General features: G+C 43.6%; 40 protein-coding genes and 1 pseudogene. 26 read left to right on the top strand and 15 right to left on the bottom strand.

What is annotated here, in order from left to right:
• Positions 1 to 91: 91 nt before the first annotated feature.
• The 3 genes and pseudogenes from HWQ39_RS11700 to HWQ39_RS11710 all read right to left on the bottom strand — a co-directional run.
• Positions 92 to 625, bottom strand: a pseudogene (locus tag HWQ39_RS11700) (cytochrome P450); the annotation flags it as partial.
• 77 nt (positions 626 to 702) lie between these two features.
• A complete protein-coding gene (locus HWQ39_RS11705) occupies positions 703 to 1,518 on the bottom strand; it encodes a TIGR01548 family HAD-type hydrolase (RefSeq protein ID WP_292844462.1) in 816 nt (271 codons plus the stop codon).
• A 40-nt stretch (positions 1,519 to 1,558) separates the two neighbouring features.
• On the bottom strand, positions 1,559 to 2,029 hold the full coding sequence (locus HWQ39_RS11710) for a DUF29 domain-containing protein (RefSeq protein WP_292844465.1): 471 nt from the start codon (positions 2,027 to 2,029) through the stop codon (positions 1,559 to 1,561).
• Positions 2,030 to 2,165: 136 nt separating this feature from the next.
• Here HWQ39_RS11710 and HWQ39_RS11715 point away from each other — a divergent pair, with 136 nt between their 5' ends.
• Positions 2,166 to 2,465, top strand: coding sequence for a 30S ribosomal protein PSRP-3 (locus HWQ39_RS11715; protein ID WP_094333099.1), 300 nt, complete (start codon positions 2,166 to 2,168; stop codon positions 2,463 to 2,465).
• Between the two features lie 10 nt (positions 2,466 to 2,475).
• On the opposite strand, the gene HWQ39_RS11720 is transcribed toward HWQ39_RS11715, so the two are convergent.
• The 4 genes from HWQ39_RS11720 to atpD form a co-directional block, all read right to left on the bottom strand.
• On the bottom strand, positions 2,476 to 4,356 hold the full coding sequence (locus HWQ39_RS11720) for a serine/threonine-protein kinase (RefSeq protein WP_292844559.1): 1,881 nt from the start codon (positions 4,354 to 4,356) through the stop codon (positions 2,476 to 2,478).
• 85 nt (positions 4,357 to 4,441) lie between these two features.
• Positions 4,442 to 6,547 carry a flotillin family protein gene (locus tag HWQ39_RS11725; protein WP_292844467.1) on the bottom strand — a complete coding sequence of 702 codons (2,106 nt, stop codon included), beginning with the start codon at positions 6,545 to 6,547 and terminating at the stop codon, positions 4,442 to 4,444.
• Between the two features lie 157 nt (positions 6,548 to 6,704).
• Positions 6,705 to 7,118 carry an ATP synthase F1 subunit epsilon gene (gene atpC / locus HWQ39_RS11730; RefSeq protein WP_292844562.1) on the bottom strand — a complete coding sequence of 138 codons (414 nt, stop codon included), beginning with the start codon at positions 7,116 to 7,118 and terminating at the stop codon, positions 6,705 to 6,707.
• 179 nt (positions 7,119 to 7,297) lie between these two features.
• The gene (gene atpD, locus HWQ39_RS11735) at positions 7,298 to 8,746 is read right to left on the bottom strand and encodes a F0F1 ATP synthase subunit beta (protein ID WP_292844469.1); all 1,449 of its coding nucleotides are present in this window, start codon (positions 8,744 to 8,746) and stop codon (positions 7,298 to 7,300) included.
• A gap of 569 nt (positions 8,747 to 9,315) precedes the next feature.
• On the opposite strand from atpD, the gene HWQ39_RS11740 reads away from it, so the two are divergent.
• Positions 9,316 to 10,140, top strand: coding sequence for a SirB1 family protein (locus HWQ39_RS11740; protein ID WP_292844471.1), 825 nt, complete (start codon positions 9,316 to 9,318; stop codon positions 10,138 to 10,140).
• 77 nt (positions 10,141 to 10,217) lie between these two features.
• Here HWQ39_RS11740 and HWQ39_RS11745 read toward each other — a convergent pair whose 3' ends face one another.
• On the bottom strand, positions 10,218 to 10,667 hold the full coding sequence (locus HWQ39_RS11745; protein WP_292844473.1) for an SRPBCC family protein: 450 nt from the start codon (positions 10,665 to 10,667) through the stop codon (positions 10,218 to 10,220).
• A gap of 219 nt (positions 10,668 to 10,886) precedes the next feature.
• Here HWQ39_RS11745 and HWQ39_RS11750 point away from each other — a divergent pair, with 219 nt between their 5' ends.
• On the top strand, positions 10,887 to 12,563 hold the full coding sequence (locus HWQ39_RS11750; RefSeq protein ID WP_292844476.1) for a mechanosensitive ion channel: 1,677 nt from the start codon (positions 10,887 to 10,889) through the stop codon (positions 12,561 to 12,563).
• A gap of 388 nt (positions 12,564 to 12,951) precedes the next feature.
• Here the strand turns inward: HWQ39_RS11750 and HWQ39_RS11755 are convergent, their stop codons facing one another.
• The 3 genes from HWQ39_RS11755 to HWQ39_RS11765 all read right to left on the bottom strand — a co-directional run bounded on the left by HWQ39_RS11755 (position 12,952) and on the right by HWQ39_RS11765 (position 21,326).
• Entirely contained in the window at positions 12,952 to 17,199 is a 4,248-nt protein-coding gene (locus HWQ39_RS11755; protein WP_292844479.1) for a chemotaxis protein CheB, read from the bottom strand.
• 976 nt (positions 17,200 to 18,175) lie between these two features.
• Positions 18,176 to 19,042, bottom strand: coding sequence for a response regulator (locus tag HWQ39_RS11760; RefSeq protein ID WP_292844482.1), 867 nt, complete (start codon positions 19,040 to 19,042; stop codon positions 18,176 to 18,178).
• A gap of 310 nt (positions 19,043 to 19,352) precedes the next feature.
• Complete coding sequence (locus HWQ39_RS11765; protein WP_292844485.1) at positions 19,353 to 21,326, bottom strand: scytonemin biosynthesis sensor histidine kinase; 1,974 nt, start codon at positions 21,324 to 21,326, stop codon at positions 19,353 to 19,355.
• Between the two features lie 1,732 nt (positions 21,327 to 23,058).
• Between HWQ39_RS11765 and scyA the strand changes: the two genes are divergently transcribed.
• The 17 genes from scyA (at position 23,059) to aroF (ending at position 46,050) form a co-directional block, all read left to right on the top strand.
• Complete coding sequence (gene scyA, locus HWQ39_RS11770) at positions 23,059 to 24,939, top strand: scytonemin biosynthesis protein ScyA (RefSeq protein WP_292844488.1); 1,881 nt, start codon at positions 23,059 to 23,061, stop codon at positions 24,937 to 24,939.
• 306 nt (positions 24,940 to 25,245) lie between these two features.
• Positions 25,246 to 26,307 carry a tryptophan dehydrogenase ScyB gene (gene scyB, locus HWQ39_RS11775; protein WP_292844491.1) on the top strand — a complete coding sequence of 354 codons (1,062 nt, stop codon included), beginning with the start codon at positions 25,246 to 25,248 and terminating at the stop codon, positions 26,305 to 26,307.
• 25 nt (positions 26,308 to 26,332) lie between these two features.
• Entirely contained in the window at positions 26,333 to 27,301 is a 969-nt protein-coding gene (gene scyC / locus HWQ39_RS11780) for a scytonemin biosynthesis cyclase/decarboxylase ScyC (RefSeq protein WP_292844494.1), read from the top strand.
• Positions 27,302 to 27,375: 74 nt separating this feature from the next.
• Entirely contained in the window at positions 27,376 to 28,632 is a 1,257-nt protein-coding gene (locus HWQ39_RS11785; protein ID WP_292844497.1) for a ScyD/ScyE family protein, read from the top strand.
• Positions 28,633 to 28,697: 65 nt separating this feature from the next.
• Positions 28,698 to 30,071, top strand: coding sequence for a ScyD/ScyE family protein (locus tag HWQ39_RS11790; protein WP_292844499.1), 1,374 nt, complete (start codon positions 28,698 to 28,700; stop codon positions 30,069 to 30,071).
• A 175-nt stretch (positions 30,072 to 30,246) separates the two neighbouring features.
• Positions 30,247 to 31,443, top strand: coding sequence for a scytonemin biosynthesis PEP-CTERM protein ScyF (gene scyF, locus HWQ39_RS11795; protein ID WP_292844501.1), 1,197 nt, complete (start codon positions 30,247 to 30,249; stop codon positions 31,441 to 31,443).
• Positions 31,444 to 31,553: 110 nt separating this feature from the next.
• Positions 31,554 to 32,843, top strand: a complete 1,290-nt coding sequence (locus tag HWQ39_RS11800; protein ID WP_292844503.1) for a glycosyltransferase family 4 protein — start codon at positions 31,554 to 31,556, stop codon at positions 32,841 to 32,843.
• An 18-nt stretch (positions 32,844 to 32,861) separates the two neighbouring features.
• On the top strand, positions 32,862 to 33,920 hold the full coding sequence (gene tyrA / locus HWQ39_RS11805) for a bifunctional chorismate mutase/prephenate dehydrogenase (protein WP_292844506.1): 1,059 nt from the start codon (positions 32,862 to 32,864) through the stop codon (positions 33,918 to 33,920).
• Positions 33,921 to 33,973: 53 nt separating this feature from the next.
• A complete protein-coding gene (locus HWQ39_RS11810) occupies positions 33,974 to 35,170 on the top strand; it encodes a 3-dehydroquinate synthase (RefSeq protein WP_292844509.1) in 1,197 nt (398 codons plus the stop codon).
• Between the two features lie 342 nt (positions 35,171 to 35,512).
• Positions 35,513 to 37,717: an anthranilate synthase gene (locus HWQ39_RS11815; protein WP_292844512.1), complete on the top strand. Its 2,205-nt coding sequence runs from the start codon at positions 35,513 to 35,515 to the stop codon at positions 37,715 to 37,717.
• A gap of 93 nt (positions 37,718 to 37,810) precedes the next feature.
• On the top strand, positions 37,811 to 38,644 hold the full coding sequence (trpC, locus tag HWQ39_RS11820) for an indole-3-glycerol phosphate synthase TrpC (protein WP_292844514.1): 834 nt from the start codon (positions 37,811 to 37,813) through the stop codon (positions 38,642 to 38,644).
• Between the two features lie 92 nt (positions 38,645 to 38,736).
• Positions 38,737 to 39,690, top strand: a complete 954-nt coding sequence (locus tag HWQ39_RS11825) for a zinc-binding dehydrogenase (protein WP_292844517.1) — start codon at positions 38,737 to 38,739, stop codon at positions 39,688 to 39,690.
• 420 nt (positions 39,691 to 40,110) lie between these two features.
• Positions 40,111 to 40,944 (top strand): tryptophan synthase subunit alpha, encoded by an 834-nt coding sequence (gene trpA, locus HWQ39_RS11830; RefSeq protein WP_292844520.1) that lies wholly within the window; start codon positions 40,111 to 40,113, stop codon positions 40,942 to 40,944.
• A 213-nt stretch (positions 40,945 to 41,157) separates the two neighbouring features.
• Positions 41,158 to 42,387, top strand: coding sequence for a tyrosinase family protein (locus tag HWQ39_RS11835; protein ID WP_292844523.1), 1,230 nt, complete (start codon positions 41,158 to 41,160; stop codon positions 42,385 to 42,387).
• Between the two features lie 72 nt (positions 42,388 to 42,459).
• Positions 42,460 to 43,701 carry a tryptophan synthase subunit beta gene (gene trpB, locus HWQ39_RS11840; RefSeq protein ID WP_292844525.1) on the top strand — a complete coding sequence of 414 codons (1,242 nt, stop codon included), beginning with the start codon at positions 42,460 to 42,462 and terminating at the stop codon, positions 43,699 to 43,701.
• Positions 43,702 to 43,714: 13 nt separating this feature from the next.
• Entirely contained in the window at positions 43,715 to 44,806 is a 1,092-nt protein-coding gene (gene trpD, locus HWQ39_RS11845) for an anthranilate phosphoribosyltransferase (RefSeq protein WP_292844528.1), read from the top strand.
• A gap of 143 nt (positions 44,807 to 44,949) precedes the next feature.
• On the top strand, positions 44,950 to 46,050 hold the full coding sequence (aroF, locus tag HWQ39_RS11850; RefSeq protein WP_292844531.1) for a 3-deoxy-7-phosphoheptulonate synthase: 1,101 nt from the start codon (positions 44,950 to 44,952) through the stop codon (positions 46,048 to 46,050).
• A gap of 361 nt (positions 46,051 to 46,411) precedes the next feature.
• On the opposite strand, the gene HWQ39_RS11855 is transcribed toward aroF, so the two are convergent.
• Positions 46,412 to 46,885: a lipocalin-like domain-containing protein gene (locus HWQ39_RS11855; protein WP_292844565.1), complete on the bottom strand. Its 474-nt coding sequence runs from the start codon at positions 46,883 to 46,885 to the stop codon at positions 46,412 to 46,414.
• 433 nt (positions 46,886 to 47,318) lie between these two features.
• Here HWQ39_RS11855 and HWQ39_RS11860 point away from each other — a divergent pair, with 433 nt between their 5' ends.
• Positions 47,319 to 48,320: an ABC transporter substrate-binding protein gene (locus tag HWQ39_RS11860; protein WP_292844533.1), complete on the top strand. Its 1,002-nt coding sequence runs from the start codon at positions 47,319 to 47,321 to the stop codon at positions 48,318 to 48,320.
• Positions 48,321 to 48,380: 60 nt separating this feature from the next.
• Here the strand turns inward: HWQ39_RS11860 and HWQ39_RS11865 are convergent, their stop codons facing one another.
• Positions 48,381 to 48,830: a hypothetical protein gene (locus tag HWQ39_RS11865; RefSeq protein ID WP_292844536.1), complete on the bottom strand. Its 450-nt coding sequence runs from the start codon at positions 48,828 to 48,830 to the stop codon at positions 48,381 to 48,383.
• A 461-nt stretch (positions 48,831 to 49,291) separates the two neighbouring features.
• On the opposite strand from HWQ39_RS11865, the gene HWQ39_RS11870 reads away from it, so the two are divergent.
• The 3 genes from HWQ39_RS11870 to HWQ39_RS11880 all read left to right on the top strand — a co-directional run bounded on the left by HWQ39_RS11870 (position 49,292) and on the right by HWQ39_RS11880 (position 52,784).
• On the top strand, positions 49,292 to 50,878 hold the full coding sequence (locus HWQ39_RS11870; RefSeq protein ID WP_292844539.1) for a sugar ABC transporter ATP-binding protein: 1,587 nt from the start codon (positions 49,292 to 49,294) through the stop codon (positions 50,876 to 50,878).
• The gene (locus tag HWQ39_RS11875; RefSeq protein ID WP_292844541.1) at positions 50,859 to 51,806 is read left to right on the top strand and encodes an ABC transporter permease; all 948 of its coding nucleotides are present in this window, start codon (positions 50,859 to 50,861) and stop codon (positions 51,804 to 51,806) included. Before HWQ39_RS11870 ends, HWQ39_RS11875 begins: the two co-directional genes overlap by 20 nt.
• A 159-nt stretch (positions 51,807 to 51,965) precedes the next feature.
• A complete protein-coding gene (locus tag HWQ39_RS11880) occupies positions 51,966 to 52,784 on the top strand; it encodes an ABC transporter permease (protein ID WP_292844544.1) in 819 nt (272 codons plus the stop codon).
• Between the two features lie 2 nt (positions 52,785 to 52,786).
• Here HWQ39_RS11880 and HWQ39_RS11885 read toward each other — a convergent pair whose 3' ends face one another.
• Both HWQ39_RS11885 and HWQ39_RS11890 read right to left on the bottom strand, forming a co-directional pair.
• Entirely contained in the window at positions 52,787 to 54,424 is a 1,638-nt protein-coding gene (locus HWQ39_RS11885; protein WP_292844547.1) for an alpha/beta hydrolase, read from the bottom strand.
• 249 nt (positions 54,425 to 54,673) lie between these two features.
• On the bottom strand, positions 54,674 to 54,811 hold the full coding sequence (locus tag HWQ39_RS11890) for a hypothetical protein (protein ID WP_292844550.1): 138 nt from the start codon (positions 54,809 to 54,811) through the stop codon (positions 54,674 to 54,676).
• 539 nt (positions 54,812 to 55,350) lie between these two features.
• Here HWQ39_RS11890 and HWQ39_RS11895 point away from each other — a divergent pair.
• Together HWQ39_RS11895 and HWQ39_RS11900 are read left to right on the top strand one after the other, a co-directional pair.
• Entirely contained in the window at positions 55,351 to 56,406 is a 1,056-nt protein-coding gene (locus HWQ39_RS11895) for an SDR family oxidoreductase (RefSeq protein WP_292844553.1), read from the top strand.
• Between the two features lie 177 nt (positions 56,407 to 56,583).
• Positions 56,584 to 57,597 carry an SDR family oxidoreductase gene (locus HWQ39_RS11900; RefSeq protein ID WP_292844556.1) on the top strand — a complete coding sequence of 338 codons (1,014 nt, stop codon included), beginning with the start codon at positions 56,584 to 56,586 and terminating at the stop codon, positions 57,595 to 57,597.
• Positions 57,598 to 57,671: the final 74 nt, after the last annotated feature.

A 57,671-nucleotide genomic window follows, 5' to 3' on the forward strand; every position in this document is an offset into this window, starting at 1 on the left:
AGAGGCTGTAAATTATATTACCGAAGATGATGCCTTCGGTTGGTTCAACCACTGTGGTCTATTTACCTGAAAATTGCTGTAAGATAGAGATTTTGGGATTCAAAATCGCAATTAGGAGTTCATTGAGTTTCTCGTAACGTGGCCCATCTTCTAGACCAAATACAGCCTTCAAAATTACCTGGAAAGAGATTGCTTGCATTGATGGCAGAACTGTAAAGGTTTGTCCAATCTGCCACTGACTAGTCACTTGTTCAGTGATGTCGCAAATTAATTCACCATAAGCTAGCATTCGTTCCCCATGTAAAGGTGGTGTCAATAGCTTTTGTTGTCGCTGATGAGGCTTTCCCTCCAGCGCCAGTAGTGATTGCCTTCCTAATAAAGGCGATATAATCCCTGCTGGCTCACCAGAGTCCAACTGCTTTGGATCTGTAGTAAAAATCTGTTGAATCGCTTGAGGATTGCTAATGAAAACTTGAGGAGCAGTATTTTGTCCTAGCTGAAGGGTGAAGATATCACCATAACGTTTAGCACAGTCTTCTATGTATTCTAATGGGTTCGTCAGCCATTGATACGTCTGTACCCAAGGGTGAGTTTGAGGGCCATTAGGCAATTTAAGTGCAGACATTTTTTTTATTAATCTCCCAATGATCAAAGCAAGATTGTTATCAGCCAGTCATTCATGCACCCGTAGATTGATTAATCTTAGACCACAGATTGGAGAGATGAACTTACCAATTCTTGAATCTGTCTTGGGGTTAATTCTTGCACATTACGCAAAACTACTGCTGCTCCGGCTGCTATTAGTGTTTCACTATAGGCATCACCACGCGCTGCTGTTTCCTGGACATGGGGTGGTAAAACCCCTACACCAATCCAAGAACGAGCAGAATCTAAACGCCGCGCTTTCTCGACGGTATACATATCTGCTACTGTATCTCCCACATACACTACAGCTAATTTTTGCTCAATTTCATTCTCTAACTTACTAACTGTAGCAAAAAGTCCCATGGGGTCTGGTTTACCTGGTGCATCCTCCATCGCAATCAACACCGGAGATTCTAAACCCAGACGTTTTTTCAATACATAGTTAGCAGAAGCACGAGTCGCACCGCTAAAAAATCCCCAAGCAATCCCAGCTTCGGTAAGTTGTTCTAAATAGCTAGGTTGTAATAATAAAGGTTCATTACAGATATACCCAGTAAAGTTATTTGGGTCTGTCCCACGGTAACGTGATTGAAAAAACGCAACGATCGCATCATAATCTAATTGCAGTTGTTCCCGGCTCTGTTGTTGAGTTTCAAAGTAGCGATAAATTAATTCTTGGGATGCTTCCCAATCGTTATTCCATACGCCTTCAGACTTTAGTTGGTCAATATCTAGTGGGGTTGGCCGATAGGCTTGGGTGGTAAAATATTCTACGGTATCTGCGATCGCCCGGCGATAAGAACCGCCAACATCGCGCACAACGCCATCAATATCGAAAATAGCGATCGCTTTTACAGAAGTTGGTTGAGTCATGGGGTAAGAAGCAAAAGAGTTTTACATCATCATAATGCGCTCATGACTCAGGTAAAAAATCGGGGTCAAGGGTTTGCTCTGGCGTGAAAGGAGATTGTTCGGGGAAGGTAGCCGCACCCAATTCAGTTTCATCAGCAGCCAAGAGTCTAGCATCGTCATAACACAGCCCGAAAACCTCATCAAAATAGGGTTTAAGGCTAGGACTTTCTTCTAGAGCTTGTCTGATGCGTTTGCGATGCTCCCGAATTGTTGCTCGCCAACTACCAGAGCGCTTCTCGGCTTGATATTTATACTTCAATAGGTGCATCAGCACCACTTCCAAATTGCTTCTTAGTGCTTTCTTTTCACTCCTGCCCATTGTTTCAATTTCATCAATCAAATTCTCCAAATCTAGTTCTGTGAGCCGACCTTGCTTGAGCAATTCTGCTGTGGTTTGAATCCACAGGTAAAAGTCTTGCTCATACAAATCTGAACCAGATGTTGTTTGAGATTGGGGCAGTTGGGCAGTCATAAGCATCTGTTTTAGCGCCGACTACATCTTATGCTAGCCCAATCCAATCACTGTTTGGTCATTTGATAGGGTATTGCGTTAAAATAAGCGATCGCTATCCTTGTTAAATAATGCCCGGAAATTCCCGGAGGTGTGATTGACCAAGTTTATTTTGAAAATTCTGTGGTTAGACGAGAACGTTGCTCTCGCAGTCGATCAAGTTGTAGGCAAAGGCACCAGTCCCTTGACTAAGTACTTTTTTTGGCCCAGAAATGACGCCTGGGAAGAGTTAAAAAAGGAATTAGAGTCCAAACATTGGATTACTGACCTGGATCGTGTCGAGTTGCTTAACAAAGCGACAGAAGTGATTAACTACTGGCAAGAGGAAGGCAGAAACCGTCCAATGGCAGAAGCTCAGTTGAAATTTCCTGAAGTTGCCTTTACAGGTAGCGCTTGATATTACACAATTAGCTATTGTCCTGTTCTACAAGCTGCCACAGTTTGATAGTCTTGTCCCGGCTGCCGCTTGCAATTAATTGTATAACTTTGCTCACAGCAACAGCGGATACTGAGTCTACATGACCAGAGAGAGTAACAATCTCTTCTGCTGTGCTTACCCTCCAAAGTTTAACTGTTTTGTCGCAACTTGCACTTAGGAGCGTTTCACCATCGGCAGTAAAAGCCACAGCCACCACAGACCAAGAATGGCCTACAAGTGTGCCAATTAGCTGACCCGTGTTTACCTCCCACAATTTAATAGTGTTATCATCACTACCCGTCGCCAAAATTTGACCATCTGGACTAAAAGCGACTGTCAGAACCGCCCATGCATGACCCGAAAGGGTGCTTAACAAGCTATAGCATGGGCGGTTTTGAATAGGGGCAGGGGGCAGGGGGAAAGGGGGAATTTCCTGCGCCCCTTGTGGATAGTCTTTTAACTCAGCACTATTCATATCCCCCTGCCCCCTGCTCCCTGCTCCCCTGCTTCTTGTTGGTATCTGCCACAAGCGAATTGTTCTGTCATAACTAGCACTAGCTAAAAGCTGTCCTTGGGGACTAAATGCTACTGAATTTACCTGTAATTGGTGTCCAGTTATGGTGCAAATTTCTCTGCCAGTATTGACATCCCAGAGTTTGATTGTCTTATCCCAGCTACCACTAGCAAGAATCTGCCCATCTGGACTGAAAGCAACTGATTTTACGGCGTGTGAGTGTCCCAACAGGGTGCAGATTTCTTTTAATGTCTCAACCTGCCACAATTTGATAGTTTTATCATCGCTAGCAGTTGCCAAAATTTGACCATCTGGACTAAAGGCAACTGATTTTACCGCTTGGGAATGTCCTGATAAGCTAGCTAGGAGTTTTTGAGTATTTAGATTCCACAATTTGACAATTTTATCATCACTAGCACTGGCTAAAGTTTTACTGTCAGGACTCATGGCAAGGGCATTCACACTACTCAATGTCCCAGAATGCCCAGTTAAAGTATGCAAGCATCGCCAAGGAGGATTTGGTAATTTAAAATTTTGAGTTTTACATTCCATACCCATTGCTTGCATAACTTCATTAGCCGATTGAAAGCGACGGTCAACAGCATTTTGCAGTAGCTTGTCGAGAATTTGCGCCAAGCGTGGACTTTTTGAGTCTTGTCGCCAGACATCCGTAACCTTACTAGTAAGATATTGTTGCCAGACCCAGCAATCATTTGCAATATCAAATAAATCAAAGGGAGGAATCTGGGTCAGTAAGTAAATACAAGTAACACCCAAGCTATATAAGTCACTCGCAAAAACCGCTTTTCCTCTTGTTTGTTCTGGTGCAGCGTATTCTGAGCTACCGATACTGCTTTCAGATGTTAGCCAATCAATTTCTGTGACGATTTTCGCCGTGCTAAAATCAACCATGACGAAATCCCCCTTCTTGGTAATTGGGGATCTACGGATGATATTTTGGGGTTTGATATCGCGGTGGATGATATGGCGATCGCTAATAAACTGCAAAACTGGCAACACATCTTCTAAAAGTTGCCAAATCTGAGTTTCATTAAAAGCGCCCTCTTCTTCAACCACCTGAGCTAAATTAGTGCCTGCAATAAACTCCTGCACTAAATAAAAATGCCCATTCTGCTCAAAATAAGCCAACAAAGCAGGAATTTGTGGATGCTTTCCTAATTCCTCTAGCTGTTTTGCCTTTTGCTGAAAAGTTTTAAATGTTTCGGATTCCGGTGATGATTCTTGAACAACGCAAGGAATTGGCGGAAACTGACCTTCATCTACAGCGAGGAAAGTTTTACAGAATCCCCCTTTACCAATCGGCTTGAGTAAACGATAACGTTCTTGTAAAAGCAAAATTTCCCTACCTATAAGGTGAGCAAAATGCCCTGTTTTTTGTAAGGGCACAACAATGTTATGCCCCTACCTCATGTTCCTGATGTTACTTATCTTCGGGAAAATTCACAACTATAGATGGATAACCGTTTTCTGAGGTTGGCTGTGCTTTAGTAACTACTGGTTGCGGATGCAAAGGTGTTGGTGTTAATTCACCTTTACCAGTTTGATTCCATAAAATCATGGATAGTAGCCCATCCACTAAGCCGTTATTGCTGCCGTTACTGCCAACTAAGACATCTGGAATCAAACGGACATTGCGATCGCCGATAATCTGCATTAGTTGCATTGCTGTATAACCTTGTGGCCCCAAGGCTTCCACACCAGCGCGGTAGGTTTCAGCTTTGGCGTTACCTGTGGCTCGGATACCTTCAGCCTCAGCAATTGCCCGGAGTTTTGTACCTTCAGCTTCACCGTTCGCCTGCTTAATTTGGGCTTGCGCTTTCAAGTCAGCAATATGCACACTTTGCTCCGATTTCACCATTTCTTGCTGAATATTAGCCAGTGCCGTTTCCCGAACAAGCTGCTGTCGTTGGGTTTGCGCCATCTGCTGGACTTCATAAGTCTTGCGTTCTTCTTCGGCAATTTTTCGGTCTGTTTGTGTCTGCATTAACGATGCTGGTGGCTTAATATCACCAATCAGGGTGTCGATCGCTTGCACATCATAAGCCCGTAATGCTGTTTTAATATACTCAGCAGCCTCAGATTGTCGCTCACTCCGAGCAGTGAGAAAGTCTAGTACAGTATAGTCTTGGGCTGAGTTGCGGAAATAATTCCCGATAGTCGGTTCTAATACATGGTCTACCAGATTTTGCATTGCACCGACGCGAGAAATTACCTTCGGCGCATCTAAAGCACCGACATGAATAATTTGGGCTACTTCCAAATCAAAGGCAAAACCATCACGCGATCGCACTGTCAAGGAAGCTAGTTGAGCATCATAGCTGTGGCGTTCGGTACGATCTGACCAATTTAATACAATGTTGGTCGTTGGCACCAGTTCCATCTTCATGATCCGGGAATTAATCGGGTGCTTGCCAGGATACAGCGGTTCAACCCACACGCCCTTATGTCCAGGATTCACCAAATTACCGTGGGTGAAAGCTGCACCGCTGACATCTTGATGTGCTTTACCCACGAAAGAAATCACTACACCCACATACCCAATGGGAATTTCCGTCATCGGTACTTGTTCAATCTGAACAAACCAAGGATTCAAGTTCCAAGAACCAGAAAGTAAAGTTTGCTCTTGTAAGCCTCGCCGTCCACCGCCATTAATAAATTTCTGACCATTTTGGAAGTTGTTGTGTTCTTCAATGATGGGGCCTGCGAGTTCACCAGCAGAAATTGGTACACCATCTAAAGTAGTAACAATGCCAACTTTATCAGATGCCAGACTGTACACCCGCAGCTGTTCTGGAGTCATGCCATGAGTGGCGGCATTTGATGCCATGATGACTTTGAATAAGGCGGTATTAATCCGGTACGTACCAGCCGTAAGAAAGCCCATTTGCCGCCCTTTTTCGCCGCCTTCGGTGAGGAATTTTCGAGCATCTTGGAAGTTGTCACAACCCACGATTTTACCCAAAATCCGCTCTGGTGGGTTGGATGCGCCATCTGCCGCTACAATCAAAGCGATTTCCCCTTGGGGAACGACAATTACCGATTCTTTTTTTACAGAATACTGCCAAGGCCAATAGCCCCAGTGCCAACCAGGGGCTAAAGTATCTGCCTGTAAGCCAGCTTCGCCGTTGAGGGCAATCAAGCTGCCGGCGGGTAGCCCACGCCCGGAAAGGGTAAATTTCCTAACTACAATGCCAACTTCACGTTCGCCAATTACTACAAGTCCGCCAAAGAATAGGGGGACGAATATAACTAAACCGCCGATAAGTACGATGGGAACCAGTACAACAGGATCGATTCCAGCAGCTTGATATTGAATCCTGCTAGTTTGTAATTGGGCAATATTAGATTTAGTCTGATTTAGCTGGACTGATGCTGGAGTAATTTCTTGTGCAGTAGTTATTTTGACAGAAGTAGCATTGGCAGAATGAATACTACTAGAGAGCGCTAACGTTGCTACGACCGATGCTGCAAAACGAGCTACCTTATTTTGTTTACGAGTACCAAGCAAAGATGAAAGGCTTTTCATAATTTGTGCCCAAAAGGGCAACTAATTAGTTAATTTAACACTCCACTAAAGCTTGGCTCAATTTCTTAAACTTGGCGTAATTTTTTTTAAATTAATAAATATTTTATTTTGTAGGTTGGACATTGCCCAACCTACAAATTTGAAATAGAAATTGAATTTAGACCGAACCGCCAGCGGCTTGAAACCGAGCGCGGGCGCGTTTGAAGGCTTGGTTCGCTTGGATTTGGGCTTGGCGATCGTCGGCGGAAACTTGAGTCAGCCGCGCTTCTGCTTGGTTGTAAGCGGTACGGGCTTCATCAAGGTTAATTTTGTCGCCACGTTCAGCGCCGTTAACCAGAATTGTCACTTCATTTTCTTCGACTTCGGCAAAGCCACCCAAAAGAGCGATCGCTTCCCAATTCTGATTTTTCGCAGCACGGACTCGCATGACACCAGTATCTAGAGCGGTCAAAAGTGGTGCGTGTCCAGTTAAGATACCTAGTTGACCAGTCGTGCTAGGCAAAACCACTTCTTCAGCTGGAGCATCCCAGACTGTTTTATCTGGGGAAATTACACGAACGGTTAATGTCATTTGTCCTTTGTCCTTCGTCCTTTGTCCTACCCTACGGGAAGCCGCCCAAAGGGCGTCTATGTCTTTTGTAATTGCCATTAGTCATTAGCAGTTGAACTAATGACTAATGACCCTTCGGGTTCGCCAGTTGCTCATGGGGGAAACCCCCAAGACCGCACTGGCTCACCAATCACTAATGACTAACCTTTGATTTTTTCAGCTTTGGCGATCGCTTCGTTAATATCGCCAACCAAGTAGAAAGCCTGTTCTGGTAGAGCATCCAATTCACCAGACAGAATCTTTTGGAATCCTTTAATGGTGTCTTCTAACTTCACGTACTTACCAGGAGAACCGGTGAATACTTCTGCAACAAAGAACGGCTGAGACAAGAAACGCTCAACTTTCCGGGCCCGCGCGACGATGAGACGGTCTTCTTCAGACAATTCATCTAGACCGAGAATTGCGATAATGTCTTGGAGTTCTTTATAACGTTGCAGAGTTGATTGCACCGCACGAGCAGTACTGTAGTGTTCTTCACCGACAATATTGGGCTGAAGCATGGTGGAAGTGGAACCCAGGGGGTCAACTGCGGGGTAAATTCCTTTAGCTGCCAAACCACGAGATAGCACTGTTGTACCATCCAAGTGGGCGAAGGTGGTAGCAGGTGCGGGGTCGGTGAGGTCATCCGCAGGTACGTACACTGCTTGAATGGAGGTAATGGAACCCTCGGTAGTCGAGGTAATCCGCTCTTGCAGTTCACCTACGTCGGTTCCCAATGTGGGCTGATATCCCACCGCTGAAGGCATCCGACCTAGTAGCGCCGATACTTCTGAACCTGCTTGGACAAACCGGAAGATGTTATCAATAAACAACAGCACGTCCTGCTTGTTCACATCGCGGAAGTATTCTGCTACTGTCAATCCCGAAAGACCAACCCGCATTCTGGCTCCGGGTGGCTCGTTCATTTGACCGTAAACTAGAGCAATTTTTGATTCGTTGAGGTTCTCGTTATTGATCACCCCAGATTCAATCATTTCGTTGTAGAGGTCATTACCTTCACGGGTGCGTTCACCCACGCCAGCAAAAACGGATACTCCACCGTGCTGAGTAGCGATGTTGTTGATCAACTCCATCATGATCACGGTTTTACCAACACCAGCACCGCCGAACAGACCAATCTTACCGCCGCGTCGATAGGGAGTCAGAAGGTCAACAACTTTAATCCCAGTCTCAAACACCGAAGGTTTGGTTTCCAGGTCGGTGAATTTGGGAGCAGAGCGGTGGATGGGTAGAGTTGCCTCAGCATTTACTGGGCCTCTGTTGTCCACAGGTTCGCCAAGGACGTTGAAAATTCGGCCCAAAGTGGCTTTACCAACTGGTACGCTGATGGGAGCGCCTGTATCGGTGACTTCAAAACCGCGGACTAAGCCTTCGGTAGAACTCATCGCCACAGTCCGCACCTGGTTGTCGCCCAGAAGTTGCTGTACTTCAATGGTGATGTTGATTTCCTGTCCAGCTTCGTTGGTGCCTTTGATTTTCAAGGCGTTGTAGATTTGTGGCAATTTCCCGCCGGGAAATTTAACGTCTACAACTGGGCCAATGATTTGGGTAATGTAACCAATGTTTGTTTTTTCTGCGGTTGTTACCATGCTGCGCCTAATGAGTGAAGCTAGATTTCAGATAAGGTCGTAGAAGACATAAAATTAAACAATGTCACCTTTCAGATTAGCACTGAACGCCCCTACTCTACGCCATAAATTGATCCTTAAGACTAGGGTTTGGGGATCGATATCAGGCTAACCTAAAATCAGTAGTTAGAGTATTTTTTTATTTGGAAGTCCCTTAACTGAGGATTGCTGTTGTTATTTGCTCTCTGACAACGCTTTTCAAGTAATTTAACTACACTACTTCCCACTCCCGTCTAAGAGGTTGTTTGAAAAGTGTTTCGCTGTGACTTTAGGCACTTTAGATCCCCCCTTACCCCCCTTTTTAAGGGGGGAACCGGAATCAAAGTCCCCCTTTTTAAGGGGGATTTAGGGGGATCTAAAATTTTTGATACTGATAAGAGGACTTTTCAAACATCCTCTAAGTTGTAATTTAAATACCTGAAAATTGCTGTATAAACTTAGATACAAAAAAGCGCTTTTAGCCCAGCCGTAATACCTGCGGTTTTTGCTAGTCTACGCTTCATCCTCACACTTTCACCGAACAACAGCTTATGAATTTCTCGTCAGCACGACAATATTTTTACCAGGAGATTCAGCAGTCTGACGAGCATATTGACTTAGCAAAGGCAGCTTTGTATATTGCACAAGAAGAATATCCCAATTTAGACCCAGAAGAATACCTCAATGCCCTTGAGACAATGGCATGGGAGCTTCAAGAACGCCTGCCTGATTCACGATATCCTTTGCGGATAGTTCAAGGTATTAATCAGTATCTCTACGAAGATTTAAAATTTTCTGGTAATAAAATTGACTATTACGACCCGCGCAACAGCTTTTTCAATGATGTAATTGACCGCCGATTGGGGATTCCCATTACCTTAGCACTGGTTTACCTGGAGGTTGCGCGAAGGATTGATTTTCCGATGGTGGGTGTGGGGATGCCAGGACATTTCTTGATTCGCCCAGATATTCCCGATATAGAAATTTTTGTGGATGCCTTCAATGGGGGTGAAATAATATTTGCCCAAGATTGCGAAGAACGCCTATCTCAACTTTATCAGCAACCTGTAACGCTACAACCAGAATTTTTAGCCGTAGTCAGTAATCGGCAATTTTTGGCACGGATGCTGACAAATTTAAAATTTATTTACCTTGAAAAGCAAAAATTAGAAAAAACGCTGGCAGCAGTTGAACGAATTTTGTTGCTATTTCCTGGTTTAACTTTAGAATTGCGCGATCGCGGTTTGATTTACTATCAACTCGGTTACTACCCCCAAGCCATAGACGATTTACAAAATTATTTAACAAAAATTCCCGATGCCGAAGATGCCTCTGTGATTCGGCGGCTACTTACCGAATTGGGTAAAGGTGGGTAAGGAGTGGGGGATGAGGGAGCAGGGGACGCAGGGGAAGCATGGGGAGAAATTAACAATGCCCAATGCCCAATGCCCAATTACGAATTATTTTGTTCTTCTGCAACTCGTTTGAGGCGGCGCAGCTGGGCCTGCATATCTTGTTTTGTCCAAGATGCAGCAAAAGTGTTAAAGCCCCAACTAACTAAGGGGTTGGGGATATCGTACTCAAAGCGGTTGAGTAAAAGCGTTCCCTTTTCTGTGGGTTGACATTCCCAGCGATCGCGCCCTTGAAAAAATCCCTGAAATTCCCAAACTACCAAACCCGGTTGTCGTTCTACAACTACGCTATTCAAGGTGGGTTTTATTAGAGGAATTTGAATAATAAAACGACTTTTACTGCCGACATCAGTACTCCAAGCTTCGCCCACAGGTTCGCAACGGAGAACGGGGTTGAGCCAACGGTGCATGAGAGCTAAATCGCTAATACAGCGCTCCACCACCGTAGCTGTAGCATTAATTTGAATCGATTGTTCCAAAACTTGGGACATTCCACATCTTTGGTGCTGTTGCTGCAATTAGAGTAACGCAAAATTTTGGGGAATGGGGAAGGGAGATGAGGGAGCAGGGGGAGCAGGGGGGAACCAATACCCAATGCCTCGCCCAATGCCCAATGAATTGATATATATGTATGTGTTTACTGGTAAATTGATAGGCAAAACACTGACTCAGTGTTTGCGGCGAATACTTAAGCATAATTCCCGAAAACCATGAACACGACTTGGCAAGAAATAACCCAGGTGATGTCTACGACGGGCTACGCCTACGGAGTTGGTTTATCCACGAGGGCGCAGCAATTTTTGGCACAATCATCGCCTAGCCTGCAACCAATACAACCAGCAGTGAATCAAGGAATCGCTGATGTGCAAGGTATTGTACAACAGTTGATTCTGTTTACGCCTCGTCTTTTAGGGGCGGTAGCAATCTTACTAGTAGGTTGGCTGATTGCAGCGATCGCAGCGGCACTGACGCAAGGAATCCTCAAGCGCACGAACATAGATAACCGCATTGCCGCTGGGATAACGGGTCGTCAAGATGTTCCCCAAGTGGAGAAATTAATCTCCAGCTTAGTCTTTTGGAGCGTTATCCTGTTAACTGCGGTAGCTGTTTTACAGACGTTGGATCTGGAAATAGCCTCTCGACCTCTGAATAATTTTCTCAATCAACTTATTGGCTTTTTGCCAAAGTTGGTTGGTGCCGGAATCATTTTGGTAGCAGCCTGGTTTTTGGCGACCATTGTGAGGATTATCACTGTGCGCTCATTACAGGCATTTAACCTGGATGAGCGTTTGAATCCAGAACCAGAAGACAGAACACCCAGCCTCAATCAGCTGTCTCTGAGCGAGACGATTGGCAACGCTCTGTATTGGTTTATATTTTTGCTGTTTCTCGCTCCAATTTTGGATACTCTCGGACTACAGCAAGCTTTACAACCAGTACAAGCTCTAATTACAGAAGTTCTGCTAATTCTGCCGAACATTTTAGCGGCGATCTTGATTGCTGTAGTTGGCTGGTTCATCGCTAATGTAGTACGGCGGATTGTGACGAACTTGCTGGCGACAACTGGTCTTGACCATTTAGGTAGTCGCTTGGGATTATCCTCAGCTGCGGGGGTGCAACCTCTATCGAGTATTATCGGCACAATTGTCTATGTTTTGATTTTGATTCCTGTGGCGATCGCGGCGCTCAATGCCTTGCGAATTGATGCGATATCAATACCTGCGATCGCCATGCTGCAACAGGTTCTCAACGCTCTACCTGCCATCTTTACAGCCGTGGCAATTTTGATTGTTGCCTATTTCGTGGGGCGGTTTATCGCGGACTTGGTTACAAGTATCCTCACCAATTTAGGGTTTAATAACATTTTCACTATTTTGGGTCTGACAACACCCAGCAGACGAATCGTTGTTTCAACAGAATCAACAACCCCCCCGATTCCAACCCGCACTCCATCGGAAATTGTCGGCATTGTTGCCTTAGTGGGTATCATGCTGTTTGCCACTGTGGCGGCGGTGAATATCTTGAATATTCCAGCCCTGACAGCATTAGTGTCTGGTATTGTGATTATATTCGGGCGGATTTTGGCAGGATTGGTGATTTTTGCCGTTGGCTTATTCTTGGCAAATCTGGCTTTTAACATCATTACCAGTTCCGGCGATCGCCAAGCCCAGATTTTGGGACAAGTGGCGCGGATTGCAATTATTGCCTTAGTCTCGGCAATGGCACTGCAACAAATTGGAGTTGCCAGTGATATTGTGAATTTAGCCTTTGGACTTTTACTAGGTGCGATCGCAGTTGCTATTGCCTTAGCTTTTGGTCTTGGAGGGCGCGATATTGCACGAGAGCAAGTTCAAGAATGGCTAAACTCTTTCAAAGGTAGAAACTAAAAGTTGATGAAGGCGCAATTTCATCAGACTTGGTAGTGAGTGTTGAGTAAGAAGCAGAGTACTCAGTACTCTGCACTCGGTAAGAGCAAGGCCTCTTGTGGGCGGTCTTTCAACTCAGCAATGGCTCAACCCTAGCTATCCGCTAACAGCACGGGCTAAACGCCCCGCTATCGCTAACGAAACTCAGTACTCTTCATGTTTCGAGTTTTAAAGCTCAATGGTAATAATCAGCGATCGCTCCAAGGAACAAGAGATACAGCAGATTTCAAGTTGGTGAGCTACAAAAATAACGGATAGCAGAAACCTTTCGGTTTCGGAGAGGGAGGCTGGGAGGGAGAGGTTAGTCGAACTCACGTTAAAATTAGTTGCTCTGTACCTCAATGACGAATTACGAATTCTCTGTGTTTCGTCCATTCAAATTTGTAATCATCAATACCAATTCAGTAAGGTCAATCGGTTTAGCTAGATGCATTTGGAAACCAGCATTAATTGCCCTTTGCCGCTCTTGCTCGGTGGCATAGGCAGTGATTGCTGCTGCTGGAATTTGTCCCCCAGCTTCAGCTTCAAGCGCTCTCACCTGACGAATCAGGGAAAAACCATCCTCCTCTGGCATCCCAATATCTGCTAGAAGCACATCATATTTGCTAGGAGATTCAGTTAAAGCAGCGATCGCTTCCCTTGCCGATGTCACAACCACTACTTCAGCCCCAAAGTCTTCTAACATCCACCTTAGTAAGTCGCGGCTATCCGCTTGATCGTCTACAACCAAGAGGCATAACCCTTCAAGGGTAAGGGGTGGATTTTTACCATCTTTACCATCTAATGTGTCCAGAGTCTCTGACAAAACGCTCGGCTCTAAATAAGTTGGCGATGTAATCTCCAACGGCATTGAGCGCAGAGGCAGCCTAACGGTGATCGTGGTTCCTAGTCCTTCACCTGGACTTTGCGCTTGAACTGTTCCACCGTGAAGTTCTACAACATGACGGACGATTGACAAGCCTAATCCAAGTCCCTGAGTTGTTTTGCTGCTGCTGGAATCTCCTTGGCGGAAGCGCTCAAAAACATAAGGCAGCAAGTCTGACTGGATGCCAATTCCTGTGTCGCTGATTCGAAGTTCAGCGTTAGTATATACAGCTTCGAGCATAATTCCCACTCGCCCACCGGCTGGAGTGAACTTAATCGCGTTAGAAAGTAAATTCCACAGAACTTGCTGTAAGCGATCAAAATCTCCGACAATTGTCGCCGAGTTCAAGTTTGAAACAATTTCAATACTTTTCGCCTCTGCGGAAAATTCGATAGACTCAATGGCGGCATTCACTACTGAAACCAAATCGATTAGACGAGTTTTTAAATGAAGCTTTCCACTCGTAATCCGCGAGATATCGAGCATATCATCGATTAACTGAGCTTGCACTTTAGCACTCCGCTCCACCACTTCCCAGGCACGAATAACTGCTGAAGAATCTAAATTGCGGGTGCGGAAAAGTTGCGCCCAGCCGAGTATACTATTGAGCGGGTTACGAAGTTCATGGGAGAGGTTCGACAGGAATTCATCTTTGGCTCGGTTGGCAATTTCCGCCTGTTGACGGGCTGACTGCTCTTGTGCTAAAAGCTTAGATCGCTGTAACTCGAACTGTTTGCGATCACTAATATCTTCAATGGTCAGCAAAATCATTTGGGCATCTCCCTGTTGAATAATTTTCCAACCATTGATCAGTATGGTTTTCTTCCCAATCCGCTCAAAACGATGCTCTACTTCCCAGTTTTCAATAGTGGTATCGTTGGCAATAATGTCTTCTAAGAGCGATCGCAGTTCTGGCAGGTTCCATTGACCGTTCCCTAGTTCAAAAATCAGAGATTGCCCTGTCTCTGATGGTGAAACCTGAAATGTTTCATAAAACGAGCGATTGGCTTTGTTCACCCGCAAATCAGAATCAAGGACGATTAACGGCACTTGTACCGTCTCTACAATCCCTTCAGCGTAATTCCGGGCTTGTTCTAACGTTACTGCACTGCGTTTAAGAACATCAATATCTATTAACACCAACACTATACCGTCAATCCTATTTTCTGTAGTGCGATAAGGACGGATGCGGAGGTTGTACCAATGTCCCCCCAGAGTTTGGACTTCTAATTCTTTGATGCTCAGTGTGTCAAGAACCTCCAAAATTAGAGTTTCTAACTCAGGAACATCGAGATTTGCTCTGATGTCGCTCAAAGGTCGTCCAGCATCGGCGGGAATCAAATTGAAAAGTCGCTGCGCCATCGGCGTAAAACGTCGAATGCGTAAGTCCAAAGTCAATATCAAAATGGGAATATTAATACTGGCAAGCAAATTGGTGAGATCGTTGTTAACTTGGTGTAATTCCAGATTTCGACTCCGAAGTTCTTCATTAGTGGTGTTGAGTTCTTCGTTGGTTGCCTGAATCTCTTCTTTGGCAGTTTCTAGCTCCTCATTGGTGCTTTGCAATTCTTCATTACTGGAGAGGATTTCTTCATTGGCAACTTTCAGGTCTTGATTGATATGCTCCTGCTCTTGGATCACCGCTTGTAGATATTCTTGAGTTGTAGCCCGCTCTTGGATGGCGGTTGCAAGTTCAAGCTTTAGCCGAACAATCTCCTGCGCTAAGTCTGACTGCTCTTCGCTCTCAAGATTTACTATGCTGGGGTTGTTAATTTTGGGTGGGGCTGATTCAAATAAAACCACAAAGTAGAGTTCTTCGCGAGTCCCAGGCTTGAATGGAATCACTTCAAGATTGATGATTTGTGAAAGATTGCCCTTTTCAATTTGTAACCCTTCTCTTCTAACTAGAATTTTTTGCCGTTGTGCCTGATAAATTGTCGCCCGTAGCTCGATGAGCAAGCCTTGGCGCACCATTTTGAATAAGTTAAGACTTGGTTTACCAGGTGCAAGTTTGAGGTAGAGATCGATTTCTCCCCGAAATTGCAGCACGTCCATCTTGTCGTTGATTACTACACCCACTGGGGCATAGCGATTCAAGATTAGTTTGTCAGTTTTTTTCTCTAAGTCAAACTCATCCGATGGATTCTGATTGGTCGCCTTTGATTCGTTGACTTTTACTATCGGATAATTGTTGTTAATGAACGAAAAAATTGGACGAATTGCAGTTAGCTTTTTGGCATAGATTTTATACTTTTTGTCAATTAGAGTAAACAAATCCGAATATTTACCTGTGCTTTCTGAAGTCCCTAGCAGTAAAAAGCCAGTCGGATTAAGACTGTAATGAAAGATGGGCAATATCCGTTTTTGCAACGTTTCGTCCAAGTAAATCAGTACATTCCGGCAGCTAATTAAATCTAAGTTAGAAAAAGGGGGATCGCTGCTTAAGTCTTGCCGGGCAAACACACATAGTTCACGCACAGCTTTACTAATTTGATATCCACCACCCTCAAGGGCATTAAAAAATCTGCGGCGGCTTTCTGATGAGACTTCCACCATTTGATTCTCTGCAAAAATACCCGCTCTGGCTTTGTCAATCGCTATTTCGCTGATGTCTGTGGCAAAAATTTGGATCGACGGCGAGGTTACTTTATTCGACAAAAACTCCAGCAAGGAGATAGCGATGGAATACACTTCTTCACCCGTCGAACACCCAGCTACCCAAATCCGAATCGGCAACTCTGCTGATTTGTTTTGGATGATGACAGGAAAGACTTGCTCTTTCAAAACTTGAAATGCTTCGGGATCGCGGAAAAAATGGGTGACGTGGATCAGAATTTCTTCATAGAGCGCCTTGACTTCACCCGGATTGTTTTGCAAATATTCGGCATAATCCTCCAAGCGGTGTAGTTTATACAACAGCATTCGCCGCTGAATTCGGCGCTCGATGGTATTGGGCTTGTAGTGGCTGAAGTCAACGCCAGTTAGCGATCGCAATAACACAAATATAATCTTTATGGTATTCCCCTGTTCGGGCAATTTATCAGCCGGGAGCAGTGGCAATGAGTTAGAAATAAAAGGATTGCGGCTGAGGTTTACCAGTTCTTCGGCGATTTTTTGCGGCGGTAGCACAAAATCCACATCCCCGGTGGCAACAGCAGTATTGGGCATACTATCGAATTTTGCCGTGTCTTCACACTGAGCAAAAGTCACGCCTCCAGCTGCCTTGATTGCCTTCAGCCCCAGTGAACCGTCTCCATCCGCTCCAGATAAAACTACTGCGATCGCTTTGTGCCCTCGATCTGCTGCCAATGAAGTAAAGAACGCATCAGCAGGCATATATTTCCCCTGAATTTTCTCTCGCGGCGTGAGCTGCAATACTCCATTAGACAAGATCATCTTAGTGTTAGGCGGAATCACGTAGACCTGGTTCGGTTCTACAGTCACGCCATCTTGCACTTCAGTGACGGGCATTTTAGTTGTTCTTGCCAGAATCTCGCTCAACAGACTTTTGTGGTTAGGATCTAAGTGTTGAACCAGCACAAATGCCATCCCTGTATCGGCAAGCAAATGCTTAAGTATCTGCGTAAATGCCTCTAATCCACCCGCAGAGGCGGCAATGCCAACGATGGGAAATAAAGCATCTGCCATGTCTTGCTGCTCTACGTCGAACGCTTCATTATCATTAGCGGTAGATTCAGATACAGGTTGCTCAGAGGGTTGATCGGATGTCATAAAATGAAGTTTAGCACTGCAATGGTTTGGTAAAACAGGTTTATATTTTAGATTCAGTTTACTGACTTCCGCCGTATTTAATGATAGCTTGAGTATAAATTAATTGAGTTAAGTCATTCATTTGATAAATCTTGAGATTAATCCTATAGTTGTCAATAAGTAGTTATTAATGCGACTAGAGAACTCGTATTTGATTTTTGAAAAAATCAGTACACATCTATATCCTTCCTTTTCTGTTTTCTTGCGAATCAAGTAAATTCAATAATTAAATAGGATTTTGATAGTTGACCTACTAAACATGAACTTTATCAGCATCGTTTAACATAACATCCTATTGTTAGAGTTCATGTTTGAATAGATGTTTGAATAGCGTATATCTTATATAAAATGTATATTTTATTAAGAATTTTCTAATACTAAGTAAGTCGGTGCTAATATTTTCAGCTATGTTAAGGAATTTTAATGTAGGGTGTGTTGTCGCAAAGCGCAACGCACCGTCAACAATCTTAGGTGCGTTAGCCTACGGCATAAGAGGATGTTTGAAAAGTCCTCTTGTCGGTATCAAAAATTTTAGATCCCCCTAAATCCCCCTTCAAAAGGGGGACTTTGATTCCGGTTCCCCCTTCAAAAGGGGGACTTTGATTCCGGTTCCCCCCTTCAAAAGGGGGGTTAGGGGGGATCTAAAGTGCCTAAAGTCACAGCGAAACACTTTTCAAACAACCTCTAACACACCCTACAGCTAATTTATATTTCTTGATATACATTGAATTTTTCTCACCGACTTACTTAGAAACATTTAAATTATTCCGATGAGCGATAACCTTTCCCTAAAGGGGTAGGGCAACGCATCTAAATATTAAAGATTAATAATCAAGGTAAAATCACTTCTTTGGGACGTATCCATCCCCTTTCCACAGGCGTTGAACCCTCGTAAATTAGCGAAGGTATTGTAAGATGCGTTCGCCCTGCACTTTTATCATTCCACCTGTTCTTGCAATCCCAGCTGATGCTCTTTGCGCCAAGCTTGAGGAGGTAAACCGTGATGTTGGCGAAACTGACGAGAGAAATGAGACACATCCTGATAGCCCAATGCTTTCGCTATCTTTTCGACTGTCTGATTATTATTTTGGAGTAAAAAACGCGCTCCCGCCATTCGGCGTTTGACAATCCAACAGTTTACAGTCTCTCCTGTCTGCCTTGCTACTCGATTAGTTAAGTAAGCAGGTGAGTAACCAACAGCAAGAGCTACATCACACAAAGTAATCCCTTGATGATAATAGGCTTCGATAAAGTCAAAAACTTCCTTCAATTGGGGAATGGAGGGAAAAATTGACTTAGAAGGAATGTTGGCTTCTCTATCAGACGCTACGGCCACACCTTCCGCGATCGCTGTAGTATCATCTATAAATGCTGATTTTGGAGCTTTCTCGAAATTCATAGAACACCAGTATTGAAGAGTAGCTTGCTTTTCCAAGCGAGTAGCGATCGCTCTGAGCAATTCATCTAGTGTCGAGGGTTTGGTAAGATAGTCATCTGCTCCCAATTCCATAGCTTTGCGAACATCTGCTCTGGTGCTACTGCCAGTCAAAAAAATGAAAGGAATAATTGCTGTCACAGGATCTTGGCGTAGCGTATTTAAAACGCTATAACCATCCATGTCGGGCATTGTAATATCGCAAATCACTAAGTCGGGTATATCCTTTTGTGCTTGTTGGATACCAATACGACCGTTTTGAGCGCCTATGATATCAAAACCTTTAGCCTCAAGACCCTTTAAATAAAGATTGCGGGTAACGCTATCATCTTCAATAACGAGAATTTTCTTTGACGATTCGGACATCATTTTCCATTACTATAATTGTTTACAGAAGCTAATTACTACACTCTTTGGTCAGTATCTAAGAGGTTCTTTGAAAAGTATTTCGCTGTGACTTTACGTACTTTTAGATCCCCCCTAACCCCCCTTTTTAAGGGGGAACCGGAGTTAAAGTCCCCCTTAAAAAGGGGGATTTAGGGGGATCTAGAACGTTCTGCTACCAAGAAGAGGACTTTTCAAACAACCCCTAAATAGGCATGAAATTAATTACCTCGTTCTGAGAGTTATGATTGTTAAGTTTTTAATTAACAACTATGCTTCATTTCGACACTCATAACTAGGAACAAGTAAACTCTGATTTCATTAATGGCAGCATTACAGTAAACTTAGTGCCTACACCAACTTCACTTTCTACAGAAACTTGACCATGATGTAAATCTACAAGAGTTTTAAGAATCGATAATCCTAGTCCAGTACCAGGTATATGATCGATGTTACTACCACGGTAAAATGGCTCAAATATTCGTTGTTGATCTACTACTGAAATACCAATACCCTTATCTTGTACTTTGAAAATTAATTTTTCATTTTCGCAAGATACTTCAAAATCAATTCCAATATTTGGGCGAGAATACTTAATAGCATTATCAAGCAAATTCTTCAAAATAGGCTCTAACAATTTTTTATCTGTATAGGCTGTTAGAGAGTTATCTTGAGTTACAAAATTGATTGGGTTTTGGCTAACACTCATCTGCATTTGTGCAACTAAATTCTGACAAAACTGAACTAACTCAAGCGGTTTTGGCTCAAAGTTTAATTTTGCTGCTTCTGCCTTAGAGAAGAACAAAATATCATCCAACATCAGGCTTAGTTGTTCGGTAGCTTTTTGAATGTGATCTAGTAATGGTTGGATTTTCTTCTGTGTACGTTTGTCTACTTCTTCTTTTAATAAACTATTAGAAAATGAAACAATATTCAACGGAGTTCGGAATTGATGGCAAACCATAGAAAGAAAACGCGCTCTAAGTTCGCTAAGTTGTTTGGCTTGTTCTAAAGCTTGGTTAAGACCTAATTCTGCATATTTGTAATCGGTAATATCGATGCCTGCAATCATTTCTACTGGTTTTCCACCAAAATCCAGTCCTCCATCAAGTTTGGCAACCGCACAGGCTAGCCAGCGCTCTGTACCGTTTTTCGTCAAAATATTCATCTCCTGGTATTCAAAGTTAGCTGCTTGATTCGGCTTACGTACCTGCCTGCGTTTTTTGCTCTTAATCAGTCGGTGAATATCAAAACCTGTTAGCAGTTCCTCTTTTGTGTAGCCAGTGAGTTGCTCTACTGCCGGATTTATATAGCAAAGCCGCGTGCCTTGAATCAGAAAAGTGCTGGTATGTATTGTTTCTGCTAAAGTCCGAAATCTAGTTGCATTTAATCGTAATGCTTCTTCAGTCTGTTTGGATTCAGTAATATCCCAAATACTCCACACTCTCCCAATAATTTTGCCCTCAAGCAACTGAGGTTTAGAGTAGTGTGCAAAAACTCTCCCATCTTTTAACTCTAGAATGTCGTAGCTCTCAAAATCAGACTGGCTAGACACTTCCCAAATCAGGCGACTAAAAGCTTGTGGATCTTTAAGTTGGTTCTCAAAAAATGCTTTGCATCGAGGACATTTCTTAGATAATATTAATGACTCTGGGATCTGCCACATATCCACAAATTTCTGATTCAAGCTCAGAATATCTCCCTCAAAGTTAACTGCAACAACACCAATGGCAGTAGATTCGAGAGTAGAACGAAGCAAAGAAAGAGATGTTTCTAGTTCTACTTCTTTTGCCTTGAATTGAGAAAATTCCTGTTGTAAATTGTCTTTGGTATCCCTTAATTCATCAGTCCAGTTCTGTACACTCAATTCTACTATTTCATCAGTTTTTTCACGGGCAAAGACACAGCTAAATTCCATATATTGGTGTTTGACATGGTTCATAGATATTTCTACAAGAAATATCCGACTTCCTTTTGTCTGATAGCGAGATTTAAAGGTAAAGGAACTCCGTGAGCTAATATCTGACCAATTGTGTAGAGAAAAGTCTATATCTATATCATGTAGCCTCATGGAAAGTAATTCCTCACGGGAATACTCAGTCATCAGACAAGTGGCATCGTTGACGTAAAGAAATTGCGCGTTTGCTCCTAAACAAAAGGCAGCATCTACAGCGTGATTTATCAGGAAATGAGCAAACTTCATCTCTATTTCTGGTTGTAGTGCCCATTGATTGTTTGATATAGCTAGTGTATATTCGCCAGAATTCATATTCCTACTTCCCCTAGTAATCAATCAGCACCATAGGCATTGATGAGTTAACAGTCATAAATTACTAAAATATTTGGTGCATTCTTTGGCTGTTAAAAAATCAAATTAGCTAGTAAATTAACAAATGTTACCAATTAGCTTAACAAAACTTATCATACAGTAAAACGTAAATTATTGAACCAAATTTTCTCAAAAAAATCTAAATGTTTAAAAAATTGCCTATCGATTTAAAGAGCTTTTGATAGCAGCACAAAATTTAGACAAATCCAATTCAGATTAGTCAATAAACCTTATTAGATAAGAGTTAATAACTGTTATCTAAGTAAGTCGAAAAAACATTTTAAATTTCAATTAGCCCTGCACCAAAACTAACTGAATGGTTCACCAACCTAAAATTGCTGGGTTTCGACTGGGAAAAGTTAAAGGATAAAAATCTTTATCCTTTAACTTTTCCTTCGCCAAGGACTTTAGCGAACTACTAGTACACTGTGGCAGAAGTTGGCCTACCTTTAACCAGTTGCTTAAGTAGAGACAATTCATAGATTGCGCCTATCTGTCTGGTTAATTAAGATGGTAGTTGCATTTACGCCATGCTGTACTAGTGTAGAGTCGTTTGATTTTCAACATAAACGTGATGTGCAATGCTAGACCTGGCTTAAATGAACAAATTTCACTCATTTTTGCTTAATTTATCTTAACTTACTCTCTGATGTATCTAACTATATAAGAATATGATTAAACATCTGTCCTAAGAAGTACAATAATACCGAAATTATACGAATCTGCTTATGTATAACTTCGTGTTTGTTTTATCATAAACAAACACGAAGTTATACTAAGTACATAGAATTTAATTCTATGTCAAAAAAATATATTTTATCAAGTAATTACGTAGTCAACGCTTAGTCATCTCTCAAAAGAAATATAAAAAATTAATAAATGATGTCTTTTTCGTTACAAATAATTGACCTAAAGAGTTTTTGGTGACAATATAAAGACCGCTAAATCGGCTCATGCTTTAATTCGGATAAAAACTTGTATAAGTTCTAAAACAAAAGAATTGACAACTAGATCAAAAGATTTTCTATTGCAAATTTGGCAATGTACCGCTTTCTGCGTTCTCAAAATATCATCTTTCAGAGTGACTAAGTTGCAAATGTCATAATCACGACCAAAGCGAAAGAATTGACACCCAAATCAAAAGATTTTTTATTGCAAATTAGGTTTTCATCATAGCGATCATCACAAACTAAGAACCTCCCCAGGCGTTTCAGTAAATAGTAGGCGTAGCCCGCCGCAGGCATCGGTGTTATTAAAGTTATCTATATTAAGTTTTGCAAAGATTCTGAGACGTGTTTGAGTTCAGGTTAGTTGCTACTTTATACACCTTTACATCATTTAGTTTTTCCCCGCTAATTTAGTTAAGTACTGTAGTCATCACCATAGAAGCGAAAAATTTGACACCTACATCGAAAGATTTTTGATTGCACAACGGTCTTGGTCTACTTTATTCTGATCACAAGAAGCACAGATCCAACTGTTGTATACTTTTGGTAAAAATTTTTTGGTACTGCGCTCACGAGCATCAATCAGCAGCGATCAACCATTTCTACTATTGCCCAAGCTAGGTCATAGCTGTAGTAAACAACAGAGTTGTTTGTATTAAATATTTGTCGCGCTGCGATTGTAAATTAAAAGCCTTTGTGTAACTTTCTGTAATTACGTGAAACCAATGAGTCAAAACTATACTGGTTCAAACTCTCCTCCCATCACCACTGAGCCATACAAGGAACTTTCAGAGAACAGATATGTAGAATCTGTGTCTGACTCCCGCAAGGTTGATGAATCGGAGAATAATGGGGGAATTCAGCCTTTTTTAAACGATCAAACAACCCCAACGCTCTCAGTTGCCGATGCGATCGCTCAAATGTTGGAAAATTTGGGAGTAAGCTACGCTTTTGGTGTCGCAGGTGGTGCAATGGCCAGCCTTTGGGGTGCGCTATCCAATAGCACTATAGAGGTGTTGAACTTCCGCCATGAAGCTGGAGCCGCATTTGCAGCTACCGAAGCTTACTTTGCTAATAATCGCCCCACTGTAGTTTTTACCACAGCAGGGCCGGGGATCACCAACGCCATCACCGGATTATTTGCGGCTCGTGGTGAAGGTGCTAAGGTAATTTTACTATCAGCTTGCACCTCAGCACCGCAGCGTGGACGTTGGGCAATTCAAGAAACCAGCACTTATACCTTGCCAAGTGGAGGGATTTTTACCTCAGGAGCGCTGTTCAACTATGCAACCACTATTGAATCTGCGGCTCAACTACCACAGATTTTTCGTAAACTTGCATTAGCGATGGCGCAACCAGGCGGATTTGTTGCCCATTTGAGCATTCCCACAGCTGTGCAAACAAGTTTAGTTGAGGATATAGCCTTACCCCAACTAGATGTTTCTCCGTTTCCAATGACTGCTTCTAAAGAAGCGATCGCTAAATCTGTAGAGTTATTATCATCTGGCCCCTTTGCTATCTGGGTTGGTTTCGGTGCGCGTGATGCAGCAGCCGAAATCCGCCAACTCGCTGAAAAAACCGGAGCAGCCGTCATCTGTTCACCACGTGGTAAAGGTATCTTCCCTGAAGATCATCCCCAATTTGTGGGAGTCACAGGTTTAGGCGGTCACACTTCCGTCTTAACTTATATGGAAGAACAACCTCCACTACGTACACTCGTATTAGGAACTCGCCTTGGTGAACCGACCTCCTTTTGGAGTTCGGCGCTAGTTCCAAAAGGAGGTTTTGTCCATGTCGATATTGATCCAGAAGTACCAGGAGTAGCCTATCCCCACATTGAAACTTTCGGAGTTCGCTCTGACATCAAAGCTTTTGTGAAAGAGTTGTTGCAGCAATTACCAGATGCTCCTCATTCCACAATGTCCTTACCTCGTCCAGAACATAAAGCAATTGAACCTGCACCAGACGTAGATTATCCAGTGCGGCCAGAAGTATTGATGGCAGCAATTCAAAAGATCGTTGTTGAGGGTAGCAATGCGGTAGTCATGGCAGAGTGCGGTAACTCCTTTACTTGGTCAACTCATCTACTGCAATTTGCCGAAGCCAATCGTTACCGAGTCAGCACCGGAGTCGGCGCAATGGGTCACGCTGTTACTGGAGTGTTGGGTGCAGCGCTGGCGAACAATAGCAAAGCTGTAAGTATTGTTGGCGATGGGGCAATGCTAATGAATAACGAAATCAGCACAGCCGTGAAATACAAAATTCCTGCAATCTGGATTGTACTCAACGATGCGCGTTACAACATGTGCCATCAAGGGATGAAAATCTTGGGATTAAAAGGTGCAGATGCAACACTTCCACCCACAAACTTCGCCATGATTGCTCGTGGAATGGGAGCAGAAGCGATCGTAGTCGTCAGAGAGTCGGATATTGAACCAGCATTAGAACAAGCGATCGCATCAAATGTTCCCTTTCTGATCGATGTCGTGATTGACGCCGATCGACCAGCACCCTCTGGTGGACGTAATAAGAGTTTGGCTGCACAAGGAGTCAAATCAAGTTCGGCTAAAAATCCAGCCAAGCAAGTTTCATTTCCAATGATTTGACTTTAAAAGCTTGCAATCTCATTCAATTTTTATAGACATTAAAACACTCCAAGAAAGCGGAATTTACAACGCTGTTTGGATTCGTCTATTCAGCAAAGGATGAATTTAGATGATGACAAAAACTTTATTCCAGCCAAAAACCATACCCAGGAAACTGGAATTTCAAATTTTCGATTTTTTGAACACCAAGTTTTTTCTAACTTCATCCTATCTTAATCTTCGGGAGTGTTTTTATGTCTATATCTTTACATTTTGTAATGGTCATTACTTTCTCTAACCAAGTCCAAACAATATCGAGAGGTGAAAATGCTGCTATTTGAAACTGTTAGAGAAATGGGTCACGAACAAGTTCTCTTTTGTCATGGTAAAAATCCTGAAATTAAGGCAATTATTGCCATCCATGATACGACCTTGGGCCCAGCAATGGGAGCTACGAGACTCATGCCTTATGTCAATGAAGAAGCTGCTTTAAAAGATGCACTTCGTCTAAGTCGGGGTATGACATATAAAGCTGCCTGTGCAAATATTCCGGCTGGTGGCGGTAAAGCAGTCATTATCGCTAATCCTGAAAATAAAACAGATGAGCTATTGAGAGCTTACGGACGTTTTGTTGATAGCTTGAATGGGCGTTTTATTACCGGACAAGATGTTAATATTACCCCTGACGATGTGCGGACAATTAGTCAAGAAACTCAATATGTTGTTGGAGTATCAGAAAAATCTGGTGGGCCTGCTCCCATAACATCACTAGGAGTTTTTCTAGGAATTAAAGCTGCTGTAGAATCTCGTTGGCAGAGCAAAAGACTTGATGGCATGAAAGTTGCAGTTCAAGGCTTAGGAAATGTCGGTAAAAATCTCTGTCGGCATTTACATGAGCATGATGTCCAACTTTTTGTTAGCGATGTAGATCCAACAAAAGCGGAAGAGATAAAACGACTTTTTGGGGCAACCGTTGTTGAACCAAGCGAAATTTACGCTCTTGACGTAGATATTTTTTCTCCTTGCGCCTTAGGAGGAATTCTTAATAGTCATACAATTCCTTTTCTGCAAGCTTCGATTATTGCTGGTGCAGCTAATAATCAATTGGATAATGAGCAACTACATAGTCAAATGCTTGCCAAAAAAGGGATTCTTTACAGTCCTGATTATGTAATTAATGCTGGAGGGCTAATTAATGTTTACAACGAAATGATTGGTTATGACGAACAAAAAGCTTTCAAACAAGTGCATAACATTTATGACACATTATTAGCAATTTTTGATATTGCTAAAGCCCAGGGAGTTACTACTAACGATGCTGCTAGACGATTAGCAGAAGACAGAATCAACAATAGTAAGCAGAACAAAACTCAAGCGATCGCCGCTTAATTGTTATTATCTTCAGGAGTAAAAAGTGGAAAGAAATACTTTTGCAACATCAGCTTATATTGCTACTTCACCAGAAAACGCTTTTGACTACCTTTGTAGTTTAAAGAATTTAGATGAATGGACGCTTTACAGCCGGATGAAAGAGCAAATTGATGAAGATACCTGGCTCGGAACTGCATCCGGTTATCACAAAAATCTTTATTATCATGTTAAAAAATTAGAAAATCCGCTTTTCTATGGTATTGAGTGGCATTGTGGATTAGAGTATCAGAAATATTTTCAGGTTTACCCTGTTTTGCTGTTTCCTACAGACTACATCGAGCCGGGAACAGATGAAAAAGGTGTGTACTTTCATTGGTTGAGCTTTGTCGATCCCAAACGGCAGACTCAGATGATTATGCAGGGAATTCATACAGTACACACTTCCGAATGTCGTTCTCTCAAAGGTAATTTGGAACGCAAGGCTGGTCTGACCGCAGCAGCTAAAGGGAGCCACTTTATCGATACTGACACTATCTATGTTGACGCTCCAATTGAAATTGGCATTGAATACTTAAAAGATTTACAAAATATAGATGAATGGGCGCATTTACTGCGACCAAATGGCGAGATAGGTGTTGAATCAGGGGAATTCAAAGATGAATATGACCAGAAGGTAAAAGTTTCTGTACGGCTGCATAGCTTGAGTAAATACTACTTACTTGAACAAGAACACTTTTATCCAGACTACGAATATTATCAGCGTTCTGTAGCGTTACTTATCCCAACTGCCTATGCTTTTGCAGATCAAGAAGCTTCTGGTTTTATTCTGCATCGAATCACATTCTGGAAAACAGATGGAACTGTTACCCACGGCAAACTTCAAATTGAAGACTTTGGCGCTGAGAGCATGAATATCAAACGTTTACTCGAAGCCAAAGCTGGCAACCTCAAATCATTTGATCGGGGAATGAGCTATCTACCAAAAATTCAAGAATCATTAGTTACTAACTAAAACCTCAGCGTTCCTCTGCGCTTCCCTCAGCGTCCCTCTGCGTTTAAAATTCCTACCTCAATTCTCTGCAACACATGAAATTAAAACAACTTACTATTACCTTTTTAACTTTTTGTGTTGCCGCTTTTTCGGGAATGAAAGCTGCCTCAGCTGCATCATTTTCGGTAATCGCCGACGGTCTATATAATGCCGGTGGTCTGAGCTTTGGCCCTGATGGTAATCTCTATGTTACAGAGGCAGGAATCGGGGGAAATGGCGCTTGTGTTCCACCAGCAAGTGGTCAAGGCGATTCTTTATGCTATGGCACAAGTGGTGCAGTTACCAAAATTGAGAATGGTAAGACTAAGCGGATACTTACAGGACTTCCTTCTTTAGCATTACCAGATGGAACTGGAGCCAGTGGGCCTCGTGACATCCAATTTGATGCTAAAGGTAAACCTTACGTTCTGATTGGGTATGGGGCTAATCCAACCTTTCGCGATCACAATTTAGGTTACACTGACCTCGGTAAAATCATTGCTCCCGACTTTAATACCAATTCCTGGACGAGTGTTGCTGATTTAGCTAACTATGAACTCGTCAACAATCCTGATGGTGGTGATGTCGGTAGCAATCCTTTGGGTTTTATCATAAATGGCAATAAGTTAGTTGCAGTTGATGCAGGTGCAAACGATTTACTCAGTGTTAATACTGATGGTAAGAATTTACAGGCGATAGTTGCGTTTCCCCAAGACATATTAACTAATCCCGTCTTTCCACCTTCAGGTACACCATCCAATGAACCTGGACAAGTGCCGTCTATTGGTGAAGAGGTGCGATCGCAGTTTCCAACCCAAGCAGTACCCTCAAGTGTGGCAAAAGGGCCTGATGGTGCTTATTACATCAGCCAATTTACTGGTTTTCCTTTCCCAGAAGGTGGGGCAAAAATCTATCGAGTTGGTGCTGATGGCAAGTCAACAATATATGCAGATGGTTTTACCCAACTCACAGACTTGCAATTTGATACTGAGGGCAATTTGTATGCTTTGCAGTACGCCAATCAGTCAGCCTGGAAGAGTAATTTTGATGGTTCTGTCATCAAAATAGCTCCCGATGGCACACGCACAACTCTTTTGAGTGGCAATGGATTAGAGTCACCTAGCGCCCTGACTATTGGTGCTGATGGTGCAGTATACGTTACAAACCGAGGCGATCGCCCAGGGCTTGGACAAGTTCTCAGAATTGAAAATATCAAGTCTATTCCTGAACCTGATTCTGCTTTCGGCGTATTAGCGATCGGTGCTTTGGGCATTGCTTGGTTGCACAAAAAGAAAAACCCTTGTGAATTCTGAAATTCACAAGGGTTTCTGAAGAAAATTTCCCCAAACAAATTATTTAATTCTCAATCTCCAAAGGTATGAAACTCAAGTCATTTGCCCTTACATCTCTAACGTTTTGTTTTGCTGCTATTTGTGGAACACCATCTGTAAAAGCTGCAACGCTAACGACAGTTGTCGATGGAATCAGTAATGCACGGGGTGTTAGCTTTGGCCCTGACGGGAGTCTCTACGTAGCCGAGCCAGGTATCGGAGGTAATGGAAATTGTCAACCATCTCCAAGTACTCTATTTCAGCCGATCTGTGCTGGTAATACTAGTTCACTGGTTAAAGTTTCACCAAACGGCACCAAACAGCGTCTACTTAATAACTTTCAGTCTCTTGCAGAACAACCTACTGGCAACCAAGGCGCTGGTATTGAAGACATACAATTCGATTCTCAAGGGAACGCTTATCTTCTGACAGGCTTTGCTGGTTATCCAGGAAACCGCGATCTAGCAACACTTAACCTTGGTTCCCAATCCCCGCTCCCACCGCAGCAACTTGCTACTTTCCCGCCATCAACACCTGATAAAGTTTTGAATACCCCGCTTTTAGCACAACTGTTCAAAGTTGACTTGAATACGGGATCTCTCACCAGTATTTTTGACTTTGCCAAGAATGAAATCACCAAAAATCCAGACGGTGGGGATGTAGTTACCAATCCCTATGACCTGACTGTTAGTGGTGATAGTGCTTATGTTGTTGATGGGGGTGGGAACACTGCTTACAAAATTAAACTTGACGGAAGCAAGTCAGAGGCGATCGCAATTCCTAAAAAAATCATTAGTAAGTCAGATTTGCCACCAGGATTACAACTACCTCCTGGGCTATTAGAAGAGCTTCCAGGGAACAAAGTAGCAATTCAATCAGTACCTACAGGTGGCACAATTGGCCCCGATGGAGCTTTATACGTTGGTGAATATACGGGTTTTCCTTATCCAGATGGTAAATCGCGGATCTTCCGCATTGGCGAAGATCAAAAACCAGAAGTTTTTCTAGATGGCTTTACGCACATCACCGACTTAACCTTTGATGAGAATGGCAATTTGCTGGTTTTACAGTTTAGCGACAAGTCCCAGTTAGGGGGTGACATCACAAATCTACCTGGTTCTCTGATCCAAGTTGCTCGTGACGGCACTCGCACAACACTTGTTGCAGCAGGTCAAGGGCTAGATTCGGCTGATGGAATTGATATTGGCCCTGACGGCAAGATTTATATTACCAATCGCGGTGTCGGCCCAAGACTAGGGGAGGTTGTTCGGGTGGATGGTCTTGTTGCAGAAAAAGTCCCCGAACCTGGTTCCTTAGTCGGCTTATTAGCACTCGCTGGTGTAGGCGCAACTGCTGCTAACGGCAAGCGCAAACGCCAAGAAAAGTTGGGTGAATTGCTAGTTAAAGCAGAAACTATCTAATTCCTCAAAACCTTAGCTTTGTCAGGGAATGCTTACAGAATAGGCTGCTGCCTCACAGAGAAAGTTGCATTTCAGACAAGAGGCAGCAGCCCAAATTTCAGAGTTCCCAAACTAGGACTGGGAACGAAATTAGTCTAGGAACGAGTATAACTCATACAACCAGGACTTAAAATTCATGGGATTAGTCAAAAATTTCTCAATCGGCATTCTCGGTACTGGATTTATGGTGTTGGCAGCAGCAGCGCAAGCCAAAGCCATAACATTAACTTACGACAGAAGTATTGGTAGTCCTGGCTTCGGCCCTGGGCAACTGTTTGTTCCCCAAGGCATAACGGTAGATAGCCAAGGGAATACCCTCATAGCTAACGGACGAGGTGTTAACCCAGATGGTACTCCTAACTACAACCTCGGTAACAAAATTGAAAAATTTAGTCCCAGCGGTCAGTATATTGGAGCAATTGGCTCCGGCGGCACAGGGCCCGGACAGTTTGACGAGCCAACAACTGTAGACTTTAATCCCGTAACAGGGGATTTGTATGCAGGTGATGTTTACAACAACCGCATCAATCAATACGATTCTCAGGGTAACTTTATTAGATCCTTTGCAAATGGACAATTTACCCCTCTCATAGAAGGTAGATTGTTCTTTGGGCCATCTGGTGTGACATTTGACAAAGCTGGCAACGTGTACATTGGTGATTTTAACGGCGAAAGAATCCTTAAATTCACACCAGACGGGCAGCAAATTGGTGTCATTGGTGGCACTGTTGGCACTGAACTTGGGCAATTCCAAGGTGTAGCCGGTACAAGAATTTCCCCAGTTAGTGGAAATATCTATGTAGCTGACCAGTATAACAACCGCGTTCAAGTACTCGATCCAAATGGTAACCCTCTGTACACATTTGGTTCAGCAGGTAGCGGACTTGGACAGCTTCTTCAGCCAATTGGCATCGAAGTGGATGAGGAAGAGAATGTTTATGTAGCTGATTCTATCAATAGCCGCGTTCAGGTATTTGATAAAAACGGTAACTTCTTGACTTCCTACGGTGAAAATGCCCGCGACGCATCAGGCAACCCAGTCCCGCCTCCAGCATTAACTGGTCCTCCTTTTGGCGACCCCCTTGACCTCACACCAGGCAGATTTAACTGGACGGGTGGCACAAGCTACAAAGATGGCAAGCTTTATGTGGGCGATTTCTTCCAAGGTCGCATCCAAGTGTTAAACGTAGAAGGCAGAAGGCAAGTGCCGGAACCTAGTTCAGGATTGGGTTTAATATTGCTTGGATTTGGGGCTGCTACCGTCACATTGCGGAAACGTGGGCAACAAAAGCCAGTCTTCAGTTTAGAAAAGGAACTGCAAAAACAGTGCTAGTAGTCTGTCAAGTTGAAATTGATAGGTAAGCAAGTTCGTAGTAAGGACTTTAGTCCTTATTTTCTAAGCACTAAAGTGCTTACTACAAACCTTCAGGACATTAAGGGTTAATGCACATTCTGATTTATTCATATAACTATCATCCAGAACCAATTGGTATTGCACCTTTGATGACTGAACTAGCAGAAGGGCTGGTGAAGCGAGGGCATCAAGTGCGGGTAATCACAGGTATGCCTAACTATCCTCAGCGTCAAATTTACGATCGCTATCAGGGTAAGTTATACGTTACTGAACAAATAAATGGTGTCACCATTCAACGTAGTTACCTGCGGATTAAGTCTAAACCTAACCTTGTAGATCGGCTACTGTTAGAGTTGAGCTTTGTCTTTACAAGTTTGCCACAAGCTCTTAGGGGCGAGCGACCTGATTTAATTCTCTTAACAGTGCCGCCGTTACTAGTTTGTTTACCTGCAACCTTAATAAGTTGGTTATATAACTGCCCAGTCGTGCTGAATGTGCAAGATATCCTCCCGGAAGCTGCTGTGCGTATTGGGCTAATTAAAAATAAGTTGATGATTCTCGCTCTGGAAGCTTTAGAGAAATTTGCCTACCGAACTGCACATACTATTAGCGTCATTGCCGATGGCTTTGTAGATAATTTAATCAATAAAGATGTACCTGTTAATAAAATTGCTTGCATTCCAAATTGGGTAAATCTAAATTTTATTCGCCCTTTACCAAAGCAGAATAACTCTTGGAGAGCTACCCATCAACTCGATGATAAATTTGTAGTCCTTTATTCAGGTAATATTGCTCTCACCCAAGGTTTGGAGACAGTTATAGAAGCAGCAGTTCGCTTGCGTCATCTAAAAGAAATTGTCTTTGTCATCGCTGGCGAATCCCAAGCCCTCGAAAGGCTGCAAAAACATTGTCTTACTTGTGGTGCAGATAACGTTTTGCTTTTGCCATTGCAACCGCGAGAAAAACTACCGCAAATGTTAGCTGCTGCCGATATTGGGTTGATTGTCCAAAAGTGCAATGTGATTTCCTTCAATATGCCTTCTAAAATACCACTATTGTTAGCCAGTGGTCGCCCAATTGTGGCTTCAGTTCCCGCAGTTGGGACTGCTGCGAAAGCTATTCGAGAAAGTGGCGGCGGTATTATCGTTAAGCCAGAGTCAGCAGATGCTTTGGCCACTGCGGTATTGGATTTATATAATCAGCCAGAATTAGCAGCAAAATTAGGGCGTGAAGGAAGAAAGTTTGCGGTAGAAAACTATTCTTTTGAGCAAGCACTAAATCGGTATGAAGAGTTATTTTCTAATATGATTGCCAAAAGAGCAACAGCTTTGGATATATTGCCTGAATTGAGTTCTAAGGAATCACTTGTTGATATTTGAAAATTGGGGACTGGAAAAATGCCTTTGAAATCCTCTTATTCAGATCATCTGAAAAAAACTGACCAACGCTTGATCGCCTTACTGAGCGATCGCATATCATTATTAGCAGCTTCAGAACAACCTTCTTTAGATGAACAACTGGCTGATGTGGCTCCCCTACTCGCTCAAGCTGGTATTCCTGAGTCTGTTTGGGCGGGTGTGCTGAAGAGTTGTCATGCGACTTTGATTCCTAAATATATAACAAATCATGTCAGCCCCCGACAAATTACAATCATCGGTGGATGTGGCAGAATGGGAAGATTTTTTAAAGAGCAACTTTCGTTAGTAGGTAACAATGTTAGTGTTCTCGAACCCGAAGATTGGGATTACGCAGATCAACTGTTGAATCAAGCAGAATTAGTATTAGTAAGTGTTCCCATTGAGCATACGGTTGATGTTATCAAGCGCGCGGCTAAATACCTTGCTCCAAATACCGCTTTGTGTGACATTACGAGTATTAAAGCACAGCCAACTCAAGCAATGCTCGAACACCATTCCGGCCCAGTTATGGGCTTACACCCAATGTTTGGGCCAAATATCAAATCGTTCTTGGGACAAAAAGTGGTGGTATGTCCAGGTCGGAACGATGATTCATTTCAATGGCTATTAGACTTGATTAAAAGTCAAGGTGGAGAGTTAATTGTTTCCACGCCTGAAGAACACGATCGGATGATGGTGATTGTTCAAGCAACGCAGCATTTCTGTAGATTTAGTCTTGGCGTTTTTTTGACACAAGCAAGAATCGATATAGAGCAAAGTTTAACAATGTCAACTCCTAATTATCGTCAAGAAATTGACATTGTTAAACGTTTATTTTCCCAAAATCCTCATTTATGTGTGGATATTATGCTAGCTACAGAGGAAAGGTGTGATGCAATTAGCTTTTTAGCTGATACTTACAGTCGGTTGGCGAGACTAGTGGCGAGGAAAGATAGAGACGCATTAATTCAGGAATTTGAAAATGGTCAAAGCTTTTTTCAAAATAAAATCAATACTTTTATACAGCCTTTAAACACAACTACTAAAGCGGCTATTTAACGAGATTTTCAACCACAGATATACACAAATATTAGTCTTTCAAAAGCAAAAATATGGTAGTCGACATCAAGCAAAAAAGTAGATTAATTCATCAACGGGTTGCAGTTACTTTCAACTACGAGGTTTACTTTACTCAAAATTTATTTGAGTTGAAAAACCCGACGCTAGCGCAAGTGATTGCTGCGGATGAGGAAACAAAGCCGAAGAAATTAGTTGCAGTGGTAGATGCAGGAATATTGCAGTATCAACCGGAATTGGTGAAGCAATTAGTTGCGTATACCAAGTTTTATGCAGAGGTACTAGCGATCGCAGCTGAACCCATGATAATTTCGGGAGGAGAAGCTGCCAAAAACGATCGCACTTTAGTAGAGCAAATCCAGCAACAAATTGAAGCAGCCAGATTATGTCGCCACTCTTACATATTAGCGATCGGTGGCGGGGCGGTGTTGGATTTGGTAGGATATGCAGCCGCAACTGCTCATCGGGGAATTCGCCTAATTCGGATTCCGACGACGGTGTTAGCGCAAAATGATTCTGGGGTTGGCGTAAAAAACGGCATTAATGCTTTTGGTAAAAAGAACTTTCTCGGCACATTTGCGCCACCTTATGCAGTTATAAATGACTCTGCGTTCTTGACAACTCTAGACGATCGCGATTGGCGTTCTGGAATCGCAGAAGCAGTCAAAGTGGCGCTGATTAAGGATGCTAGCTTTTTTGATTTTATCCACTCTCACACCGCAGCCCTGAAGCGGCGAGATATGGATACTATGCAACAAGTTATCTATCGTTGCGCCCAGTTGCATCTAGAACATATCGCCAATGGCGGCGATCCTTTTGAAATGGGTTCGTCTCGTCCCCTAGATTTTGGACATTGGGCGGCTCATAAACTGGAGCATTTGACAAATTATCGCTTGCGTCATGGCGAAGCAGTTGCAATCGGTATTGCTTTGGATAGCACTTATTCTTATTTAGCAGGATTGCTGGATTGTTCGGAGTGGCAACGGATATTAAAGACTTTATCGGCGTTGGGTTTCACGTTGTATGTGCCAGAATTAGCTAATAAATTATCACAATTGGAAGATCCTCATTGTTTGTTTCGGGGTTTGACTGAATTCCGCGAACATTTGGGGGGAGAGTTGACTTTGACGCTATTAAAAGCGATTGGAAAAAGAATTGAGGTTCATGAGGTGAATTTGTTGTTATATCGGCAAGCAATATCGCTATTGCGGGAAGTGAGAATGGAATTTTAAACGCAGAGGAACGCTGAGGGAAGCGCGGAGGTTCGCTGAGGTTTTATGATGTAGTTTACTACTTTTGGGGGAGGCGAATTTTTTAAATAAGTTTATTAGTAAATGTATTAAGAAAGCAGTATAAAAAGCGAATAAATTGACACTAAATCGAAAAATTATTCAATGTATTATCTGCTTGATATCTAGTATTCTTAAATAAGAAGCAAAAAGTTTTTGATTACATTTTTAAAAAGAATATGTTGACTTAGATTGATAGACAATTATCTAAGTCTGTTCTAGGTTTGAAAATAACTACTAATAATGATTAATGGTTGACTAACAAATATTCTAGAGAAATTACTCATGGCTTTTGATTCATGTTCCTACCAAACCCTTGGCGGTGTAAGTGTTTCTCGCTCTATCAGCGAAGTTAAGATGGACACTGCCCTCGATGATATTCTGTTCCATTTAAATTCTCAGCGTGGAGGGTTGCTAAGGAGTAGCTATGAATATCCAGGCAGATACAAAAGATGGGCGATCGGTTTTGTCAATCCACCATTAGAGTTGACTACACGGGAGAATGTTTTCACTTTGATAGCGTTGAATGAACGCGGTCAAGTACTTTTACCATTCTTTTTAGAGCGCCTATCCCAGTCAGAACAACTTGAGAAAGTCACCCAAGAGCATAAAAAGATTGTAGGTTTTGTTAAACCGACAAAAAAGCTCTTTACTGAAGAAGAACGCAGTAAACAGCCTTCATCATTTACCGTTGTCCGCGAAGTCTTAGATACTTTCTCTAGTCAAGAAGACGAGCATTTAGGCTTGTATGGGGCGTTTGGTTATGACTTAGTTTTTCAGTTTGAACCAATTACCCAACATCTGGAACGTCCTACAGATCAGCGTGATTTGGTGCTTTATTTGCCAGATGAATTGATTGTTGTTGACTACTATCAGCAACGTGCATTTCGTCTACAATATGATTTTGAAACAGCGCACGGCAACACCAACAATCTTCCGAGAACAGGTGAGTCTGTAGATTATCGCGGCAAACATCTTTTACCAAATCAAACTGCTGACCATAAAATTGGCGAATATGCGAAAAAAGTTGAGGTTGCACTCGATTATTTCCGCAGAGGCGATTTATTTGAAGTTGTTCCTAGTCAAAACTTTTTTGAGGGCTATGAAGACCAACCCAGCAAACTATTTAACACCTTAAAGGAAATAAATCCTAGTCCTTATGGGTTTATTTTTAATTTAGGTGGAGAATATCTAATTGGTGCATCTCCAGAAATGTTTGTGCGGGTTGAGGGTAGGCGGGTAGAAACTTGTCCTATTAGTGGCACTATTAGCCGAGGACAAGATGCTCTTGATGATGCGGTGCAAATTCGTCATTTACTCAACTCTCACAAAGATGAAGCTGAATTGACGATGTGTACTGATGTCGATCGCAATGACAAATCCCGAATCTGCGAACCTGGTTCAGTACAAGTGATTGGTCGTCGCCAAATTGAATTATACAGCCACCTAATACATACAGTAGATCATGTTGAAGGGATACTGCGATCGCAATTTGATGCTTTAGATGCCTTTCTGTCGCATACATGGGCAGTTACAGTCACCGGCGCACCCAAAAAAGCCGCAATAGATTTTATTGAACGGCACGAAAAGAGCGCCCGACGTTGGTATGGTGGAGCAGTCGGCTATTTAAATTTCAACGGGAATTTAAATACTGGCTTAATTCTGCGGACAATTCGATTAAAAGACTGCATCGCTGAAGTGCGAGTTGGCGCTACTGTCCTTTATGACTCCATACCGCAAGCAGAAGAACAAGAAACAATTACCAAAGCCGCCGCTTTATTTGAAACGATTCGGCGTGTGAAACAAACGAGTCAGAAAATTGATGAATCAATTTCTTTAAAATTAACTAAACTCCTCCCAAGTGCGGCAGCTGGCAAACGTATCTTATTAATAGATTACGAAGACTCATTTGTTCATACCCTAGCCAATTACATTCGCCAAACTGGTGCAAGCGTCACTACACTGCGTCATGGTTTCTCGGAATCGCTATTCGATACAGAACGCCCTGACTTAGTTGTATTATCTCCTGGCCCTGGTAGACCAAGTGATTTTGGGGTTCCCGAAACTGTCGGCGCTCTTCTGCATCGCCAAATTCCTATTTTCGGAGTTTGTTTAGGACTGCAAGGCATCGTCGAAGCTTTTGATGGCGAATTAGGAGTTCTCAACTATCCTCAACATGGGAAATCTTCACGGATTTTCGTCACCGATTCCAATTCTGTCACCTTCAAAAACTTACCCGAGTCCTTTGCAGTCGGTAGATATCACTCATTATTTGCCCTACCGCAAAGTTTGCCAAAAGAACTGAAAGTAACAGCAATTTCTGATGACAACGTAATTATGGGCATTGAACATCAGACACTTCCCATCGCCGCCGTTCAGTTTCATCCAGAATCAATCATGACTTTAGGCAAAGAAGTCGGTTTGGAAATAATTAAAAATGTGGTGCGTGCATATACGCAAGTTAAAGAGTCATTAGTCATTGGTCATTAGTCATTGAACATGGGGCATTGGGCATTGGTTATTAATTATTTTCCCCTGCTCCCCTGCTCCCCTGCTTTCCCTGTCCCTACTACCTAAAAGCTTATGACTAATCAAGTTGTCACTTCCCGCCATATTCTTGAAGACATTGTGTCGCATAAAAAGCAAGAAGTTGCAAAAATGCAGCAAGAATTGCCTTTAGCCTCCTTGCGACAACAGTTAAATACAGCCCCGACTGTGCGAAATTTCTTGACTGCTTTGCAGGAAAATTCTAACCAACCGAGCTTAATTGCTGAAGTAAAAAAGGCATCACCTAGCCGTGGGGTTATCCGCGCAGATTTTGATCCAGTAGCGATCGCTCAAGCTTATGAACGAGGCGGTGCAGCTTGTTTATCAGTCCTGACTGACCAAAAGTTCTTTCAGGGCAGTTTTGAAAATCTGCGGAGTGTGCGATTAAAAGTAGCATTACCCCTACTGTGCAAGGAGTTCATTATCGATCGTTATCAAATTTATTTAGCACGAACAGCAGGTGCAGATGCAGTCTTGTTAATTGCGGCTATTTTATCAGATCGAGAACTCCAGGATTTTTTGCAAGTAATTCATGATTTAGGCATGACTGCACTGGTAGAAGTCCATACCTTAGCTGAACTGGATCGAGTACTAAAGCTTGACAACTTAAGTTTAGTAGGAATCAACAATCGCAATTTAGAAGATTTTACTCTTGATTTAAGAGCAACCCATCAACTTTTAGCAGAGCGTCAACAACAATTACAAAGCTTAGATATCACCGTCGTCAGCGAGTCTGGACTGTACACACCTGCTGATTTATCTCTTGTCGCTGAAGCTGGTGCGCGTGCAGTTTTGATTGGAGAGTCTTTAGTTAAACAAAGCGATGTAGAACAAGCTGTCCGTACTTTGCTAACAATCGATCCTCCCTAACCCAATACCTTAGATTAAGCTTTTATCTCTCCCCCTGCCCCCTGCTCCCTGCCCCCTGCTCCCTGCCCCCCATTGTCCTTTGAGGTAATTGTATGAAAGCAATGGCGATCGCAAACTTCGGAAGTCCAGAAGTCTTTGTAGAAACTGAAGTCGATAAACCGACACCAAAAAACAACGAAGTTTTAGTCAAGGTTTATGCCACCTCAGTGAACCCAGCCGACTGCGGGGTGCGCCAAGGAATGTTCGGCCCAAGGGTCAAACTGCCTGCAATTCTAGGCTTTGATGTTTCAGGTGTCGTTGAGGCAGTTGGTGAAAATGTTAAAGATTTTCAGGTGGGTGACGAAGTTTATTATGCAATTGCACATGAAGAAGGTGGCGGTGCTAATGCGGAGTATCATGTCGCAAATGAATCAAATGTTGCCAAAAAGCCCACAAATATATCTCATTTAGAAGCTGCTAGCGTACCTGTGGCAGGGGGTACAGCATGGGCTGCACTCATCACTAGAGCAAATATCAAAGTCGGTGAAACTGTGTTGATTCATGGTGGTGGAGGCGGTGTCGGCACATTCGCCATTCAAATAGCTAAAGCGGCAGGCGCTTACGTTTACACAACCTGCGGCGGTTATGATACCGATTTTGTCAAGTCCATCGGCGCAGACAGAGCGATCGATTACCGCAATGAAGACTTCATTAAGATCATTATGCAGGAAACAGGCGGTCAAGGAGTTGATGTAACTTTTACTACTGTTAGCGGTGACATTTTAGCCAAAAATTTGGTAGTCACAAAAGCTGAGGGTCGCGCTGTTACTGTCACGGGGGTTGAAGGTGACTTGAATATCGCTATTTTCAAAAATATTACTGTCCACTTTACACACTTAGACCAGACCCGCCCCAAGCTTGATGCCTTAAGAAACCTAATTGAACGGGGTCATATTAAACCTGTTGTCAGTAAGACTTTTTCACTTCATCAGGTAGCCCAAGCGCATAAAACCTTTGAAGAAGGCGGTGAGGATGTACGCGGCAAGATTGTTGTACAGGTTGTATGAATCAACGTTTAGGGTTTATCAATCATTATTAGTTTCTGCCTTGCCGTAAAGCATTAACTATAACTCAAACCCCAAACTTAAAAAAATGAGGATCAAAGACTCGTTAACGGAGCTAAAAGCCTCATTCACGGAGCTAAAAGACTCGTTAACGGAGATAAAAGCCTCATTCACGAGTATCAAAGACTCGTTAACGGAGCTAAAAGACTCGTTAACGAGGATCAAAGACTCATTCACGAGGATTAAAGACTCGTTAACGGAGCTAAAAGACTCATTCACGGAGCTAAAAAACTCGTTAACGGAAATAAAAGACTCATTCACGAGTATCAAAGACTCAATGACAAAAAATCTAGCGTGGATATCGCTAATTGCTAAGTCTTAATTATTCCAAAACTATTAACTAATCATTAACTATTTTTCAGCATGACTTCTATCTCCGATTCCTTTCAAACTTTACGCGATCGCCAACAGTGTGCTTTAATTCCCTTTATCACAGCAGGCGATCCTGACTTAGAAACCACTGCCAAGGCTTTACGTATCTTAGATCGCAACGGTGCTGACTTTATCGAGTTAGGCATTCCCTACTCCGATCCTCTGGCAGATGGGCCTGTGATTCAAGCAGCAGCAACCCGCGCTTTGCAAAAAGGCACGAAATTAGAGCAAGTGCTAGAGATGTTGCATATAGTGATTCCTAGCCTCAAAGCGCCGATAATTCTATTTACTTACTACAATCCCATTTTGTACCGAGGTATTAAGTCGTTTTTGGGGCAAATTGCTGCTGCTGGGGTGCAAGGGTTGGTAGTGCCAGATTTACCCTTAGAAGAGGCAGAAGAATTAATCCAGACTGCTACCTCTTTCGGAATTGAAGTAATTTTGCTCGTAGCTCCTACCAGTTCTCAAGATAGAATTGTTGCGATCACTCGTCAATCTCAAGGTTTTATCTACCTGGTGAGCGTTACAGGCGTTACAGGTATCCGCGCTCAAATCCAAAACCGCGTAGAGCATTTAATTACTGAGTTACGAAGCGTCACCAATAAACCGATTGGCGTTGGTTTTGGCATCTCAGAACCAAAACAAGCACATCAAGTAATGGAATGGGGAGCAGACGCAGTGATTGTTGGTAGTGCCTTTGTCAAACGTTTAGCTGAAGGTAGTCCAACAGAAGGATTGCAAGCCGTAGAAGAATTTTGTCAGGAGTTGAAAGCAGCAATTACAGAAAGTCGGCGCGAAAGTCCATCTCTTCAAGAAGTGAGATAAATCCATCCGCAGACTTAGGGTGTATACACAAGTCGAATTACCCCCCTTAATCCCCCCTTGTAAAGGGGGGAAACAGAAATCTAGTTCCCTCCCCTTTATAAGGGGAGGGTTAGGGTGGGGTAAAACCAGGTGAGTAAACTATTTCAGACTTGTGTATACACCGTAGCGCTCCCCTGCTCTCTGCCCCCTTGCTCCTCTGTTTCGATTAAGATAATGAAACTACTGCTGAAATCTGCCAAAATATTAATTTACAGCTTACTTATAGTTAGTGCCTGTGCTATTACAGTTTTCGCACACGATCGCATTGACTACGGACAAGACAAACACTATAGGTATGAAAATCTTCTAGGGCAATACGCTCAATTAGCTGTAAGAAAGAACGTAACTGACCTGACACAAAGAGAGAAAACAGCCTTTGTCAAGGCTATCAAAACCTTAAAAACTGTAATACCCGTAGGTAGCAAGCTCAGTATTTACGACCAATTCGTTGCCATACATCTAGGGGCAACACGCTTGATTCATAATCATAAAGGGCATTCCGATGGTTCCGTCCAAGAACTGGCTCATGAAAATGCCGCATTTTTCCCTTGGCATCGAGAATATATCCGCAGATTTGAACAAGCTCTGCAAGCAGTAGACCGGACTGTTACCCTCCCATACTGGGATTGGACTGACGCCAAAGCACTTGATGTAATTTTTAACGATGACTTTCTTGGTTCTAACGGTCAAGGAGTAGCCATCAAAATTCCAAATCAGGGAAATTTTACAGGTGGCGCTGTGCCTGGGGCTTTCTCTGCTGCAAATGGCTGGGTTATGAATCCAGCATTAAACATCGACCCAGATACCGGAATATCTTTAGGTACATCACTTGTCCGCTTTCTCCGACTACCTCCTGCCAGTGATTACCCTTTGCCCAAAAAAGATATTCAGCGTGTCCTTGCTCTTAATGACTATTCTCTGTTTCGCGCTGCTTTGGAAGGATTTATCTCTATAGATGAGCAGGGTAAAGTTACCCCCGGAGGATTCATCCACAACTACATTCATGGTTTAGTAGGTGGCGTAAAGATAGATGCAAGCACGATACCCATAACGTTTAAGAGTCTGGGTACGATGAGCAATATACCAAGTTCGCCTTATGACCCAGTGTTTTGGTTGCATCATGCGAACGCAGACCGCCTCTGGGCTGAATGGCAAGATAACGGTCATAAAGGTAGCGATTATTATCCTCCCGATGGTCATAGTCAGCCTTACGGACACAATCTTAAAGACCTAATGTGGCCTTGGGACGGTGGTATGTCTAGCCCCAAAGCTACGGCGTTAGGAGATTTACTATCCCTATTACCAAATTTTAACTCTAACGATTTGGTGCGCCCTCTAGACGTTTTGAATCACCGAAAACTGGGCTATACCTACCAAAGCTGGGAAAATCAACCGCGAAGATAATTTCATCTGTGCGTAAGTTCTAAAAAGTTAGAACGAAAGTAAAAATACTTGAACACGAAAGGATTTTAAACAGTGGTAAGCATACAAGACATCAGCACTACCGTTTCACCTACAACCGTGCTACCTGACTTTTTAGGCAGGTTTGGAAAGTTCGGCGGTAAATATGTTCCCGAAACCTTAATGCCTGCATTAAGTGAATTGGAAGCGGCTTTTCAAAAATATCGCAACGAGCCGAGTTTCCAAGCAGAACTGCAAAACTTACTGCGCGACTATGTAGGACGACCCAGCCCATTATATTTTGCTGAACGCCTGACAACAAACTATGCTAGACCAGATGGCACAGGAGCGCAAATTTATTTAAAGCGTGAGGATTTAAATCATACAGGCGCTCACAAAATTAATAATGCTTTAGCTCAGGTGTTACTCGCTAAACGCATGGGCAAGCAACGGATTATCGCAGAGACAGGTGCAGGACAACACGGCGTAGCGACTGCAACTGTATGTGCGCGGTTTGGTTTGAGATGTGTGGTTTACATGGGCGTCCAGGATATGGAACGGCAAGCCCTCAACGTGTTCCGCATGAAGTTGATGGGCGCAGAAGTTCATCCAGTGCAGGCAGGTACGGGAACTCTCAAGGATGCAACTTCTGAAGCAATTCGGGATTGGGTGACGAATGTGGAAACAACCCATTACATCCTGGGTTCTGTTGCCGGGCCTCATCCCTACCCGATGATCGTGCGTGATTTCCATGCTGTAATTGGTATAGAAACTCGCGCTCAATCGCAGGAGAAATGGCAAGGATTACCAGATATTCTACTGGCTTGCGTGGGTGGAGGTTCTAATGCGATCGGCTTGTTCTATGAGTTTCTGGATGAACCTTCAGTTCGCCTAATTGGAGTAGAGGCGGCGGGTGAAGGTGTAAATACAGAAAAACACGCTGCTACCTTGACAAAAGGAAAAATAGGTGTTTTGCACGGGGCAATGAGCTATTTACTGCAAGATGATGATGGTCAAGTCATCGAAGCCCATTCAATTAGTGCGGGATTGGATTATCCTGGCGTTGGGCCTGAGCATAGTTATTTAAAGGATCTTGGTCGCGCCGAATATTACAGCGTGACTGATAAACAGGCCTTAGACGCGTTTCAAAGACTTTCGCAACTAGAAGGGATTATTCCAGCCTTAGAAACTGCTCATGCGATCGCATATCTAGAAACCCTTTGTCCTCAGTTAGAAGGTAGTCCTCGCATTGTCATCAATTGCTCTGGCAGAGGTGACAAGGATGTGCAAACCGTCGCAAAACTCCTTAATCACTAATGCAATGACAAATATGATAGCTCAAACTCTAATTCCAGCTGAGAACATCTCCATCCCTTCTGAGTTCTACAACTGGCCAGCTTTATTGCAACAGTTGTTAAATCGGCAATCGTTGACGGTTTCCCAAGCTGCGGATTTGATGCAGGGATGGCTCACAGATGCCATTCCTCATGTACTATCAGGAGCGATTTTAACCGCAATTCAAGCCAAAGGCGTATCTGCACAAGAATTAGTCGGCATGGCCACCGTCTTACAATCCCAATCCCCAGTCCCCAGTACCCAATTCCCAGTCCCCCTAATTGACACCTGTGGAACTGGTGGAGATGGAGCTTCAACCTTTAATATTTCTACTGCTGTCGCCTTTGTTGCTGCCGTCGCCGGGGTAAAAGTTGCCAAACATGGCAATCGTTCGGCATCTAGCAAAGCTGGCTCGGCTGATGTGTTGGAAGCTTTGGGTATAAATCTCAACGCCACTCCTGAGAAAGTGCAAGCCGCAGTTGGTGAAGTTGGAATCACCTTTTTGTTTGCTCCCGGCTGGCATCCTGCATTGAAAGCGATCGCTACTTTGCGAAAAACTTTGAAAGTGCGGACTGTTTTTAACTTGCTCGGGCCGCTAGTAAATCCAATGCGACCCACAGGGCAAATTATTGGTGTCAACGACCCGCTTTTACTAGAGGAGATTGCTCAAGCTTTATCCCAATTGGGATGTCAGCAAGCGATCGCCCTCCACGGACGCGAACGTTTAGATGAAGCTGGTTTAGCAGATGTCACTGACTTGGCCGTACTCCAAGATAAAAAAGTGCGTTCTCTAACGCTCAATCCTCAAGAACTTGGTTTGAGTTTTGCACCCACTGCGGCGTTGCGGGGTGGAGATGTCCCAGAAAATGCCGAAATTCTGAAGGCAGTTCTTCAAGGTAAAGGCACGCAAGCACAGCAGGATGTAGTCGCTTTAAATACAGCCTTAGCCCTGCAAGTTGGTGAAGTCATTGATGGGGAAACGGATGTTTTAGCAGATTGTGTTAAAGGTATTGCCCTTGCCAAGGAAATTCTGCAAAGCGGCGCTGCTTGGACAAAATTAGAACAACTTGCCGAATTTTTGCGCTAAACGAACAGCTACAGTGTACACGCAAATCTTCTAAAACTGCCCTACACCTTGACCTGCAATGCCAATGCATCGACTCGCAATGCCAATGCATCGACCTGTAAAGATTAACTCACCCAAACTAAACTATACACAAGGAAAAACACATGATTATCATACTTAAGAACGGTACACCTGTTGAAGAAATTACTCGGATTAGCCAAGAACTGAGTGAAACTTGGGGAGTCACGGTAGAAAAAAGCATTGGCACTCATAAAGTTGTGCTGGGATTAATTGGTGATACTACTAGCATCGATAAATTACAAGTTCAGGAATTTAGCCCTTGGATTGAGCAAGTATTACGGGTGCGACAACCTTTCAAGCGGGTAAGTCGAGAATTCCGAGATGGACAAGCCAGCGAAGTTGTTGTACCTACACCTAATGGTGATGTGTATTTCGGCGAACATCATCCGATCGCAGTGGTAGCTGGGCCTTGTTCTGTTGAAAATGAAGCAATGATTGTCGAAACGGCAAAGCGAGTGAAGGCAGCAGGAGCAAAGTTTCTGCGTGGCGGAGCTTACAAACCTCGCACTTCACCTTATGCGTTTCAAGGTTATGGTGAAAGCGCTTTAGATTTATTAGCAGCAGCGCGGGAAGCTACTGGTTTGGGCATCGTCACAGAATTGATGGATGCTGCCGATTTATCAGCAGTGGCGAGAGTCGCTGACATCATCCAAATCGGAGCTAGGAATATGCACAACTTCTCGTTGCTGAAAAAGGTAGGCGCTCAAGATAAACCTGTGCTACTGAAACGGGGCATGTCTGCCACAATTGACGAGTGGCTGATGGCGGCAGAATATATTATGGCATCAGGAAATCCAAATGTGATTCTTTGCGAACGGGGAATCAGAACCTTTGATGGCAAATATGCCCGCAATACTTTAGATTTATCAGTGCTTCCGGTATTGCGATCGCTTACCCATTTACCGATTATGATTGATCCCAGTCATGGTACGGGTAGGTCTGAATATGTACCATCGATGGCAATGGCTGCGATCGCCGCTGGTACAGATGCCTTGATGATTGAAGTTCACCCCAATCCCGCAAAAGCTTTATCTGATGGGCCTCAATCTCTCACCCCTGATAAATTTGATCGCTTAGTTCAAGAAATGTCAATTCTGGGCAAAGTAGTTGAACGGTGGTCTACACCTGCATTTGATCGCATTGGCGAAAGCCAGATTCTTCTCACGCCAGAACTCTCAAAATAGTAGATAAGCTAATCTGCATTTACAGCTATTTTCAGGTAAATCAACCACGCGGTAGGGGCACAGCATTGCTGTGTGTGTCCTTAGAGGTTGTTTGAAAAGTCCTATTGTAGGCATCAAAACGTTCTAGATCCCCCTAAATCCCCCTTCAAAAGGGGGACTTTAATTCCGATTTGGGGGGATCAACAAGTGCCTAAAATCACAGTCAAATACTTTTCAAACATCTTCTAACGACAGATGTGGTTCAAATACATGAAAATTGATTCACGCCAAAATATAAACAAGGCTTGGTGATATCTTTTTTCTTCTAAAGCAGTTAAATAAGACCAGCAAAAACCCCTCTTGTTTTACTCAAAGTTTGGCTCTATGACTCTATACGTTGCCAAACTAATTCAAAAACCTTTGAGACACCATTGCTCATAGTTGGAAGTGTCTTTAACGTGACTTGGTTCTCGAAGAGCCTGAAAGTACGAATTAAATCTGTACCGACTCGATTTGGAATAGATGCAATTTCTACGTGATGGGTAACAATATTGTCGCTTACACTATAGGTTCCAGCATACGCACTGAATGTAGAGAATGCTTGTGCGCGTTCTTCAATAAGTACTAAATCAAGCTCACTACTGAGTGGCGAGTGTATCTCTCCACTTAGTAGTGAGCGATCGCTCCTTGAAAAGATAACAAGTATCCGCCCTTCAGGTGTATAAGTGATGTAACCGATTGGACTGCTACCATACACTTGTTCCTCCGCAGTTCCGTCATCAAGTATTGCGCTCACTGACATGAGTTTCCAAGTCCCAAGCAAAGGATTATTTTCTGCCAACGATAAATCAGACATCACTAACCCCAATATAATTAGCGCAAATTTCCCAATAGTAATTATTCTAACTATTAACTTTATACGGCTAACTTTCTTTTGCTCACCACAAGCGAACAATACCCCACTGCGAATATTTCAGCAGCAATTTCTTGATGGTGATTACAAGTGCCGGATCGTCATTCCAAGACTCTTGCAAAAAGTCAGAACCCACATTCTGCCCTAAATTCGCCGCAATGCATGAGTTTCTGCATACGTTCTGGCCGAATCTTTGACCTCGCTACAATCGCCTCACTCGACCATTTTTCAGGATAGATATCAGATTTAAGAGTTTAAAAAACGGTAGATTGATAACTTGGTATTAGGCGATCGCGGTTAAGAGCGTTGGAGTTTCTGCTGTGATGTCGGCAAAATTTGAGATAAGCTCAATGTAGCGTTCAGACATGAGTGGGTTATGAAGAATAAAACCTGTTTTGGATGCTCAGGTATCGGAGCCTATATGCCAAAGTTCTTGGTATTTAGCGCCTACGCTGTGATTGCTGTTTCAGCTTTCTCGCTGTCTGGTTGTATACGCGAGAAAACAAAAAAAATTGTCGGATTTTCGCAGACGGAGAACATCGGCCCGTGGCGCATTGCCGAAACGAACAGCATTAAGGAGGAGGCCGCCAAGCGTAAGAAAACTTATGATTTTCTGATGACGGATGCTCAGGGGCAGACATCGAAGCAATTTGCCGACATTGAGGATCTAATTGCACGACAAGTTGATGTAATATTTCTTGCACCACGTGAGTATGAGGGTCTTACACCCGCCCTGGAAGCAGCAAGAGTGGCAAAAATATCGGTTTTTCTCATCGACCGTGAAGCGGCGGGAAGACCAGGGGAACATTTTGTCAGCTTTCTGGGGTCGGATTTTATTGCCCAAGGCCGCCGCGTTGGTGAATGGCTGGCTAAGGCAAGCAATGGCAAGGCATCCATCGTGGAACTTACCGGAACAGCCGGTTCATCGGTTGCAATTGATCGGGCTAAGGGGTTTCGTAATGCGATCGCCAGTTATCCCAACATGAAAATCATCGCCACGCAAACGGCGGATTTTTCGCGGGCTGCGGCAGTGCGTGTAATGGAAAACATCATCCAGGCGAAGGGTTCCGACATCACCGCAGTGTATGCTCACAACGACGAAATGGCATTGGGTGCGATCCAGGCTCTCAAATCCGCAGGTATGAAGCCTGGCAAAGATGTAATGGTTGGTTCAATCGATGGACAGAAAGCCGCGCTTGAGGCGATAATTCGTGGTGAGCTTGGCGTGAGTGTCGAGTCGAACCCGCGTTTTGGCTCACTTGTTTTCGCCACGATGGAAGAGTATTTTGCTGGTAAGAAAATTCCTCCTAGAATCATTCTTAAGGACAGACTCTTTGACGTGACTAACGCTAAGGATTTTGTAGATGAAGCATACTAATACCAATTCGTAATTTGTAATTAAGAAAGTTTTAAAGATTTGTAGCGACTGTTTTAAAAGTCAAGCGACACCGAACAGCCCATCGTAGACATCGCTTTGTTTGTGGAGATTTATGAAAGCGATGCCTGTGGCGGGCTGTTTGGTGTCACACCTCTGTACTTGATTGCGGTGCGACAAAGTTTGAAGTACTCCAACACGACTTTCAAGTACTTCAACACGACTTTTAAGTACCTCAACACAACTTTTAAGTACCTCAACACAACTTTCAAGTACCTCAACACGACTTTTAAGTACCTCAACACAACTTTCAAGTATTTCAACACGACTTTCAAGTACTTCAACACGACTTTCAAGTACTTCAACATGACTTCGAGGTATCTGTTGCTTATATAACAGTCCTAAATCATTTGTGAGAATTTGAGATCGTTTTAACCCCCCTGTAGTCGCCCCGATGCTTTGGGCTACGGTGTACACACAAGTCGTAAAATTCCACCTGACACTTGGTTTCATCCTCTAGCTCTGGGCTGTTGGATTGCTCCGGGAAGCCCGTCATTGCGTTCGCGCAGCGTCTCGTAGAGAGGAGGAACGACGAAGCAATCACTTTAACCACAGGATTATGTGATTACTTCGCTCCGTTATCACTGCGCTCGTAATGACAATTTAAGGGGTCTATAACGCCTGAAACCCTTTCAGATATTACTTGTGTGTACACCGTAGGATGCTTTGGGGGGAAGGTCTACTACTGTTTCTAAGATACAAGGCCGGGTTGAACTTTAGTGTTACCCAACATTTCCAGGGCTACACATTTTTATTTTTTAGCGTTAACCAAGCAGTATTGGTTCTCACCCTAAAATAAAAAAAAGATAACCTGGAAATATCCTGAGCTTCCATGATGGACATAAAAACATTACTATAGTGCGAAGTGAAAGATCTCCACTATCGGCAATTAAGACAAAAACTAGGTAAAGCCTATGAATCAGGCGGCTAGAAATGTCCTGTGCATGACGGGTATAAAAAAAAGTTTTTCTGGTGTGTCAGCGCTCTGGGATGTGGATTTTGAACTGAAGGCAGGCGAGATTCATGCACTGGTCGGAGAGAATGGCGCTGGCAAATCGACGCTCATCAAGATTATAACGGGGGCTTATCGACGGGACTCAGGTGTTATAGAGTACGACCAGAAAACCGTTGCATTCCAGAACCCGACCGAAGCGCAGGCAGCAGGCATTGTAGCTGTCTACCAAGAGATCCAGCTTGTGGATTTCCGAACTGTTGCCGAGAATATTTTTCTTGGCAGGGAACCGCATCGCTTCGGCATCATTGATAGACGGGCGATGAACGCTAGGGCGACCCATATCCTAAAGCGTCTGGGGTTGCATATCGATCCGCACTCAGTGGTTGGGTCGCTGAATATTGCCCATCGCCAGATGGTAGCGATCGCCCGCGCTATATCCTTTGGGGCGCGGGTGCTGATCCTTGATGAACCTACGAGTTCGCTGACGAAAACTGAAGTTTCTGTTCTTTTTGATGTCATGCGGCGGCTCAAGTCGGAAGGGACATCCATCGTCTACGTCAGCCACCGTTTTGAAGAACTTTATGCCGTGTGCGATCGCGTGACAGTATTGCGTGATGGGTGCAACATTGTGACGCGATCACTATCTACGCTCACTCGTCTGGAACTCGTTTGTTTTATGCTAGGTCGTAAACCCGAAGAGGTGAGCCAAGGAGTCACGGCGTTCTCAGGACAGTCGCAAAACACGCTAAATCAGCCAGTGCTACTCCAAGCGGAAGCTCTCAAATATAAAAAATGGCTTAATGGTGTTTCCATTGAAATGCGGCATGGCGAAATCGTTGGGCTTGCGGGTTTGCTCGGTTCTGGTCGTAGTGAAACGGTGCGTGCCTTGTTCGGGGCTGAACCTCTTGAGGGTGGAACTGTAAAACTCGAAGGTAGTCTTTTATCTCTGCGCGATCCTCATGATGCGATCGCTGCTGGCATAGCTTTCCTTTCAGAGGATCGCAAGGCGGACGGCATCATCCCTGAGCTTTCGGTGCGCGAAAACCTTACTCTTGCTGCCCTACCGAACCTTACACAATGGGGCATCGTTTCCAGAAAACAACAGAACGAACTTGTAGAGCGTTTCATGCAACGTCTTAACATCAAAGCCGCCAGCGCCGAGCAGAAGATCCACGAACTATCGGGCGGCAATCAGCAGAAAGTGCTTCTGGCACGATGGCTGTGCAAGAATACAAAACTTCTTCTCCTCGATGAGCCAACTCGTGGTGTTGATGTTGGTGCAAAGCGCGAGATCCAGCAGCTAATCGCTGAACTAGCAGAGCAAGGGCTGGGAGTTCTGATGATTTCATCGGAAGTGGAAGAGTTAGTTGAAGGCTCGCAACGTGTAGTCGTCCTGCGTGACGGGCAGTCAATCGCGGAACTCAGTGGCGAACAGAAGAACATAAAGGCAATTCTGCACGCAATGGCAGAAGGTGCAGATCGTCAGGAAGCCGTCGGTGGACAATCCCAAACAGAGCAAAACCCAAATGAAGAGCAAGAAGCGTGATCGGGGTTGGGGAAACCTGTGGAATCCAAACTTCGGTGCATTTGCGGCACTCCTAATTCTCTATGTTGCGAACGCCGTCTTTACTCCGCGTTTCGCAACAGTTAGCAACACATTAAATATGTTGCTCCAAGTATCCACAACAATGTTGATTGCCGTTGGCATGACCTTTGTCATTGCCTCCCGTGGCATCGACCTGACGGTTGGCTCTACTATGGCATTGGTTTCAGTCATTGTGGCATTGCTGATTAAGTATGGGATGACTGTTGCCATCTTGTTCGCTTTGAGCGCGGCTCTGTTGGTTGGTTTTATCAATGGCTTTCTGATCTCGCATCTGAAACTTGATGCCTTAATTACCACCTTGGCGGCTTTGATCTTATGGCGTGGGATTGCTCAGGTTATCGGGGACGGTAAGCTTGTTCCCTTCGTCAATCCGACATTTGAAGCACTGGGAAAGGGTTATCTCGGTTCTATACCAATTCAAGTTGTCATTGCGGCAGTAGCGATCGCGGCAGCTTTTTTCTGTATCCGCTCTACGCTTTTCGGTCGTCATATCGTTGCAGTCGGCGGCAATGAGGAGGCTGCACGGCTTGCGGGTATCCGTGCGGAGCGTGTGAAATATATAGTCTATATAATTAGTGCCCTGCTTGCCGGGTTAGCCGGACTTATCGAAACAGCGAGGCTGGGCATGGGCGATCCGAGCAAGGTCGGTGTCAACGCGGAATTTGATGCGATCGCGGCTGTTGTTCTTGGCGGTACACCTTTCTCCGGTGGTCGGGCAAATATACTCGGCACTGTTGTCGGAGCCTTGCTTATGCAGGTGATTTCCACAAGTTTCAATATGCTCCTAATTCCCTTTACCTGGTCATTAGTTTTGAAATCTGTAATCATTCTTTTCGCCATTTTTTTGCAGCGACCGAGGGAGGTTTAACGCGTCATGGCTGCCACAAAGTCTCTTGCGCTTGCGGGTTTGCGGCGTTTTGCCAAGCTCATCACCTCCCAGGGCGTGCTGCTCATGCTCCTTAGTTTGGCTATTTTCGCATCGTTTCGTTATGAAACCTTCTTAACACCTCTTAATCTTATGAACATCATGCGACAGAACAGTATGCTGGCGATCGTGGCGCTGGGCATGACTGTCGTGATTTTGAGTGGGGGAATCGATCTGTCCGTGGGTTCCCTGGTTGCTCTAGGCGGTGTTGTCGCCGCAATGCTTGCCAAAGAAGGAAGTTTCGTGGCGATCGCCGGCGGCATTGCTAGCACCACGTTGCTCGGTGTAGTCAATGGTCTTCTCGTGTCTCGCGCACGGCTTCAGCCGTTCGTTGTTACCTTATTCACTGCTAGCGCTGCACGCGGGCTGGCGTTGAGCATCACGGAGGAAAAGTCCGTTGCCGTACCTTCAGCAGCATCGGGATTTGTTTGGCTGGGTAGAGGGTTTATTGGTTGGATTCCTGTACCCGTGCTGATAGTTGCACTCTTATATTTTGCAGCTTGGTTTATGCTGCACAGAAGCCGATTAGGTTTGCACATATTCGCTATTGGCAACAACGAGGAAGCCTCCCGACTCATGGGTGTGAACCCAAACCAAGTAAAGCTAGCAGTCTACACCTTTAGCGGTTTACTTTCAGGGCTTGCTGGTATTATTCTCGCAGGTCGTCTAGGAGCGGGTCAGCCTGTGGCTGCCTTTGGCTGGGAAACAGATGCGATCGCCGCCACCGTTATGGGAGGAACATTTCTCGCAGGGGGTCAGGGGAGCGTGTTTCCGACGCTAGTTGGTGTACTTTTACTAGGAATGATGTACAACCTTTTAAATCTTGAAGGAACCATTACTCCTTGGTGGCAGCTCGTACTCCGTGGTGCCTTCTTACTTTTGGTTGTGCTTTTTCAGCAGCGTATTGTGCAGAGGGGCTGAGTTTATTGAAACGGAAGTTGTAGTTGTTCAGATGTCAGAGATGTAATTAAACTTAAAGGTAGTGGTTGCTGACTAATGTTATTAACATAATTTGCACTCAAATAGGGAAGGTAACTTGATTGTCCGGCGATATAAGTTTCAAGAAAGGGAACGCTCAAAGCTTTAACATAACGACGTGCCAAAGCTGGACTAGAACCAATTACTTGTGTAGGAACAGGCACAACTGTATTAGCTGATTCTGCAATAGTAGAAAAGTGTGTGCCGCCATTGATAAGTGCTAAATATTTATTTGCAGTTGTTAACCAAATAAAAGGCTGAATTTGCTCTGGTAAAGCGGGAGTCACAGTATCAGCGCTACCTGATACAATCATCACTGGAATTTTAATTTGGCTGAGGCTAGCTTGACCAAAAATACTACTATCAACTGGATTAATTGCAATTATGGCTTTTATTCTTGCATCGGATAAGTTATAGCTACCACTTGGTAAATTGACACCTAAACACTGAAGCAAGAGCGAAATATTTAATGTATCTTCCAAAGCTGGACAATTGGCTTTTAGTTGTTTAAAATTAATCTTTGCCCCTGCCAATGCTAATGCTGTATATCCACCAAATGATTGTCCTATTACACCAACTTGATCTAAATTTAAACGTCCCCTAAATGTTTGGTTAGACTTTGATAAACGAGTAAGTTCATCTAGTAAATACTTGATATCTAAAGGTCTATCAATGAGTTCTCTAGGATTGGTAACTTTATCTGCTGTACCTGCTAACAATGCTTGCAGTTGTTCGGAATTACTACCAGGATGTTCTGGAACAGCAACTACAAAACCATAAGAAGCGAGATGTTCAGCTAAATATGCAAAACTTGTTCTGTCGGAACCCAGTCCATGCGAAATGATAATTATCGAACGAGGAGTTTTAGCAATGGGAAGGTAAATATCGGCTGGAAAAGTTCTGTGACGCGTTAAATCATTGAGAACGATAGTTTGCTTAGAAAAACGAAAACTTCCATTTTGTCCTAAGTCTCTCAAGGGAACTAGGTTAAGTGTAGAAGCAGTGGTTGTTTTTTGTTGGGCTTGTTGATTAATAATTGCTACTGCATTTTGCGTTTGATTAGCTAAATTCTGGAATGAATTTACAATTTCTAAAGTCTGGCTTAAATTAATAGAAATTGAACTACTTGGAAATTTCTGTAAGACATTTAAAAGCGTAAAGTTCTGGGAATCTGCGGCAGCTAATATTAATGCTGCGCGAATTGCATAAAAACCTGATAATCTAGATTCAGTCTGAATTACTTTGCCTAATGTTTCTAATAATCGCTCCCCAGTGGGCGTATAAAGAAACTGCGAAACCGCTACTTGATTTAAGTTAATAGGGGTCAGTAAAGTTTGACGCAGCTGAGTTAGTTGATTTTTGTCTATATACTGACTATATGCAGCCAAATCCTCATCCATTTTGCCTGTTTTAGCATAGGCTTCAAGTGAACTAATTGGGATAGATCGTTCTAAAACACCGTAATTAAATTTTATCCGCTCTGCACCGAAAGCTTGATTTGCAGTTAGTATAGGGAGCAACCCTATGCTAAAAACTCTCAAAGCCAATTGCCAGACAGCTTTTTTACTTGTAATACGAGTCATTATGTGCCACTTAAAATAGTACATTACGCATAATTAATCAACGAATTCAAGCCATTTTATTTGTCCTAAATTCATTAATTTGGGAATATCCAGTTTTGGCTATAAGTCTGGGGCTAGACGGGCTTCGTTTGTGTAGTCTGCGGCTTTAGTTTGTATAGCCATAATTTCCAATCGCTTGATATTTTTTGCGAAAATGGATACTGCTGTTAATTTGAGCCATAAGGGTTTGGTTTATGACTCTGTTCAACATTAAATATTTTCTGAATTTGCTAATACAGACACATCTGGGATATAGCCATTATTAGCGATCGCTAAAGCCCACATATCCTCAGTTAACAATATATCTAATATTAAAACCTCAGTCCAAATAGTTAATTTGAATCGCACTTCATGAATAACTAAGTTACTTGTAAATGTAATTAAAAATACAAAAGACCTTTAAAAAACAGATTTTGAAGAAATAGCCATAACAGTTTGCAGAGTAAGTTGTAAAAATTTATAGTATTGGTAGATTTAAAATTTTATATACCATTTATTCTTTTTTATCCTATGTCTAAAGGTGGAAAAAGCTGATCAAATCTTACTAAGCATTAGTCTAATTTGCTTGCTTGAGGATAACTTCAATTTATTTAAATATATTTATGTTTGTAAACACACAATCACTCAGAATTAATTAATCTCAGCCTACAGATAGAAGTTTGGTTAAGAAATATACAGTTACTTGGTAACTATAAAGAAGAAAGATATCGGACTACAAAAGGACAACTACTACAGCAAATGCTGCATCAGGCGCTTGAACAAAAGCAGCCTTACTTTCAGTCTCGTTGCAGATGCTTGGGCTAAACCTGCCCTGGCATTTGCGGATCTGCCGAGAACCTGCTTTCAAATCAATTTAGTGGAGTGAAATCCAAGTCAATAAACTCAGTATGGAACCAAAAAATATCTTCAAAAAAGCCTCACGTCGTCAAGTTCTCGGCGGGCTAAGTATTGGCGTTGTTGCAGCGCAAACGGTACCAGTTTTCGCCCAACAAACATCTACCCCTGCAAATCAACAAGTGACACCCAACCAGGAAACACCCAACCAGGAAACACCCAATCAGTCTGTCAAGCAGAACCCAGTTAAGCAATATCCGAGTCCGCCCTTTTCGCAACAACCGCAGGAGCCACCTGGTCTTGCCAGCAAAATGATCCCGCGACCCGATCACGGTGAGACAAGTTATCAGGGTTCTGGACGGCTAGTGGGACGCAAAGCGCTGGTTACAGGCGGCGATTCCGGTATTGGTCGGGCAGCTGCGATCGCCTTTGCGCGTGAAGGTGCTGATGTTGCGATCAACTATCTGCCGTTCGAGGAGTTAGATGCCCGCGAGGTAATTCAACTGATTCGGGCGGCAGGACGCAAGGCGGTGGCGATTCCCGGCGATATTCGCAACGAAAACTTCTGCAATCAACTCATCGCTAATGCCGTGCGCGAACTCGGCGGACTCGACATTTTGGTTAACAATGCTGGTAGACAACAATCTGTTGACTCGATTCTTGATCTCACGACCGAACAGTTCGACTCAACGTTCAAGACGAACGTCTACGCGATGTTTTGGCTTACTAAAGCTGCTGTGCCGCACTTCAGTCCTGGTGCAAGCATTATCAATACCTCCTCGGTTCAAGCCTATGACCCTAGCGAGAACCTGCTCGACTATGCTCAAACTAAGTCGGCGATTGTCGCCTTTACCAAGTCACTGGCAAAGCAGCTTGCGAAAAAGGGTATCCGTGTGAATGCGATCGCGCCTGGGCCTTACTGGACACCGCTCCAGGTTAGCGGCGGTCAACCGCAGAGTACTATCGTGAAGTTTGGCAGTGACTCACCGATGGGACGTCCCGGACAGCCAGCAGAGCTTGCCCCTACTTATGTGCTGCTTGCCTCGCAAGAGTCGAGCTATGCTACTGGGCAAGTGTACGGCGCGTCGGGTGGAAGCGGAAATCCTTAGGGACTTTCAACTAAAAAAATATCCCATCCCTGCGGGACGCTACGCGAACGCTTTGGCAAGCAGGGGGAGCAGAGGAGGAAGAATCTAATGATCATCTTTGCTCCAAAATTAAATAATTTAATTTCTGAAAGTCCATTAATAAATAAACCTACAAAAATCTTGTTTGAATGAAAAGTTATGGCTATTTCCCTGAAACCTCTCCGAAACCAAGTTGTTGTCATTACAGGTGCTTCTAGTGGCATTGGCTTAGTAACCGCTAGAATGGCGGCAAAACAGGGTGCAAAGCTTGTCCTGGCAGCACGGAATGAAGATGCTCTCCGTCAACTGGTTGATGAAATTCGTGGCAAAGGTGGGCAGGCGATCTATGTCGTAGCTGATGTTGGGCAAGAAGAAGATGTGAATCGCATTGCTGAAAAAGCGATCGCTGAATTTGGCGGTTTTGATACGTGGGTTAACAATGCAAGCGTATCGATCTTTGGTCGCTGTATGGATGTTTCAATCCCCGATATGAAGCGGATGTTTGACACGAACTTTTGGGGCGTTGTCTATGGCTCCCGCGCTGCTGTCAACCACTTTAAACAGCGTCAAAGCGGCAGTGGGGCGTTAATCAATCTTGGCAGCTTTCTGGGCGATCGAGCGGTAGCGGTTCAGTCAACCTATTCGGCTTCCAAACATGCGCTGCATGGTTGGACAGATGCCCTGCGAACAGAGTTGGAGGCTGAAGGCGCTCCTGTATCAGTAACATTGATTCACCCCGGACGGATTGACACTCCATACAACGAACATGCCCGCAGCTATATGCCGAAACAACCCGCACATCGCGGCATGATCTACCCACCCGAAGCGGTCGCTGAAGCAATCTTGTATTCGGCAGAACATCCAAAGCGAGATATGTTTGTCGGTTTCCAAGCCAAGGCTCTGGCGGTGTTTGCTGGCATCTCACCACGGCTCACAGACAAGTTGATAGAGCTTTGGGCGTTTCCCTCGCAACAGTCCGATCGCCCCTCGCGCGATCGAGAAGACAATGCGCTCTATCGGGCTGGCTACGGTATGCATGAGCGGGGAACTCACCAAGGCTGGATTCGATCGGGCAGCTTCTACGTGAAGGCACAGAAGCATCCTGTTACCACAACTATTATTGTTGTTGGTATTAGCACCTCAATCTGGTGGTTTACATCGTTTGCGGTTTAAAGTTACAAAACTGCCAGAATTGTTCTAAACAATCCATCCCTGTAGGCCACGAGATTATTAGACATCTCCGAAAA

The organism is Nostoc sp. NMS8 (genome assembly GCF_017115045.1).
Lineage (GTDB): Bacteria > Cyanobacteriota > Cyanobacteriia > Cyanobacteriales > Nostocaceae > Nostoc.

Bases quoted from the DNA above. Each gene is read 5' to 3' on its own strand.
- HWQ39_RS11705 (WP_292844462.1), bottom strand. From the start codon at position 1,518: ATGACTCAACCAACTTCTGTAAAAGCGATCGCTATTTTCGATATTGAT.
- HWQ39_RS11710 (WP_292844465.1), bottom strand. From the start codon at position 2,029: ATGACTGCCCAACTGCCCCAATCTCAAACAACATCTGGTTCAGATTTG.
- HWQ39_RS11725 (WP_292844467.1), bottom strand. From the start codon at position 6,547: ATGAAAAGCCTTTCATCTTTGCTTGGTACTCGTAAACAAAATAAGGTA.
- atpC (WP_292844562.1), bottom strand. From the start codon at position 7,118: ATGACATTAACCGTTCGTGTAATTTCCCCAGATAAAACAGTCTGGGAT.
- atpD (WP_292844469.1), bottom strand. From the start codon at position 8,746: ATGGTAACAACCGCAGAAAAAACAAACATTGGTTACATTACCCAAATC.
- HWQ39_RS11740 (WP_292844471.1), top strand. From the start codon at position 9,316: ATGAATTTCTCGTCAGCACGACAATATTTTTACCAGGAGATTCAGCAG.
- HWQ39_RS11745 (WP_292844473.1), bottom strand. From the start codon at position 10,667: ATGTCCCAAGTTTTGGAACAATCGATTCAAATTAATGCTACAGCTACG.
- HWQ39_RS11750 (WP_292844476.1), top strand. From the start codon at position 10,887: ATGAACACGACTTGGCAAGAAATAACCCAGGTGATGTCTACGACGGGC.
- HWQ39_RS11755 (WP_292844479.1), bottom strand. From the start codon at position 17,199: ATGACATCCGATCAACCCTCTGAGCAACCTGTATCTGAATCTACCGCT.
- HWQ39_RS11760 (WP_292844482.1), bottom strand. From the start codon at position 19,042: ATGATGTCCGAATCGTCAAAGAAAATTCTCGTTATTGAAGATGATAGC.
- HWQ39_RS11765 (WP_292844485.1), bottom strand. From the start codon at position 21,326: ATGAATTCTGGCGAATATACACTAGCTATATCAAACAATCAATGGGCA.
- scyA (WP_292844488.1), top strand. From the start codon at position 23,059: ATGAGTCAAAACTATACTGGTTCAAACTCTCCTCCCATCACCACTGAG.
- scyB (WP_292844491.1), top strand. From the start codon at position 25,246: ATGCTGCTATTTGAAACTGTTAGAGAAATGGGTCACGAACAAGTTCTC.
- HWQ39_RS11785 (WP_292844497.1), top strand. From the start codon at position 27,376: ATGAAATTAAAACAACTTACTATTACCTTTTTAACTTTTTGTGTTGCC.
- HWQ39_RS11790 (WP_292844499.1), top strand. From the start codon at position 28,698: ATGAAACTCAAGTCATTTGCCCTTACATCTCTAACGTTTTGTTTTGCT.
- scyF (WP_292844501.1), top strand. From the start codon at position 30,247: ATGGGATTAGTCAAAAATTTCTCAATCGGCATTCTCGGTACTGGATTT.
- HWQ39_RS11800 (WP_292844503.1), top strand. From the start codon at position 31,554: ATGCACATTCTGATTTATTCATATAACTATCATCCAGAACCAATTGGT.
- tyrA (WP_292844506.1), top strand. From the start codon at position 32,862: ATGCCTTTGAAATCCTCTTATTCAGATCATCTGAAAAAAACTGACCAA.
- HWQ39_RS11810 (WP_292844509.1), top strand. From the start codon at position 33,974: ATGGTAGTCGACATCAAGCAAAAAAGTAGATTAATTCATCAACGGGTT.
- HWQ39_RS11815 (WP_292844512.1), top strand. From the start codon at position 35,513: ATGGCTTTTGATTCATGTTCCTACCAAACCCTTGGCGGTGTAAGTGTT.
- trpC (WP_292844514.1), top strand. From the start codon at position 37,811: ATGACTAATCAAGTTGTCACTTCCCGCCATATTCTTGAAGACATTGTG.
- HWQ39_RS11825 (WP_292844517.1), top strand. From the start codon at position 38,737: ATGAAAGCAATGGCGATCGCAAACTTCGGAAGTCCAGAAGTCTTTGTA.
- trpA (WP_292844520.1), top strand. From the start codon at position 40,111: ATGACTTCTATCTCCGATTCCTTTCAAACTTTACGCGATCGCCAACAG.
- HWQ39_RS11835 (WP_292844523.1), top strand. From the start codon at position 41,158: ATGAAACTACTGCTGAAATCTGCCAAAATATTAATTTACAGCTTACTT.
- trpD (WP_292844528.1), top strand. From the start codon at position 43,715: ATGATAGCTCAAACTCTAATTCCAGCTGAGAACATCTCCATCCCTTCT.
- aroF (WP_292844531.1), top strand. From the start codon at position 44,950: ATGATTATCATACTTAAGAACGGTACACCTGTTGAAGAAATTACTCGG.
- HWQ39_RS11855 (WP_292844565.1), bottom strand. From the start codon at position 46,885: ATGTCTGATTTATCGTTGGCAGAAAATAATCCTTTGCTTGGGACTTGG.
- HWQ39_RS11860 (WP_292844533.1), top strand. From the start codon at position 47,319: ATGAAGAATAAAACCTGTTTTGGATGCTCAGGTATCGGAGCCTATATG.
- HWQ39_RS11865 (WP_292844536.1), bottom strand. From the start codon at position 48,830: ATGAAACCAAGTGTCAGGTGGAATTTTACGACTTGTGTGTACACCGTA.
- HWQ39_RS11870 (WP_292844539.1), top strand. From the start codon at position 49,292: ATGAATCAGGCGGCTAGAAATGTCCTGTGCATGACGGGTATAAAAAAA.
- HWQ39_RS11875 (WP_292844541.1), top strand. From the start codon at position 50,859: ATGAAGAGCAAGAAGCGTGATCGGGGTTGGGGAAACCTGTGGAATCCA.
- HWQ39_RS11880 (WP_292844544.1), top strand. From the start codon at position 51,966: ATGCGACAGAACAGTATGCTGGCGATCGTGGCGCTGGGCATGACTGTC.
- HWQ39_RS11885 (WP_292844547.1), bottom strand. From the start codon at position 54,424: ATGACTCGTATTACAAGTAAAAAAGCTGTCTGGCAATTGGCTTTGAGA.
- HWQ39_RS11895 (WP_292844553.1), top strand. From the start codon at position 55,351: ATGGAACCAAAAAATATCTTCAAAAAAGCCTCACGTCGTCAAGTTCTC.
- HWQ39_RS11900 (WP_292844556.1), top strand. From the start codon at position 56,584: ATGGCTATTTCCCTGAAACCTCTCCGAAACCAAGTTGTTGTCATTACA.